A 53,040-nucleotide genomic window follows, 5' to 3' on the forward strand; every position below is an offset into this window, starting at 1 on the left:
CGCGGTCGATCCGCCCGGTCCGTACCGTCGTGTCCGGGGGCCGGGATCGTCGGCACGGAGGTCAGGATGCGGCAGTACCGGTGGGTTCTGGAGACGCAGGACGACGACGGCCGCTGGTCCCGGCAGCGCGGCGCTCCGATGCAGGATCCGCTGGAGTACGACGGGCCGCCCCAGCGGGCGGCCAACCACCTGCGGGAGGTGTTCGTGCGTACGCTCTCCCGGCCCGCGCCCGGCCCCCGGGCGATCAGGATCCGCCTCTGGGAGGGCGCCGATGTCGCCGGCCCGCCGCACGCCGAGGCCGAGTGGTCACGCGAGTGACACACCCGGCCCCGCGGCCGGAGCGGGCGGAGCGGCCGGCCGCCGTTCCGCCGGCTACGCGGGCACCGGCCAGGAGGCGGCCCGGCCGCGCGCGACATCCGCCCGTCGGTCCGCCTCGCCGGCGGCGTCGGAGGGGGTGACGGCCGACGGCAGGAAATCGGAACCGGACCTCGGCCGCCGTGCGTCGCCGCCCGTCTCCACGGCGAGGAGACCGCTCGCGGCCATGGTGTTCGCGGGGTCGGCGGCTTCGGCCATCAGCTGGGCGGCACCGACGGCATCCGTCTCCGGCGGGACGACCAGCAGGTTCAGCCGGCGCGGGGCGTACGAGAACACCGCGATCGTGTGCTCGTCCTGCTCGGTGGTGAACCAGCCCGCGTGGACGGTGTGCCCGGCGACCGGGATCCGCCGGGGGATGACGGGCCACTGCGCGGGGTTCAGGGTGATCCGGGTGATCCGGCCCCACCGTTCGTCGATCTCGGCGGCCAGGGCGGGGAGTTCGAGGAGAAGATCACGCGAGCGGGGCCACCAGGCTCCGTCCAGGCGGCCGGGCCGCACGCCACCGGGCGTGAGGGAGAGCCGTGCCGTGGGATCCGGGGCGGTGGGCGTCGTCGCACGATCGAAGGTCGTGGTCATGATCTGGGACCCGTCCCCGGGCCCGGCCGAGAAGCCGGGTCCGGCATTGCCGTTCGCCGGAGACGACGCCAGTGTCCGGTGCCGGCATGCGAAGTGCCTTCGGTGATGTCCAGGCTACTCCTGGTCCGGCCCGGACCCGGCACGGCCGCGGTGCCCGCGTCCGCCCGGGCCGTTCAGCCGAGCAGGAGTTCCGCTCAGCCGAGCAGGAGTTCCGCGGCCGGGGTGTGGTTCCCGGTCCTGGAGGCGCCGGCCATGGCCGAGGCGGCCGTCGCCGGGTCGGTGCCGGGCGGTACCACCAGCAGGAGGAAGTGGTCCTGGAGGCCCCGGGTGACGCTGATCGTCGCGCCGCTTCCGGCGAACCGGTTGATCCTGATCACCAGCCCGTTCGCGGCGACGGCCCCGGGCACGCCGTCCCAGGCCGAGGTGTCGAGGCCGACCCGGACGATGCGCCCCAGGTGGGCGCCGAGCGCGGTGACCAGGTCCGGGAGTTCGGCGAGGACGTGATTCGAGCGGGGCCACCAGGCCCCGTCGAAGACGCCCTCCCGCGCCATCGTCGGCTCCAGCTCCAGGCGCGGCAAAAGCGGGACACCGGGCACGGTCCACGACCCGGAAGGGGGAGGAACGGGAAGGGGGATCGGCATCATGCGAAGCCGCCCGTCCGGTCCACGAGGGACCCGTCATGACCCAGGGCGACGTCGACGCTGATGCCGGTGTGCGGAACGTCCTCGGCTGCCTTCCACGCTACTCCGCCGTAGCCTCCTCGGACCGTGCGTCGCGGGAGTAGCCTCGGAGACATCCAGGGCATCCCGCATCCCGGTACCCGTTCCGGCTTCGTTCTGGGTTCAGGACAGCCCGGCAGATCCCGCTCCGGCGGGCCGCCGGAGACGGGAACGGTGACGCCGTGACCATGTACCCGCCCCAGCTCGCACGGCCCGGCCAGGGCCTGACGGTCGCCGACGCCATGGACCCCTGCGAGTACCAGATCGCCGACGACAGCACCGTCGACCAGGCCAACGACATCTTCCGCGGCGCCGACGTCGAGTACCTGCTCGTCCGCGGCCACGACGGCCGCTGCGAGGGACTGGTCACCCGTACCGGCCTCCACCCGTTCCTGGCCCGCTCCTGGTACACCGAGCGCACCGCGATCAGCGCCACCTCCCACCAGCGCGGCCCGTTCGCCTGGCCGACCATGGGCCTGGCCCTGGCCGCGGTCACCATGCGCGTCAAGCACCTGGTGGTCTGGCCCGTCGTCGACGAGGACGGCTACATCCTCGGCGTCCTGAGGGCCGACCGCGTCACCGGCCTCCTCGCGGTCACGGCCGCCTGAGCCGCCGACTCCCGCCGGAGCCCGGGCCCGTTCGGGCAGGAGCCGCGAACGCCGGGGCGGGAGCGAGGAGCGGGCACCGCGGATCGCCGCGCGCACCACCGGCGGGGAACGCCCACGGCGCAGCGGAGCGCGGCCCGCCGCGAGTTCGGCGTGGAGCGCCGGCGCCGGTCCCGTGCCCGAGCCGTCGTCCTCGGGGAGGTCAGTCGCGTTCGCCCGCCGATCCCACCGCCTACGGTCGCGGTGCCGAGCAGGCGCGGGGTGTTCAGCGGGTCGGTGGGAGATCAATCCGCAGTCGTACTCGCCGATCTCGCTGTCACGGTGCCGCACGGGGATGGATGCGGAGCGACGGCCGAGGTCGCAGAGCAGAGTGGCCGCCGGCCACAGGACGGCCGCCTCGGGCGGGATCCTGATCCCGAGCGCCGCGTCCATCCGCGTGGGGTCGCGCGGACCGCCACGATCAGGCCGGCGGCCGTCCCCAAACAGGCCGGTGAACTCCAGCGCGTCCCGGCAGAGCCTCCCGTGGCTCGGGCCGTCGTCGGGCCCGAGGTGGACGACGCGGTCACGGCGCTCTCGACGTCAACGTCTTCGGAGTGCTGAACACCCCGCGGGCCACTGTGCAAGACGCTGCGGACCCAGCGCTCCGGGCACGTCCTCGACATCGGCTCGGTGGCCGGCTTCGCCACCGCACCGGGCACCGGCCTGTACGGGGCGTCGAAGTTCGCCGTCGAGGGCATCACCGAGGCGCTGCACGGCGAGCTGGCCCCGCTCGGCGTGCGGGTGACGGTCGTGGAGCCGGGCGGTTCGGCGAAGGCGGCCAAGGCCATCGTCGACGTCATCGAGGCCGCCGACCCGCCGCTACGCCTGCAGCTCGGCGCGGACGCCGTCGACCAGGTGGAGGCCGAGTTCGCCCTGGTCCAGGGCGAGCTCGACACCTGGCAGCACGTCTCCCTCTCCACGGCCGTATGAGCGGCCGGGGCGGCCGGGCTTCCTACTTGAACCAGTACTGGACGCCGTCGTGCTTCGAGCACGTCCCACTCCGGGTCTTGGAGGTCGACGGGGTTCCGTCCTTGCACACCGCCATCTGGTCGGCGACCGTCGGCGTCTGGCCGTGGTCCCAGCCGCAGAGGCCGACGGTGTGGTGGGCGCAGGTCCCGCCGGGGGCCGGGGCCGCCGCCGCGGGCTCGGAGCTGGGCGCGGCAGTCGGCGCGGGGGCCGCCTTCGTGGGCGTCGGCACCGGCGGGGCGGGCGCGGCCGCCGGGGGCGTCGTCGGGGGTGTCGTCGGGCTCGGCGCCGCCGTGGTCGGGGCGGCAGCAGCACCCGGGCAGGGTTCGGCGTCCTTGACGACCCCGAGGGTGACCTTCGTGGTCACCGGCGCGGCGGTGCCCGAGGCCGGGGTCTGCCGGCAGACCTTCCAGTTCGCGTCGACGATCTGGGTCCGCTTGTGGTCTCCCCCGGCGACGTCGGTCGACTCGACGCTCTTGAACCCGGCCTGCTTCGCCGCCGTCTTGGCCTTGTCGAGCTGGAGCCCCACCAGCTCCGGCACCGACGTCCCGCTCGGCGCCGCCGCCGCGACCGAATTCGCCCCCGCGGACTGCGCGGACGGCGCGGACGGCGACGGCGGCTCACACGCCGTCACGAACAACGCCAGTGCGGCCAATCCCGCGTACCCGATCGCCGCCGGCCGGAACACCCGTCGCGCGGCTGTTCCGGCTATCCCGCTACCCACGTTCCCGTACCGCCTTCGAACTCGATGAAGAAGGCATGAAGCTATGCCCCGGGATCTCCACACAGCAAGCGGTTCCGGAAAACGGTAGGCGCTTCGACCGATCTGGATGACGCGGGCCGCCGGGAAGGTTGTCAAGGTGGTCCGCTTCGAGGTGACGATCAGCTGGAAGCCCTGGTCTGCAAGTCCCGAGAGTGTGTCGAACACCGCGCGTTCCGTAGTGGGATGCAGGAGTACGAAGGGCTCCTCGATCAAGACGATCCGGTTCGGCGCACTGTCCGACTCGGCCAGGGAGCACAGCTTCGCCTGCCAGTTCTCGAGCCCGAAGGCTCGGCTGTCAAGCACCCGGATGCCTCGGTGGCTGAGGTAGTCCCGGCTCGCCAAGCTCGGCTGACCGATGGGGCGAGCGGAGTGCAACGAGTTCATGACAGGCCCGCTGTTCCCCATACACGTTGCAAGCCCTCCAGGGCTGATCACGACGGCCTTCGGGGCGTTTTGGGCAGGGGCTACCTGCTGGTTACGAGCCCTCCAGGGCTGATCACGACGGAGGAGTACGCCAACCCTCGGGAGTTGCATCAGACGGGCGAGAAGTCGCAGGTCGGCAGCTCACGGGACGGGCGTGAGGCCCGCCGGTTCCACGAGTTCGCGAACGACTATCCGTGGCAGTGGACGCCGGCCCACATGGACGAGTGGTCGGTGTGCCTGACCGGCGAGAAGCACCTGGCACCGTCCACGATCCGCGGTTACCAAGGCACCGTCCGCCTGTTCAGCGAGTTCGTCATCGACAGCTGGTACGGCTGGGTGCCCGCCTGTGAGGAAGCCTTCGGCGTCTTCCCCGTGGCGATCTGCCACGAGTGGAACACCATCCCGCACCTGCAGGAGTACGAAGGCAGCCCGGAAGCCCGGCCGTTCACGCGGGAAGAGCTGCAGCGTTTCCTGGACTACGCCGACGACCAGGTCGACCGCGCGGTGCGTGCGAAGCGTAAGGGCGCCCTGGCCGCCTACCGCGACGCCACCCTCTTCAAGCTCATCTACGGCTGGGGACTTCGGCGGACCGAGACGTCCAAGCTCGATGTCGTCGACTTCGGACGGAACCCGCAGGCTCCGCAGTTCGGCCGGTACGGCACCCTCAACGTCCGCTACGGCAAGGCGAAGAGGGGTCAGCAGCCCCGGCGCCGGAACGTGTTGTCTGTGATGGACTGGGCCGTCGATGCGGTCGCGGACTACGTCGAGAACGTCCGGCCGCGGTTCGGGTTCCCCGACCATCCGGCCCTGTGGATCACTGAGCGCGGTGGACGCCTCCAGCCCGGCTCCATCAACGACCGCTTCGAGGCATACCGCGACGCCCTGAAACTCCCAAAAGAGCTGGTTCCGCACTCGATGAGACATTTTGTCTCTGCTTAGTTCCCGTGTAGCGAATGAACCCAAGTTGGCTCCTGGTCTTGGTGTTTGGGCTTTGCGCTGGCTCGTGTGGTGTTCCTACAGTCAGGGCTCGTGATCCTGACCTTCTTCTCGTCCCACGGCTGGCAGTCCTGGGATGTTGGGCACCGGCCGTTGATCCCTGAGGGGATGCCCGTGCTCGTCGACGACGACCTGCGCTTCGAGGACGGCTCCGCCGCACCACGCCCGACGGTGGTGGTGAACCGGTGGCTGCGTGAGCTCCCGGCGAGCGGGGCCCCGGCACCGAGCTCGTGGGAGACCTACGCGCGGGCGGTCAAGGGGTGGACAGAGTTTCTCGCCGAACACGGCGTGGGGCTGTTCGACTCGCGTGAACGGTTGAAGGCGGGGTTGAGCCGGTACGCCGAGCACCGTGCGGCCGGTCCGGCCAAGGCCCGCTTCGCAGCTACCACGTGGGGCCAGCACATGAGCATCCTCTCCGTGTTCTACTGCTGGGCGATCGCCGAGGGGCATGCGGCAGCGGAGCCGTTCACCTATCGCGCCGCCAAGGCTCTGTTCGCCGGGACCGGGCGGGAGGTGAAGGTCAATCTGGCGGTGCGCCGCACCCCGAAGCCGCACGTGACGATCAAGTACCTGGAGCCGGACTTCACCGAGCTGTTCCGGTGCGGCCTGCGAGGTCTGGCCCCGGACGGCACCCAGGACACCGGCTTCCACGGACGGGAGCTGGCCCGCAACGCCGCGGTCGGGGACCTCGCACTGTCCACCGGGCTGCGGCTGCAGGAGTTCACCTACCTGCTGCCGTGGGAGATCCCGGTGCTGCCGCCGGAGCCGACCGCGGTGCCGATCCCGTTCCCGGTGCCCGCGGGCGTCACCAAGGGTCGCGAGTTCCGCACGACCTGGACCTCCTACCAGGCATTGGCCGGGCTGCACGACTACCTGGAGCTGGACCGCGCGGCCACTGCCGAGGGCTCCAGCTGGCGACCGCCGCGCCGGTGGGGCGAGCCGCTCATGGTCACAGATCCCGGTCCCCGAGGCGGACGGATCAACGGGGTGCGCCGCTCGTGGGACTCGCTGACCCCGGCCGAACGCCGACGCCTGGTCGCCCCCGAGGGCGGCTCGTGCCTGCTGGCGGTGAAGAACGGGGGCGGCCCGTTCACCGCCTGGGCCACCGTCTTCGAACGGACCTCGGACCGGATCCGAGCCCGCTTCGAGCCCCGGTTCCCGCACGTCTGGCCCCATCGATGTCGCCATACGTTCTCGATGAGGACCCTGGAATACCTGGTCACCGGGCATTACCGACAGGCCGCGAAGCTCGTGCGGGAGACCGAAGCCGACGCGGCGCTGGTCTTCTACCTCACCAAGGCGGACCCGCTGCTGGTCCTGCGCGACCTGTTGGGCCACTCCACTGTCCTGACGACGGAAAAGTACCTCCGGCGCCTGGACACGACCCGCATCTACCGGGAGGCATACGACGGCGCGGGGGCTGCGGCCGGGCTGACCAGCGACTTGGCTGCCGACCGCGAGGCCGCGGAGGAGTTCGGCGCCGACATTGAGGACGGGGAAGCCTGATGCCGACGATGCTCATCGACGATCCGCTCGGCATCACCTGCGTCTTCAGCGACGGCAGTCGCGCGAAGTTCTCGCTCGATGGTCTGCCGAACCCGGACCTGGCCCGGGACCTGGCCACTGGCCTGGTGGACCTGATCCACCCTCACGGCACCGCCGATTCCGCCGGCACCGTGAACCACTACGCCCAGGCCATCCGGCGCATGACGCGGACCTTGTCGGCGCGGGGCCTGGTCGGTGGTCTGCACCGAGTCAGACGCGGTCAGCTGGCCGAGTACCTGATGGGGTGCTCGGGCTCGCAGGAAGCCTGCGCCCGAGCGATGGTGACGGTGTTCGGGCAGGCCGCCGGCACGCTGGCCGACGGCGTGCTGGACCTGGCGGTCGGACGGAACTTCAATGTCCAGCCGAACCACCGCACCCTGCCTCCCTACTCCGAGACTGAGTGGCGACGGCTGACCGAGGTCTGCGGTGAGCTGGTCGAGGAGTCCTACACTGCCCACCGGCAGAGCTTGGCCGCCGTTGCTCGTGCCCGGCATCCGGCCGAGGGCGGGTGGAAGCCGGAGAATCTGTGCTGGCTGCTGGCCGGGCTAGGGCCGGTGGGCATCGGCGAGTTCGGGCGGAGTCTCGGTGTCTCGGCCGCCGTGGTTCACAAACGTGGCGGCTTCCATGACGCGGTCCGCGCCATGTTCCCGGACCTCGGGGTGCTCATCGCCTACCGGCTGCTGTTCGGCATCTACTCGGGCATCGTGCCCGACGGCATCGACGACCTGGTCACCGATGACGTCGATTGGGCCGGGGACTCCACGATCCTGCTCTCCTACGTCAAGGGCCGCACCGCGGCGGAGAGCCTGAATCTTCCCCGTCGGGCGGTCCGGCTGCTGGAGCAGTGGCTGGCCCATTCCGCCCTGCTGCGGAGCTTCGTTCCACTGGACGAGCGCCGCGGGCTCTGGCTGGGTCTGAGCCGCGCTGGCGGAGACCGGCGAGTGCGTCAGATCGACCGCGTCGCCGTCCAGCGCTGGGTCCTTCGCCACGGGCTCACCGGCGACGACGAAGCCCCCTTGAAGATCCACCGGTCGCGGATCCGCACCACCCACGAGGCCATGCGGGACAAGAGCGCCTGGACCGGCAGCGGACGGGCGACCATCGACCCGAACCACACCCCCTCCGTCGAGGGCGACCACTACCTCACCGCAACCACCCCGGCCCAGCAGCACGCCGTCGAGGCGGTCATCGAGGACGCCCAGCACGACATGCTGCGACGCGCCCACCCGCCCACAGTGATCACTGAGGAGGAGGCCGCAGCCCTGGCCGCCGGATATCCGCAGCTGGTCGCGGCCATGGACCTGGACGACGCGGCGATCGCCGAGCTGATCGGCGGGCAGCGGGACGTGTTCACCGCCGCCTGCGGCGACCAGCTCTCCGGGCTGCACGGGCCGAAGGGCAAGCCCTGCCCGGCCAGGCCGTGGGTCTGCCTGCTCTGCCCGCTCGCGGTGTTCGCGCCGCGGCATGCGGTCAACCTGCTACGGCTGAAAGCGTTCTTCTCCCGGCAGTGGCAGCAGATGCCCGCCGCCCACTTCATGGCCGTCTTCGGCCCCTACGCCGCCCGGATCCAGCAGGTCCTGGACCGCTTCGACCCCGCCGTCCTGGCTGCGGCAGCCCAGCGTGTCGACGACCAGGACTGCGAACTTCCCCTGCGACCCGAGGAGATGACCGCGTGACCAGCGCCCTCGCCACACCAGCCTTCGACGGCCGGTCCGCGGTCTTCGCCCGAGCCGACGTCTGCCACGAAGCCGGGCTCACCCTGCCTCAAGGGACCCCTCGGATTCTGTTCGAAGACGATGTCTGGGACTTCACCGATGTCGTCGGCCTGCCCGTTCAGCTCGCGCTCTGCACCCGTCGATTCGACTTCGCCGACATCACCGACTCGCGGTGGCGGCTGGTCGCGAAGGAACTGGTGCTGGCCATGCTCGCCCCGCGGCACCCGGCCGTCGCCGAGTTGCCCCGGGCTCATCGCACCACCTTGCACCTGCGCAGTTGCGCGGGCCGGTTGGACGAGTTCACCCGGTTCTTCCGGTGGCTGACTGAGCGCGGGACGTCGAGCCTCCAGCAGCTCGACACCCGCCTCTGCGACGCCTACCTGGCGCACCGGCGCTACGTGCTCGACGAACACGGTGCCGTCGTCGGCGAGCAGGGCCCGGCAACTCGGCGCTCGGCCGCGCAGGTCGTGGTGGATCTGGTCAACTACCGGGAGCTGTTCACCGCTGATCGCGTTCCCGTGGACCTGCGGCCCTGGGGTGGGGCCACCGCCTCCGCGATCGCCGAGATGCCCAATGGTCGGACGGAGAACAAGACCCAGCCCGTCGACGACGCGGTCCTGCAGCCGATGCTGGCCGCTGCCCTGTTCCTCACCTCGTCGCTCGGGCCCCACGCCATTGAACTCGCCCAGCAGATCCGACAGGCCGACCGCCTCTCGTCGAGGAAGACGTCAGGGTTCCGCAGCAGCAACCGCGCTCCCGTCGGCGAGTTCGCCAGCTTGCTGGGCGAGTACGAGCAAGCGAGCACACCGCTTCCGAAGCTGGCTCAGCACTACGTCGCCAGCCGGCTCGCCGACGGCTGGTCCGCCGAGGATCCGCTGCTGTCGGTGGCCACGGGCGTGCTGGCCCGTCAGGCCGGCGAGAGTCAGTTCAGGGCCCAGTGGATGCCCGCACTGCGCGGCCGTCTGGAAGAGGCGGTTGCCGCAGTTGGCGTCATGGAGGTCTTCGGCCGCGGCGCCGACCAGATCACCACGGCGGACACCTGTTCCCTGCTGCCCTGGACGCTGCTTCTGCACCGGGCTCAGGCCGTCGCCCTGGTCGGCATCGTCCGGACCGCCGCGATGATCGTGCTGGCCACCGCATCAGGAATGCGGGCGAGCGAGCTGATGGAACTGCGGATCGGCTGCCGCCGTCCCCCGGAGGAGCCCGTCCCCGGGTTCACCCGCTACCGCCTCGCCAGCAAGGTGATCAAAGGCCAGCCGCTGGGCGGCACCGACGACGAGTGGGTCGTCATCGAGCCCGTCTATCGCGCCGTCGAACTCGCCGAAGACTTGCACGAGGACCAGCGGGACGGAGCCCTGCTCTTCGGCCGGTTCGCCTTCACCGTCCGCTACACGTGGTTCCGGAACTGGGTTAACTCACCGGCGGGGCAACGTCTCGGACTCGCTCCCATCCCGCAGGGCCAGGTGAATCTGAGGATGCTCCGCAGGTCGTTGGCCCTGGAGATGGCCTACCGTCCGGGCGGTGTTCTGGCTGCTAAGATCCACCTGAAGCATATCGCCGTGGCCACGACGGAAGGGTATGCCTCGCGTCCCGGCGGGGCTCAGGCCGAGCTGCTGGCCGAGGTCAACCGGCACGAGAGCGACCGGAATCTCGACCTGGTCCTGACGGAGTTCCGCAACTACCAGCAGGGCGTCCTGCCCGCCGGTCCCGGCGCCCGCAGCCTCACCGAGTTCTTCGCCAGCATCGACGCACAGCTCGACACCTCGACGTCGGCGGCGCCGAAGACCCAGCGCAATGACCGCGACGTGCTGAACCTGCTGACCAAGCGCGCGAACGTGCTCCACCTGGGTCCGGCGAACTACTGCTGGTTCACCGACCCGTCCCGGGCGCTCTGCCTCAAGCTCGCCGGCACCCCCACCGCCGACCGTCCACTGGTCGGTATGTGTGACTCCGCTCGCTGCCCGCAGGCCACCCACCACCCCTACCATCGGCCCGTCTGGGCCGAGCACGCCGAACGGACGAAGACGTTCCTCGGCGACCTGGGCAAGACGCGCAAGACCGAGCACGCCCGCCTGCGAAACGACTACGAGCGGGCCCTTCGGGTCGTCGCTGAGATCGACGCAGCCGCCACCGACCAGCCCGACGAGGACTGCGCATGAGGATCACCGCAGCACAACGGACCGAGAACGAGAACCGCGTCCGGGCGGCCATGGACCGGCTCCTGCGCGGAGAGATCCCGCCCGGCGGCAAGTGCGACATCAAGACCCTCGCCCGAGAGGCCGCCGTCGACCGCACCGCCTTTTACGGCACCCGCCCCTATGCCCACCTCCGCGAGGAGCTCGAACACCGCCTGCGGTCCCTCCAAGCCGCCGGCGACAGCCCCGACCCGAGGGACGCCCAGATCGAGCGGCTCAAAACAGAGATCACCAAGCTCAAGGCCCGGCTCGCCCGAGCGGACAGCGACATCGAAGAGCTCGCCGACTTCCGCACCCAGGCCATCGCCCGGCTCGCCGCCCAGCACGAGGAGATCGTCCACCTGCGCGGGGCTGCTGCCATGGCGAACCGCGTGACCCGGATCCCCGCAGTCCGAGGGAACACGATCGGATCGTGCAGCTGACATGGCTGCCCCGTCCTCGTCCCGCGCTGTTCCGGGATCACAGTCCCCACAGTCCCTTGCCCAGCGTGGTGAGTCCGCCGGCCAGCGCAAGCGCCAGCACTATCAGTCGGGCCCGACCCTCCGGCACCCGTTCCGCAAGTGCCCTCCCGATGACGGCGCCTGCCGCAATCCCGACTGCAGCCAGCAGCCAGGCAGGGGCAGTGAGCTGCGGCATGCCCTTGGCAGCAAGGGAGAATGCGTTCACCAAGACCCCGTAGAACTGTGCGTTGGGCACGAACTCCCGCACGGTCCAGCCCGCGTTCATCGCATACAACGACACCGCTGGGCCGCCCACCCCGGCCGAGGAGTTCATGAACCCGCTTGCGGCACCGGCAGCGAGCGCGCCTTTGGCACCACGCAGAGCAGGCGCCCGAGTGCCACACATCACCAGCAGTACGGCCGCGCTGACCAGCACCCCGATGCCGACCAGCAGCACCGGCGCGGGCAGCCGGGCAGCCACCCAGGCCCCGGCTGGGACGGTGCACGCAGCCGCCACGACCAAGGGCAGCATCGCGGTCAGGCGGACCTGCCGCCAGCTGCCAGCGAGGCCGACCGCGCTGATGGCACCAGCCGCGCAGTTCGAGAGCAGCACGCCCTCGCCCGGGCCGAGAAGCAGCACCAGGGCAGGCGCCGCGACGAGCGCGAAGCCGATCCCGGCCAGCCGCTGCACGGATGCGCCCAACAAGACGACGCCGCCCAGCAAGAGGTCGGCGGCCACGTCGCTCGTCACAGACGACTCCTCGCGGTGCTCTTCATCGGTGATCTTGCCCAGCCTCCACTGCGGAGCAGACACGTTCAACGGCTTTTCTCCGCCGCGATACTGGTGGGCTCCAGCTGCTGCCCGACCACGAACCAAGACAGTGATCTACCTCACATGGCATCGCTGGAAAGGCAACACAGGGCGTCACGGCCGTCGCGAGTGCGGTTGCAGAAAGCGGCCACTCAATGACCACACGAACTCACGCGCACACGGCCTCTGCGGAGACAAGGCATTCGTACGTCACCCATCTGACCGAGGACGGAGGGGACCGGCGCTTCATCCAGCAACAGGTCGGCCACGAGTGCGACAGCTCCACGGCGATCTACACCCACGTCAGCGACGACTTCATGAACACTGCCCTGCACAAGGCACTGGCCCCGGCGTTCGCCGGAGTCTGACGGGAAGGACCTGACGATGACCGCCAAGCTCGACTACCGCTGGCACCTGCGCAAGGTGATGGCGGACCGCGGGATGTTCTCCACCACCGACCTCATCCCACCGCTCGCCGAACGGGGCATCACCTTGTCGACGAGCCAGGTCTACCGGCTCGCCGTTGAGCGTCCCGAGCGCCTCAGCCTGAAGATCCTCATGGCCCTGCTCGACATCCTGGACTGCAGGATGGACGACCTCATCGAGCCGACCGCCGCGGCCGGCACGGTGAAGAAGCCGAAGAAGGCCGCTGCCGCGGGTGCCGCGCCCCCGGCAGCGGACGGACTCGGTGACCTGCGGCCCAAGCGGGTCCGGATCAGGGGTGTCGACCTGCCATGACCACCACCGACCAGTCGGCCCGCGCGGTCACGGACCCCGTCGGCCTGATCACGGACCTGATCACCCGCGTCGAGAAGAACCTCGACCCCGCGGCCGTCCGGGCCGTGGTCCTCGGCGTCGTTGGCGGCCGCGCGAAGTCGCGCCGGCTCGCCGAAGCCCTGGAGGCCCAGCCCGAGGTCCTGACCGACGGCCGCTCTCCAGCACTCCGGGCCATCGGCGACCTGCTGATCGCCCTCCGCAAGGCCGGAGCCGTGACGACCTCGCCGCCGGTCTGCCGCGACTGCGGCAAGCACCTGCGGACCTTCCAGCGCTGGCGCACGACCCGCGCGAGCTTCGACGGCCAGGAACACCGCATCGACTACCAGCGCCGCCGAACGGTGCTTGAGGACTGGAGCATCCCGCCGGCCCACTGGGCCCACCTCACCGATGGCCTGCCCACCCTCGACGCGGCTCCCGAACTGCGGATCTGCGCGTCGGTTCTGGTGTGGACTCAGGTCACCGAGGGCGACTACCTGTTCAGCCCACTGGTGCGGGACCGTGGCTGGGGCGGGCGACTGCCGGGAGGCCCGGACCTAGTTCGCGACCTGCCCCGCCTCGCGGGCGCCCGCCGCGGCGCCAAGGCACGCCTCCTTCCCCGCCTGGCCGCCTACACGCAGCAGACAGCCGCCTGGTGCGACGGCGGTGCACGGACCGGCGAACAACGGACGACCCCATGACCTCCCGGCCGATGGCCCGCAGCCTGGCACCGCTACCGGAGGAGTCCGTGGCCGGCCACCTGCTGCGGTTGTCCTTCCGCCTCCACCGGTCCCCGGTCCGCCTCGCGGAACTGACGGGGCTCGGCCCGCAGAAGACCGAGCCACCTCAAGCAGTCGGGAAATGACCCAATCGCCGGTATTTCGGTTGGAGGGGATTGACCGTGAGATTAGCGATGGCGCGTCTGGAAAGAACTCTCCCGAAGGTGCACGGGATGCGACGACGACAACGCTGAGGACGACATCTCATGGGCATAGCAGGGCGTCTCCACGGACGAGGAGACTCCGCCGTCGCCACCGCTCTGTACGGGCCGGACCTCTTCCGGCCCGACGAGCTGACCGCGAGCCGCCTCGCCGCCGACATGCGACGCATTCCCGACCTCAGGAAGACCTGGAACCCGACGATGGGAACCCGGCTGTTCGACAGCCGCAATCCGGTCGGCACCTACGACTCCCACATGAAAGGCATCCCCTTCCAGGAGAACCTGGCCAAGACCCGGGCCCTGAAGGACTTTCCCGACCTTCCCATCGCCACGGACGCCCCACGCCGCCACGGCTTCGCTGCCCGCGGCACGGCACTGCTGCGGGCCATGACCGAAGCGATCCCGGTACCCGACACCCCTTTCTGGCACGCAGTGGCCGAACAGACCTACGGGTACGCCTGGTGCCTCATCGACAACAACCGTCTGTGCCGAGAGTGTGTACACGGATCCTGCTCCGTCAGCCTGTTCGACTCCTTCGCCGACTACTACCACTTCGCCGAACAGATGCCCGAGACCCTCGACATCTGCGCACAACGCGTCGTGGAGTACATCGACCACGTCCACCGCGACCACGCGGTCGACGGCCAGGAACGCAAGATCATGGACGCCTGGCTGGCGTCGACCCAAGCCATCTACGCCGACGTCCTCCACCCCAAGGCCAAGCGGCTTCGTCTCCCCGACGACGAGCTCCGCACCATCCGGTACCGCGTGATCAACGCCGCGATCCGGGCGTTGACCCTCCAAGCCCGCCACGAGCAGGGCCCACTCATCGGGGACGACAACACCATCGACGCGGTCGCGCTGGCCGCTGCGGTGACGCACGACGCCTGTGACCGCCGCCACGACAACACCGCCAACGAGTACTACAACACCCTCACCTTCATCGCCGCCCACACCGGCATGGAAAGCGTCGACATCGTCCGCCGGTTCTGTACCGATGTCTGGGCGTGGGCCATCGACCAAGGCGCCGACTGGGCCCTGCACATCGCGGGCCGACTGCTGGTCTGGCAGGTCTACATGGCCCGCTACCAGGCCGACGTCCTCCTCGACCACCTGACCGCCCCCGCCCGCCGAAAGAAAGCCAAGGTCGACCCCTACGGCGACCCCGTACTCAACACCCTCAACCCTCTGCCGCCCAGCCCCACCCCCGACGACTACGACCTGCGCTCGCGCTGCCAGGACAAAGCCCGCTACGACCACCTGCTCCACGCCTGCCTGGCCCACTTCCAGAACTGCCCCGGATGCCGCGGCTACGACACCGCCACCTGGCAGCAGCGGGTCCCCCTCATCGAGGCGGCCTACCGCACCAAGTACACCGACTGCCGCTGCCTGGACACCCTCAGCACCTACTCGATCCTCGCCTCGCTCGACCACCTCTGGTGGGCAGCGGATCCCTCATCCCGCTACACCGGCCCGACCGGCGAATGGTCCCCCTTGCTCTGCTGATCCCCTCTTGCCCGATATGGCCGAACCACCGGTGTTGGGTGCCCTTGAGTGCCGTCCTGGCGTGCTTGCACGACGTCTGCCAGGGGCACGTAGCGGGCCGGAGACCATGTCGTCCGACATTGCTGGAGCTCGAATGATGGATCGATCGAGGGTGCTTGACGCCCCCGGTGCCCTTCCCCTGTTGGGGCACGCGTGGGAGCTGTGGCGCCGGCCGCTGGCGTTCCTGTCCTCCCTGGCGGGAACGTGTGACGTGGCCGCACTGCGGCTGGGACCCCGGCCGGCGCATCTCCTGGTCAGTCCCGAGGCGGTGTGGGAAGTCCTGGTGACCCGCAATCAGGACTTCAACAAGGGCGCCCTGTTCGAAAAAGGCAAGGCGGTCACCGGGAACAGCATCGTCGCCTCGGAAGGGGACTTCCACAAACGTCAACGGAACCTGTTGCGGCCGGCGTTCTCGGCTTCGCGGTTCGGCGCCTACACCGAACTCATCCGCGACGTCGCGCAGGACATGTCGGCGCGCTGGCACAGCGGCCGCACCATCGCAGTCGACCAGGAGATGTTCAGGATCAGCGCCGCGGCGGTGATGGTGTGCCTGTTCTCGGCGCCGGGGCTGGCGGAGGAGGCCGCCGCGGTGGCGATGCGCTCCATGCCGACGGTGGCCACCGGTGTCGCCATGCGGGCCCTGTCCCCCTCGCAGCTGCCGTTCCGGCTCCCGCTGCCTGCCAACCGGCGCTACGAGCGGTCGCTGCACGACATGCACGCGGTGATCGACCGGATCATCGCCGACTACCGTGCCACCGCGGTCCGCCACGGCGACCTGCTGTCCATGCTGCTGGACGCCCAGGACGAGGAGAGCGGCGAGCGGATGACGGACGCCCAGATCCACGACGAGTGCGCCGGGCTGCTCGCGGTCGGGTCCGAGACCACCGCCCGTACGCTGGCCTGGATGTTCCACATCCTGGGATCCCGTCCGCACATCGCGGCGAAGGTACGGGCCGAACTCGACGACGTCCTCGGCGACGGCCCGGTGACGTACGAGGCCATCATCCGCCTCGACTACCTGCCCCGTCTGGTCGACGAGGTGCTGCGGTTCCACTCGCCGGCGTTCCTGTTCACCCGCTCCCCGCACACCGACCTCGACCTGGGCGGGCACCGTGTCCCGGCGGGGACGCTGATGCTGTGGAGCCCCTACGTCCTGCACCACGACCCGGCGTTCTTCCCCGCGCCCGAGCGGTTCGACCCGGACCGGTGGATCGAGCCCACCGCCGAAGCGAAGCGCGCCTTCCTGCCCTTCGGCGCCGGCCCGCACCGCTGCATCGGCTCCGCGTTCGCCGTCAACGAGATCATCACGATCCTCGCCACCGTGACCCGCCGCTGGCACCTGACCCCGGCCGCCACCGGGCCGGTGCGCTCCACGGCACTGGCCATCCACTTCCCCACCCGCCTGCCCATGGTCCCGGTCCCCGTCACCGCCGCGAGCTAGCCACGCCCCCGCCTCTCGCCCGGTCGGCTCGCCGCGAGATGGCGGGCCGACCGGCCTCCAGGTACGCCGGACAGGTCTGCGGCCACGGGGCCGGCAGTGCCTCCGCTCCTTCGAGCTGTTGCCGTGCCGCATGAACACCGTGGGCCGGATCTCCGGCTGGGCCGGACGGCCGCCAGAACCCCACCGAAGGCTGCGGGGCGACGGCGACACGGTGTCCTCGGCGTTGATCACCGGCGAGAACCACCGGGCCCGTGAACCGGCTCGGTCCTCGCGCCCCGGGCCCGAAGGCCCAGGCCCGGGGCGCGCCGTGCGTACCAGGGACGGGGGTGTCAGGGGTTTGGGTGGGTACCGTGCTCGGGGTGTGTGGTGTTCTCGATCGGAAGGCCGTCGATGCGCGGGACGTCCGCCCAGATGTGGACGTCCCTGATGTCGGTGGTGGCGGTGGCTGCTCCCCCGGTCAGGGTGAAGGTGAAGGTCTCGCCCGGTTCGATCGCCTTGCGGGCCGACCAGGGCGCGGCGCTCAGTTCGACGAGCAGTCCGCGGTCGTGGGGTTTCGCGGAGACCACCTCGGGTGTGATCGGGTGGCCGGTGGCGTTCACCGGGCCGCCGAGTTGTGGGGGCAGGACGAGGGACAGGCGCCAGTTTGCCGGGATGGTCCTGCCTCGGGAGGGGTTGGAGACGGTGACGGCGGCCTCGAAGTAGCCCACGTCGCGGCGCCGCGTGCGAAGGGCCAGGCTCGGCCGGGTCCCGTCGTGTCGGCGCCGGGGGGCGACCTTGACGAAGACCCACCTCATCCGGAGGTCTTCCGGGTCGAACACGGCGGCGTCCACGAGCGTGTCCACGTTCGTCGTCAGGAATCCCTGTGCTCCTCGGCTGACGACGTACGTGCCGTCGTCCTGGCGCGTCCACGCGAACGACGTGCCTGGCACGTCCAGGGTCACGGCGACCGCGGGAGGCTTCACGCGCAGGTACGCCCCGGAGGTGGTGTTCCTCAGGCGTCCGGCGTCGTCGGGCGACCAGAGGGCCCCTGTGGCGTCGAAGTCGCGGGTCAGGCCGATCTGCGAGCCCTGCGCGAGGCTCTTCGGCACGAGGTAGCGGCCGTCGTGCACGGACTGGAGCAGGTACTGTCCGCCCGCCGCGGGTTTCTCCGAGGGCCTGTGGTGTGTTGGCAGCGGGCGGAACCCGAACGCCATCCATTCGATGCCGGCGATGACGGGGCGCCCCCAGTCGTTGAACTTGCCGCCCTGGATGTCGGAGAGGACGTAGTCGGTGCGGTAGAAGTCGATCCCGTCGCGGCTCAGGGTGCCCGTGTTGCCGACCCATCCCGGGGGCGCCTTGGTGGTGTCGTTCTCGCCGCCGACGCCGAACGCGAGCTTGAGCACCCCGTGTTCGGCGCCGTCCCACTCGATGCCCCACACGTGGGTGACGGGGCGGGCGCCGGTCTCGATCGGGCTCGGGGCGCCGGTGTCGGTCTTGCCGACCGACACGACCGGACCAACGGGCTTGCCGTTCCAGGGCTGCCAGCGGGCGCCCGCGACGCGCGAGCCGTCCTTGACGCTGCTGCGGTACACGGTGAGGTCGCGGACCTGCGTGTACGGCAGGGGACGTGCGCGCACGGCGGCGGGCATATCCTCCATGATCCTGCCGAGCGGGCCGTCGTAGACGACCCAGTCCAGGTCGACATCGTGACCCTCGGGGTACTGGAGGGCGTCGAAGTAGGGCCAGGAGCTGTGCTGGGCCCAGCCGTTGAAGACCATCTCGCGTTCGTAGCGCAGGCGGTCCTCGTCGGCGCTGTAGGCGTTGAAGCCCTTGTCGTAGGTGCGTCTGGCACGGTTGGGGTAGGAGTCGGGGTCCTGGGTCCCGACGATTTTGGTGAGCTTCCCGCTGAACGTGTCCACGGTCGAGGGTTCGAAGCCCCAGGCGCGGCCGTGCAGGGTCATGTCACGGAGCAGGACCAGGTGGAGGTTGACGACCTGGATGAACAGCGGCAGGACCAGGACCGGGTTCAGCTGCGTGCCGGTGGGGTTGAAGCGTGGTGCCGCCGCGGCGATGACCGTCTCGGTGGCGATCCATTTCGCCCGGATGGCGGGAAGGTCCTCGCCGAGACGGGCGAGGTCGCTGTAGTCCTCGGCGGCGGTCCGCAGGCCGTTCAGGTCCGCCTGCAGTTGTTCGTAGTACGCCTGGTTGAGCTTCTCGCCGATCAGTTTCTCGACCTTCTCGCGCAGCTGGCTCCACACGTCCGGGCCGGGGAACAGGTGCTGCAGGAGCAGCCCCATCGCCGCGCCCGCCACCGTCCCGATGCCGGGAACCAGCTTCAGCAGCGCCGGCAAGGCGACCTTGACAGCGTCGATCGCGGTCTGCGAGATGTCCTTGCCCTCGCGTGCCCCCTGACCGAACGCCCCGGCCGTGGTGTCGGCGCCGGCCCGCTCGCCGGTTCCTCGCTCCTGGCTCATTGCCCCTCCCCGCCCCGCGGTTCGCGGTGCACCGGCCGGCACGCCGCGCGAAGCCCAGACAATCAGTCGGTTACGACCTGTTGAAGGCGCTAACCGGACATCGCGCACCGCCTGTCGCGGACACCGCACGGGACCGCAGTAGCGAGCCGGGGCCGGTGTGCCGTTCGAAGCGCGCGATGGTCCCGGCCGAGTCCACGTCGCTCACCCCTCGCGCAGGGAACGACCCACAGCACGGCACCCATTGGGGGCGAAGGCCGAAAGTCGCGCAGGACGCCGGAGCTTCCCCGGTCCTGGCCGGCCCGGACCGGACGACGCCGAGCGCGCGGCCCTGGGCCGTGGACGGGCGCGGCTCGCCGGGGCCGTCGCTGCGATCGACGGGGGCCCGCGTAGGCCGAACGGGTGATACCGGCCGGTACTGCGAGCCCGAACGGTGCGGCTCACTAGGCTCCCGTGATGTTCATACGACCAAGGGGAGGGCTCGCATGGCGAAGACGGGACCCGGGGACGGCGTGGTGGGGATCATCACCACCGTCGCGGGCTGCTTGGAGTTCACGGACGGCAAGGGCGACGGCGGGCCCGCGACACAAGCGGATCTCACCTTCCCGTCGGCGGTGGCGGTGGACGCCCACGGCAACCTCTACATCGCCGACACCGGCCGCAGCCGGATACGGAAGGTGTCGGCGGGCGACGGGATCATCACCACCATCGCGGGAAACAGGCATGCCGGGAGCGGTGGTGATGGTCCCGCCACCCGCCCGCCGCTGTATGAGCCGCAAGGGGTGGCGGTCGACGCGCACGGCAACCTCTACATCTCCGACACCGAGCACCACCGGGTGCGCAAGGTGTCGGCAAGTGACGGGACCATCACGACGGTGGCGGGTACCGGTGAGCGCGGCTTCGGTGGTGACGGCGGCCCCGCCACCCGTGCCCGGCTCCAGGCGCCGGAGGCGCTGTGCGTGGACGCGCAAGGCAACCTCTTCATCGCGAGCGACTCCCGGGTGCGCAGGGTGTCGGCCGTCGACCAGACCATCACCACCGTCGTGGGCACCGGCAGGGCCGAGGGCGGCGGCGATGGAGGCCCCGCTCGGCTCACGGCCATCTACACCCCGAACGGTCTGGCGGTGGATGCCGAGGGCAACCTCTACCTGGCCGACGGGATGCTCGAAGCGGTGCGCAGGGTGTCGGCGAGCGACCAGACCATCACCACCATTGCGGGAAGAGGGTTTCGCCTGTACAGCGGTGACGGCGGCCCCGCACGCGAGGCCTACTTCGACCGTCCTGAAGGGGTGGCGCTGGACTCCCGGGGCAACCTCTACATCGCAGACTCACACAACTACCGGGTGCGCATGGTGTCGGCCGGCGACGGGACCATCACCACCGTCGCGGGAGACGGCAAGCAGGGCACCGGAGGGGACGGCGGCCCCGCCATCAAAGCGCGGCTGGCGCTTCCGAACGCGGTGGCCGTGGACGCGCAGGACAACCTCTACATCCTTGACAGCGGCACCGTGCGGAAGGTGACGTTCACCGCTCCGAAGCCGGCACCCGCACCGGCACCCACAGTGCCGAAGACCCGCGCGAACCTCTCCGGGCAGGCGTCCTGCGACAACCAGAGGACCACGCCGGCCGCGGCCTTCAAGAAGCGCCTCACGGTAACCGCCAGGAGCACCGACGACGGCTCGCTGCTCGCGGGAATTCCCGTGCTGTTCACCGTCTCCGGCGGCACCGGCTCCCACTTCCCCGACGGTGCCGCGACCGCGGAAGCGGTCACCGACGCCCAGGGCACGGCGAAGGCCCCCCAGCTCACCGCGGGCCCCACCCCCGGCACGGTGACCATCAGCGTGGAGGCCCACCGTAACCCCGGCAGCAACCCGGCCCGCTACCGGGCCCAGGTCACCCCGGCCTGACCGAGACGCGCCCCTGGTGGGCCCGGACCGCCCCGGACCCACCAGGGCTGCCAGCAGCCCCGTTCGCCGGTGCATCAGCAGGGGCTGCCCTGCCCTGGAAACCACCGGCCACCACCATGTTCTCCCCAGGACAACCGCCAGCGTGCCAGGGAATATCGCACGATCGGAATGACGCTCCCCGCCAGTCGACGAGCGCGAGCGCCGTGTCGTTGCGCTCACCGGAGGTGCTGGCCCACACGACCCTGGCCCCCGCAGTGCCGGTGCCGGCCCCTTCGCGGCCGTCACTCAAAACGAGCCGCACCCATCTGAATGACCAGGGGCGTTGTCGGTGGGTCGGCCAGCGGTGACAGATGTCGGCGCTATATGTCAGCTAAAGGCATCAACAACAGGAGCCCGAGGGCGAGGGCATTCAGGGAGTTCCAATACCCGACTCCACCATTACACCCGGACCGGCGCTCGATCGAGCTGGCCGGCGAGGCGCTGAGCGCGCACCTGAGCGGGCCCCGTGAGGCCCCTGGTCCCGAAGTGGTCCCGCCGGACTCCCCCGGCCGCCGCCTGCGGCTCGTGCGCTGACCCATCCTCGGAAACGGCAAAAACCCCGCTGGCCTGGACCTTCGTCCAGTCAGCGGGGCTCCGACATCACTGTCGGGACGACAGGATTTGAACCTGCGACCCCTTGACCCCCAGTCGCCCGGCGATGTTGACCTCAGCCTGCCGTGCGCTGAACGGAACGCGTTGTCCGTGCAGAAGACCAAGCCTTGCGCAAGCTGATCTGCGACGTGTGGTCCCCAAGACGTCCCCGACACGACATGTACCCGCGTATGAGTAGCGTTGGGGGCTGGCGCGGTGGCTGATGCTCCGTCTTCAACCCCCGACTCCGCTACTCCTCGTTCGTGGACCACTCGTTGGCGAAGTGCTCCATCTGCTTGAGGACCAGCTCGATGGCCTCCGGGGCCTCGTCCGGCGGGTAATTGCGGCGGGCCAGGAGGCGCTTGATGGCGCTGCGGAGACGGGCACGGACCGGCTCGCGGGCGATCCAGTCCGGCTTGAGTTTGCTGCGGACCTCGGCGACCAGTTCGCGGGCGATGGAAGCCAGGACCTCGTCGCCCATGACCGAACGGGCCGTGCCGTGGTCGGCGACCGCGTCGTAGAAGGCGAGCTCGCGCCAGTCCAGCGGCGGCTCGAACTTCTCGCCGCGCCGGGCGTCCTCCATGACCTCCTTGGCCATCTCCACCAGCTTGGCGATGAGCTCCGCGCTCGTGCACTGCTGCCGCATATACCGGACCATGAGGTCCTGCAGCCGCTCCGAAAAGGTCGTCCGCCGGACGATGTTGTGCCGGGTCACCTCGCGCATCTTCCGCTCGATGAGCCGCCGCAGCGCCTCCGCCGCCAGGTGCGGGGTTTCGCTGCTCTGGAGCTTCGCGACGAGCGCGTCGTTGAGGTGCGTCAGGTCGGCGGTCTCCAGGCCGGCCTCGGCGAGCAGATCGGTCACCCCGCCGGTCTCGACGACCGAGGAGGTGAGCTGCGCCAGGTACAGCTCGACGTCGCGGGCGACGGGAAGACCGCGGGCCTCGCGGTTCATCGCGTCGATCTTCGCCATGTAGGCGCGGACCTCGACGAAGAACTGGATGTCCCGTCGCCAGGCGGGATGGTCCGGGAAGCGTTCACCGATGTCGGTGGAGCTGCCGCAGAGCGCGTAGAAGCGCTCCAGGCCGTGGGCGTGCTCGCGGTAGCGCCGGCCGAGCGTCTGCCGGGGGTCGTCGAGCTTCTCCGGGTCGTTGCCCGCAGTAGCCGGGTCAAGGAGGTAGTTCGCGGCCCGGAGCGCGGCGTCGATGAACGCCGTCTTGGAGGGCATGTCCAGCCTGGCCCGCCAGTCGAAGCCCCGCAGGATGTCGTTCAGGATGTCGTACTCGTTGCGCAGCTCGTCCAGCGCGCGGTCGAGGTCCTGCCCGAGCGTGCGGTCCTGCTGGTCCGCGTCCGTGTACTCGGCGATCGCCCGCTGGAGGTTCTCGGTGAGCGGCGCGTACCCGACGAGGAGCCCGTCCTCCTTGCCTCGGAAGCGGCGGTTGACGCGGGCCAGGGCCTGCATCAGGCCGGCGCCCTTGAGCGGCCGGTCCAGGTACATGGTGTGGACGGGCGGCGCGTCGAAGCCGGTGAGCAGCATGTTGTTGACGATGAGCAGCTGCAGCTCGTCCTCCGGGTCCTTGGCCCGGTTGATGACAGCCTTACGGCGGCTGTCGCTCAGCGCGTGGGCGAGGAGCCGATCGGAGTCCTTGCGCGTGTTCGACGAGAACACGATCTTCATCGCGCCCTTGTCGATCTCGTCGCTGTGCCACTCTTCCCGCAGCTCGCACAGGGCGTCGTACACGCTGACGCAGATCTCGCGGGTGGCGCACACAATCATCGCCTTGCCGGGCGCGCCGCCCGCCTCGGAGACACCGACGAACGGCTGCATCGCCGTACGACGCGTCTCCCAGTGCTGTACGAGGTCGGCGGCGAGGTCCCGGATGCGGGCGGGCGCGCCGTACATCGCATTCATCGTGGCGACGGCCTGCTCGACCCGGCGGCGCTCGACGTCGTCGAGCCCCTCGGTGATCCGGTCGGCCTCCTCGTCGATGGTCGTCGGGTCGACATCCCGATCCATGACGAGCTGGATGACCCGGCTCTCGTGGAAGACCTTGACCGTCGCGCCGTCGTCGGCGGCCCGCTTGAGGTCGTACACGTCGATGTAGCCGTTGTAATCGCCCTTGTCACCGAACACCTCGCGAGTGTTGCGGTCGGCCTGGGAAAGCGGGGTGCCGGTGAAGGCCAGGAGCGTGGCGTGCGGGAGGGCGTCGCGCAGGTGGCGGGCGTAGCCGTCGAGGTTGTCGTAGTGGCTGCGGTGCGCCTCGTCGACGACGACGACGACGTTCCGGCGGTCGGAGAGGAGCGGGTGGTCCGCGCCGGACTCCTTCTCCTCCTTGGTGCGCCCGAACTTCTGGAGCGTCGTGAAGAGGATGCCGCCGACCCGCTTCGCCGAGAGCTCCTCGCGGAGCTCGGCCCGGGTGAGGACCTGCTTTGGCGCCTCCGGGAGGATCTCGCTCTCCAGGAACGTCGAGTACAGCTGATCGTCGAGGTCAGTGCGGTCCGTGATGACGACGACGGTCGGGTTCAGCAGCGCCGGGTCCTTCATCACCATGGTGGTGGTGAGGACCATCTCCTCCGACTTGCCGGAGCCCTGCGTATGCCAGACGACGCCTGCCTTCCCGTCGCTCGCGGCGGCCGCGCGTACGGCCTCGGCGGCGCGGGTCACGGCGTAGTATTGGTGCGGCTTCGCGATTCGCTTCATCCGCTTCGACGGGATGAAGTTGACGAAGGACTTGATGAAGGCGAGGAACCGGTCCTGCGTGAACAGGCCGTATAGGGCCAGGTTCTGGCCCGAGTCCCATATGCCCTCGGCGGAGAACGGCTCGACGCGCTCGCCGAGTTCGTCCGTGTTCCACGGTGCGAAGTGCTCGTACGGGGTAAACGGCGTGCCGTACTTGGCCGTGATGCCGTCCGATACGAGGACGACCGCGTTGTACCGGAACGCGGTTGGGAACTCCTCCACGTAACGGGTGACCTGGGTATGCGCGTCCTGGAGCGTTGCGTCCTCGTCGCCAGCGCGCTTCAGCTCCAGGACGGCGAGCGGCAGTCCGTTGACGTACAGCACGACGTCGAAGCGGCGGCGCTTCTCGCCGTCGATGACGGTGACCTGGTTGAGGACGCGATAAACGTTCCCGTCCGGGTCGTCAAGGTCGACGAGCCGGAGGGTGGGGTTGTGCTCGGCCCCGAACGCGTCGGTGTACGTGACGGACCGGATGCCGGAGGTCAGGAAGCCGTGGGCGGTGCGGTTCTCCTCGTACGTGTCCTGGGAGGTCGGCGTCGCGGCGACCCCGACGGCGTCCCGAACGGCGTTCGGCGGCAGGTCCGGGTTGAGCCGCTCCACCGCCTCTCGGAGGTCCGGGTACAGGATCAGGTCGTCCCAGGACTTCCGGTGCCCGGAGCCGACCGCGAACTTGTTGCCGGGGGCCGGCTCCCAGGCGAGCTCGGCCAGCTCATCGAGGGCAAGGAGCTCCCAGTCGGACTCGTGGGGGCGGTGGTTCTGCTTGTCGTCGGGGGCGTCGGTCATGCATGGTCCTCGACAATCTTCTCGGCGTCACGGACACGGAGGCGGCCGGACATGAGCTGGGGGAGGAGGGTGTCGCGGAGGGCGGCGAGGGTGTGGTTCTCCAATAGGGCATGGGTGACACGCGCCATGAGCGGAGCCGTCGTTTTGTGCCACGCGGCAAGCTTCGGGGCGTCGGGCGCGACGCAGTCAAGGTCTGTAATGATCTTCTTATTGATGTGCTGCTGGGCTCCACCCGACGCGTGCTTTGTCAGGTCGGCGACACGTGCCTGGATGTCGTAGAAAAGCCAGTCGTTGAGGGTGGGGTCTTCGGACCAAACTCCCGCAACGTTCTGACTTCCTCCCGCAGTGATTTCCAGGCGGGAAATCTGCCCCATTGTGGCGCCGGTGATGCCGATCAGAGTGGCTCCGGGTGGCATCATCTTGGCGGAGCTCCCGGCCAGGCCCGCCTCAGTAATCAGTTCACTGGGTTCGATAACGCGGAACTCATTGGTCTTGCCCGAGTTGATCCAGTTCACCGTTCCCTGGTTCCAGTAATCCGGATTGGCGCGGCTCGGCGTGCCGCCGACCACCACGCGGGCCAGCCGGTCGAGGCGTTTGGGCTGCCCAACAAGGCCGCAGCGTTCCCTCTCGTAATGGTTCCGAGCCAAGGCGTCAGCCGCGCTCGCGATGCGCTCGTTGATGGCGATCTTGTCGTCCAGGGCGCCGAGCACGGAGGCTACAGCTTTCTGCTCCCAAAGGGGTGGGTTTGGCACCCTGAACGACTTCACGGTGGCAACAGGTTGTACCAGTCCCGGCACTCCCACCGTCGATACATGCTGCAGAATTTCGCGCTGCCCGAGAGGTGAAACTAGCCAGTAGTAGTAGAATTCTGGGAATGCCCGATTTGAATCAAGGCGGGCCTTTACCTGGCTAGTAGAGAGAACGTAGCGCTCATGCTTTGGTGATCTTGGGATCATTGATACCTGGCCAATGGTTCCGCGATGAGTAATCACCAAATCGCCCGGAGCTAGGTTTGCGCCGGGAAGGCTATCGGCTTTTCCTTCCGTGATATAGACGAAGTCTTCATCATGGAAGCGACCGGTTCCAAGATTAACGCCGCGCACAAGAGGGACGCCACTGGGTACGTAATCACTCTTGGTGAAAGCGGATCCATACGGCTTCGAGATGGAACTCTTCTCGTGGGCTGAGATTTCATCGAAGCGAATTTGGGGCCACTCAGGCATTGATCCTACCCAACTGCTGCCGGACTACATTCTCTAGCTCTGTCGACTTCTCGAATAGCCCGAACAATTCCTCCGTCAGTACAGTAATTCGTGCCGCCATTGCCTCCTCGCTCTCTTCTTCCGCTTCGATGGCCCCCACGTACCGTCCCGGTGTCAACACATACCCGTGTTCCCGCACGGTCTTCAGGTCCGCCGAGAAGCAGAAGCCGGGTGCATCCTCGTACGTCAGACCCTCGGTCTTCGCCGACTCCGTGCCGCGCCACGCGTGGTAGACGCCCGCGATCTTCGCGAGGTCTGCCTCCGTGAGGACGCGCTCTGTTCGGTCGACCATCTCGCCCATTTCGCGGGCGTCGATGAACAGGATCTTCCCGCGCCGGTCTGTCAGGTCCTTCGCCCCCTGCGGGGACTTGTCCTTGGCCAAGAACCACAGGCACACAGGGATCTGCGCCGTACGGAAGAGCTGGGACGGCAGTGCGACCATGCACGCCACCAGATCCGCCTCCACCATCGACTGGCGGATCTCGCCCTCGCCGCTCGACTGGGAGCTCATCGAACCGTTAGCCAACACAATGCCGGCCGTGCCGCGCTCGCCGAGCTTCGACACCATGTGCTGGAGCCACGCGTAGTTGGCGTTGTTCTTCGGGGGGACGCCGTACTTCCAGCGGGCGTCGCTCTCGTTCCGCGCCCAGTCCTTGATGTTGAACGGCGGGTTGGCCATGACGAAGTCGGCCTTGAGGTCCGGGTGCTTGTCATCGTCGAAGGTGTCACCCCAGCGGGCGGCCAGGTTGCCGTCGATGCCGTGGATCGCGAGGTTCATCTTCGCGAGGCGCCAGGTGCGCTCGTTGAGCTCCTGGCCGTAGACCGCGATGTCGGCCTTGTGGCCGCGACCCCGGTGCGCCTGAATGAACTTGCTTGCCTGGACGAACATACCGCCCGAGCCGCAAGCCGGGTCGTACACGCGCCCGTTGTACGGCTCCAGGATCTCGACGATCAGCCGGACCACTGACTGCGGGGTGTAGAACTCGCCGCCCCGCTTGCCCTCCGCGCGCGCGAAGTTGCCGAGGAAGTACTCGTACACCTCGCCCAGTACGTCCTGCGCCGGCTTGTCCTCGGTGCCGCCGAAGCGCGCGTCGCTGATGAGGTCGACGAGCTCGGCCAGGCGCTTCTGGTCGACGTTGTCGCGGTTGAAGATCTTCGGGAGGACGCCGGTCAGGGCGGCGTTCTCCCGCATGACCGCGTCCATCGCGTCGTCGAGGAGCTTGCCCACGCCCTGGCTCTTGGCGTTGGCCGCGATCCAGGCCCAGCGGGCAGTCTCGGGGACCCAGAAGACGTGGGCGCCGGTGTACTCGTCGCGGTCCTCCAGGAAGTCGCCGATCTGGTTCTCGGAGATGCCGTCCTCGGCGAGCTCCTTGGCCAGCTCGTTACGGCGCTCCTCGAAGGCGTCGGAGACGTATTTCAGGAAGATGAGGCCGAGGACGAACTCCTTGTACTGCGCGGCGTCGATGGAGCCGCGCAGCTTGTCGGCGGCCTTCCAGAGGATCGCTTGGATCTCCTTGGGCGTGGAGGCGCTGAACAGCTCCTCCTGCTCGGTGGGCTTCTTGTTGCGCGGGGGCATGAGGTGGGCCGTCTCCTTCAGTGGTCGGTTCCGGTCACGCCGGGAAGATCGGGCAGGTTCTGGATGGTCAGGGTGCCGTCGGTCATGCCGGCGGCGGTGATGCGGGCCAGGTCGTCGAGGGCCTCGGACTGCTGCCGCAGCAGCTCTGCCCGGCGCTGGATCTCGGCGAGCACGGCGTCATACCGCTCCGCCTCCTCGCGCCGCAGGTCCGGGACGCTCAAGTCCTCGATGCTGCGCGAGGCCCGTACGGCTCCGCTGGTGCGGCCATGGTCGGAGGCGGCGGCTTGCAGCAGCGCAGCCAGGACCCGGGGCCGGACCGGCGGGTCGGCGTCAGGGTGGACGCGCAGGATGCGGGCTGGCGCGACAATGACCGCCAGGCCCTCGATGTCGACGTGGACTCCGAAGCGCGGACTGGTGGTGACGACGAGGTCGCCCGGTTCGGTGAACTGGACGTGTTCGTACGCCGTGAGGACCACACCCCGGTCGATGCGGCGGCTGCCGAACCGCGCGGTACCGAGGATCTCCTCTGGCCCGATCACCACGTAGTGGCCGTCGGAGGAGAGGTGCTCGGGGGCAATGCGGTGGCCGGGGCGGCGGCGCAGACGGCGGTCCTTGAGAAGACGGCGGACGGTCGTGCGGCGCACTGGCTGGTCCTCGGGGCGGAGGACCGCCCCGGTCGTCAGGAACCCGCTGGCGCCGGCCCGGCGCACGGTGCGCTCGTCGAGTTCGGCGAGGTGCCGCTCCACGTCGGCGAGGCGGGCGGGGCGTTCCACGACGACCCGGGTGTGCCGGGCCTCGGGCGAGCGGTACTGGGGGGTGAAAGCGGAGCCCGGCCGGTCGTCGAGCTCCTTCGCGGGCACGACAGCCGCGTCGCGGGGCTGGTGCCGGCGATCCCCCCGCCAGTCGGAGGCCCGCCAGATGGCGATGTCCTCGGCAAGCACGTCGAGGACCGGCTCGGTGAGCGGTTGCGCCGAGTAGTCGGCGAGGAGGACCCGGCCCGCACGCTCATCCTCGGGGGTACGGGCCAGGATCCAGACAGCGGTGCGGTAGCCAGGACGGTACGCGAAGGCTCCGTCGGGCAGGCTGATCGCCGCCTTGAGGAGGCCCTTGTCGAGGAAGGAGCGGCGCAGCCGGTCCGCGTCGCCGTGCCCGGGCAGTGTCCGGATCAGCGCGTCGGCCGGGCCGAGGACGACCGCCGTCGAGCCGTCGCCGAGGGAGTCAGTGAGGTCCTGGACCCGTTCCAGGACCTGGCGTGCGCTGCGGGTCTCACCAGCCTCGTACGGGAGGGCGCAGACCAGTACGTCCGGGTCACCCCAGTCGTCCGTGGACAGTTCCTCGCCCTCGGTGACGTCGAGCGAGAACTCGAAAACGCCCCGGACGAGCATCCGGCGCCGGACGAGACGGGCGAGCGTCGAGTCGGGCTCGGCCGCGAGGTAGGTGTGGCCGGAGTCCTCGGGCGCCGCCGTGTGCAGGGCGGCGAGCAGGTCGCCGCTGCGGGCGTATGGGGTGGCAAGAACGGACTCGTCGGCCAGGGTGCCGAGGCCGGCCAGGGCCGCGAGGGCGCGGGCCACCGCCGGGGTGGGTTCATCGGCGGCCAGGTCGTGGGAGCCAAGGCGGCGGCGGGCCTCCAGAACCCAGTCGAAGGCTTCGGCGGGGGTGTAGGCGGCCTCGGTCAGCTCGTCGGCGAGCGCGCCCAGGGCCGGGCCCAGACGCTCTGGGTCGGGGACGGCCCGCAGCTCGGAGAGGAGGAAGGCGTCCTCCGCGTCGAGATCGGCGGCCTGGTCTAGGAGGTCGCCCCAGGCGTGCTCCCCGACGGGGGCGTCGTACTGTTGGCGCAGGCAGATCAGGGCCGTCAGCGCGCCCACCAGAACGGGGGCGGAGAGGCCGGAGGACCGCCAGGCGGAGAGGGTGTGCAGGGCCACCTCGGCGCGCAGGCGCCGGGGCTCGGTGTTGCCCCGGCCCGTCCTCGCCAGCCACTCCACCACCTCCTGCGCGTCGAAGAGCGGACTACCGCCCTGGCGGGTCACCGGTGCGGGGAAGTCGGAGTGGCGCCGGCTCCAGGTGGTGGGAACGGGCCGCTTCACCTGGGCGAGGGCGGCGATCTCGGCGTATCCGATACGCCAGGACGGCGGGCCGGGCAGGATGGGGGAGCCGTCAACCTGCGTCGGACTGCTCATCGATCCCCCTCCCGTGGGCGTTCGTAGGCGTCCACGGACCCTTCCGCGGAATCGCGTCCGCCACGGCGACCCGGTGGGCCTCGCCGAACGAACGGCAGAAGCCTACCGCCAATCAGTAGTGGATTCACTAATTGCCTGATAACCCCCCTTATCAAGGGGATCATGCTCATGAATCTGCCCGGGGCGGCAGGCTTCCCCGTCGACAGACGGTTCCCGCGACGACCGCGCGGCCCCAGAAGCGCGGAGCCCGTCACAGCCAACACGACCTGCCATCCGGGCGACAGGTGAAGAGCCATCAACTAGACCTACTGGAAGCAAAGTTGATAACCCTGGTTATCAGTCCTCCAAAGGCTTCAATACCCCATCTCCTCCTATCGTCTCCTCCTGTCAGAAGGCGGTGATCGATACCGCCGAACCCGCCACACCGCGCAGGAGGCCCCCGTGCCTGAGAAGGAACAGCACCAGCGGACCGCGCCCCCCCTCGCCGAGACCGTGGCGAAGCGCCTGGCTGAGTCGGCCCTCCCCGGACCCGTCAAGGCCCTTCTCCGTGAAGCGCTCGACGGCGGCGCCGACGGCACCGTCGCTTCGTCGGCCGTCTCCGGGCGCGTCTTTCTCGACTCCCTCACCGTCAACGGCTTCCGCGGCATCGGCCCCCGCGCCCGGCTGAGCCTCAGCCCCCGTCCCGGCGTGAACCTCGTCGTGGGCCGCAACGGCTCCGGCAAGTCCAGCCTCGCCGACGCCATCGAGGTCGGCTTCACCGGTGCCAGGGTCCACCGGTCGGGCCAGGACGCCACGCGCGGCGGCCACTGGTCCAACCTCCACGCCGGCGACGACCCCGCGATCGAGGTCAAGCTCGCGATCGAGGGCGACACCAGCCGCAGCACCCTCACCCGTACCTGGACGAGCAAGGAGTTCGGAAGCTCCGAGGCCACCTTCAAGCGCCCGGGCCACGCAACCGTGCCCCTGGCCGAGGCCGGCTGGGACACGGCCCTCACCGACCACCGGCCGTTCCTCTCGTACACCGACCTCGACCTCATGCTCACCGGCAAGCCGTCCGAGCGGTATGACGCGATCGCCGCCATCCTCGGTATGGAGCTGCTCTCCACCGCGACCAACAGGCTGAGCACGCGGGAGAAGGCCCTCGCCGCTGCCGCGAAGGAGATGCGGGACGCCCTTCCCGGTCTGAAGGACGCCCTCTACGCGCTGGAGGACGACGAGCGCGCCGTACGGGCCCTGGTCGCCGTGGACACCCCGGGCGCTCTGGATCTCGACACCATCGATGAACTCCTCGCCGGCCTCCCCCCGGCCGACGACAGCCGGCTCGCCGAGCTCCGCATCGAGGCCGGGGCACACGGTCCCGACCTGGCGGAGGTCGCGGCGGCCGTCCAGCGGCTGCTTATCGCTCTCGCCGACGTGGAGGACCTTCGTGGTACCGACGCAGAGAGCGCCCGGCTGCGCGCGGACCTGCTGGAGAAGGCCCTCGCCCATGTCGACCGGCACCCCTACGACGACGTCTGCCCGATGTGCGGAACGGATCGGGTCCTCGGACGGGAGTGGTACGACCACGCCTCCCGGCAGGTCGCGGAGCTGCGCCGCGAGGCGAAGGCTGCCGAGGACGCGCGCTCCGCCGTACGGGCGGGCGCGTGGACTCTCCAGAACCTCATCGAATCCCCCGTACGCATCCCCGCCTGCCTGACCGACCCGTGGAAGGTGTGGATCAACTGCCGGCAGATCACCGACCCCGTCGAGCTCGCTCGGAGCGCCGAGGAGGCCGCCATGGTCCTGGCCGACGCCTGTGACACCGCCAGGAGGTCCGCGGTCCGCGAGCTGGAGGAACGCGACGAGCGGTGGAGCGCGCTCGTCGTCCGGCTCGCCGCCTGGGCGGGCAAGGCGCGCGAGACCGAGCGGGACAAGTCCCTGCTGAGCAACCTCCGCAAGGCGGTGAAGTGGCTCAAGGACCTCACCTCCGAACTGCGGGAGCGGCGCATGGAGCGCTTCACCGGTGCCACGCAGGACATCTGGGAACGTCTGCGGCAGGAGAGCAACGTCGACCTCACAGCCGTGAGTCTGAAGGGCAGCGAGAAGGCGAACGTCCGCAAGCTCGTCATGGCGGCCTCCGTCGACGGCCAGGCCGCCCCTGCGCTCGACGTCATGAGCCAGGGTGAGCTGCATTCCCTCGCGCTCTCCCTCTTCCTGCCGAGGGCCACGACGGCGGACAGCCCGTTCGGCTTCCTCGTCATCGACGACCCCGTGCAGTCCATGGACCCGACCAAGGTGCACGGACTCGCCCAGGTGCTGCACGAGATGGGCAAGCACCGGCAGATCGTCGTCTTCACACACGACACCCGTCTGCAGAAAGCGTTCACCGACCTGGAACTGCCGGTCACGGTCCTCCAGGTCACACGTGGCGAGGGATCCCGGGTGAAGGTCGTGTGCGTCGACGACCCGGTCGCCCAGGCCATCGGCGACGCCCGGGCGATCGCCTCCACTCGGGGCCTTCCCGCCGAGGCGTACAGCCACGTGCTTCCGGGCCTGTGCCGTATCGCCCTGGAGAACGCCTTCCTGGAAGCCGCGTGGATCCGTCACCACCGCGCCGGCGGATCGGAGCGGGACCTCCAGGATGCGCTCGACAGCGCGGAGCGGTTCCAGAAGGTCGCGGCGCTCGCGCTCTTCGGTGACGTGGGACACGTCACCGACGTCGAGTCCGAGGTACGCCGTCGTTACAAGGACCAGGCTTGGCTGCTGATCCGGACGTGCCAACAGGGAGCCCACCCAGGCGGCGCCTCGATCCTTAACCCCCACCGCTTCGTCTCGGACGTCGAGGCCCTGGCGCAGAAGATCCGCAAGCCGGAGGTAACCGCATGACCACCCACTGCCCCGCTTCCGTCGAAGGTCTGCTGCTGACCGCCGACCGCCTGCTCGACAGCGAACTCGCGGGCGTCACGACCACGGGCAGGCACCGCGGAGCGTGCCTCGTGCTGCGGACGGCCCTGGAGCTCTGCGTCGACCAGACGCTGAAAGTCGCGCTGCCCGGCCTGCCCCACACCACGTCGGGCCGCGCCAAGCTGCTCCTCCTGCACACCTTCACGGCGGGGGAGACTGCCCGGCGCGCGAAGGCCCTCTGGGCCCAGCTCAGCCTGGGATGCCACTACCACCTGTACGAACTCGGGCCCACATACGACCAGGTACGGGCCTGGCGGGCCGAAGTCAACGCCCTCATCCAGGAACTGAGCGGCCGTTCAGGCAGCTGACTGTTCGCAACGATCTGGTTTCTGATAGTTGTTTCAGCGGGTACGGGCACATGCCCGTAGCGGTGTCACCCGGCACCGCAGGGAGGACGCACATGAGTACCACCACTCGGGACGGGATCCTCGCCGAAGAGCAGTCGGCGGTGGACCACGCGTACGACTGCTACACCGCGAAGCTGGCCGAACTGACCGGCAGTTCGGCGGCCACCGCGTCCGCGAGCGGCAAGGACTCGATCGCCAACCGGGCCGAGGCGCAGGCCCGTGCCGAGGCGTACGGGGGGCTCGGCGACGAGGCCCTGGTCTTCGCCCGCGTCGACGCGCCGGAGGACCCGGGCGGCAAGCCCCAGCCGTGGTACATCGGGCGTCGGGGCGTACCGGACAGCGAGAACGACCCGGTGGTGGTGCTGTGGACCAGCCCGCTGGCGAAGCGGTGGATGGAGGCCAGGCCCGAGAGCCCGGGAGAGGTGGTCCTGCGGCGCCAACTGCGCTGCGTGCAGCGGATCGTGGAGGGCTACTTCGACGAGATCGCCTCGGCGACTTCCGCCCCCGAGCCTGTGGGCAAACCCGACCCCGTGGCCGAACGCGAGCCCGCCGCCGCACCCGCCGTACCGCAGCCCCGGCAGTCCGCCGACGACCTCCGGCCGGAGGGGCCGGACGACTTCCTGCTGCGCGAACTCCAGCGCTCGCGCGGCGGCCGGATGCGGGACATCGTCGAGACCATCCGCCGCGACCAGATGGAGCTGGTCACCGGCTCCCCCTCGGACATCCTCGTCATCCAGGGCGGCCCGGGCACCGGCAAGTCGGCGGTCGGCCTGCACCGGGTGACCTGGCTGGTCGACAACGAGCACTTCAGGGCCCAGGATATCCTCGTCATCGGCCCCCACCAGCAGTTCCTCGACTACGTCGGCCAGGTTCTGCCCACCCTCGGCACCCGGGACGTCAACACCGTCCAACTGGACCGCCTCTGGGACGGAGAGGTGCTCGGCACCGACTCCCCGCAGACGCGCCTGGTGAAGTCGGACGAGCGGATGGCAGCCGTGCTGCACCGCCGGGTCGAGAGCGACTATCGCCCCGAAGCCCTCGACGGGCTCACCGTGGAGCCCTCCTTCGAGGGCGACGAACCCGCCGTCGTCGTCACCGCCGGCAGCACCACCCTGCGTGTGCCGAAGTCCGAGGTCCTGGCCCTCCTCGACCGGGCCCACTCCGGCAGCGGCCCCTTCCGGGAACGGCGCGACCGCTTCCGCGGCCTCTTGGTGGACCGGCTCCTCCAGGAGCTCGCCGCCGTCGCGCCGCGGCGCGGGCAGGCCGGCACGATCCGCCGCGACCTGGAGCGCAACCGCCGGGTCGAGCGCCTCCTCGAACGCGTCTGGCCCTCGCCCGGCCCCCGGGAGGCGCTGCGCACCCTCTACGACTCGGCGGACCTGCTGAACGCCTGCACCGACGGCATCCTCGACGAGGACGAACGGGCGGCCCTCTCCCGCGCCCGCGCCGCCAGCGCCGACGCCGACCCGTGGACCCTCGACGACCGCGTCTGCCTCGAAGAGCTCCAGGTGCTGATCGGTGGCGAACCGCTGCCGCGGTACGGGCACATCGTCGTCGACGAAGCGCAGGACCTCACCCCCATGCAGGCCCGCGCCCTGCGCCGGCGCTGCGCCACGGGCGGCTCGATGACCGTCCTCGGCGACCTCGCCCAGGCAACCGGAGCCCACATCCCCACCAGCTGGGACCTGCTCGGCGCGCTCCTCTCCGACCACGGCGACTGGAGCGTGGCCGGGCTGAACACCAGCTACCGCGTCCCCGCCGAGATCATGGCGTTCGTCGCGCCGCTCGCGCGGGCGACCGCCCCCGCCCTGCCGTACCCGCGGGCCGTCCGCGAGGCGGGGGCGGACGCCGTACGGACGGTGGCGACCGAGCCGTGGAAGCTGCTCGACGACACCGTCGCCCAGGTGGCCCGCCTGGTCCGCACCAGCGACGGCAGCACCCCCCGGTCCGTGGCCGTCATCGTCCCCGACGACTCGGACTGGCTGGAGGCGATCAGCCGCCGGATCGACGAGGGCGGCGACATCGGCGAGCAGGACCGCGCGGCCGTCTCCGTGCTGGCCGCCGCCCAGAGCAAGGGCATGGAGTACGACCACGTCCTGGTCGTCGAGCCCGCCACGATCGCCGATCGCGTTCCCGCCGGGCTGCGGCAGCTCTACGTGGCGCTCACCCGCAGTACCCAGAGTCTGACCGTCCTGCACACCGCCCCGCTGCCGGAGGCGCTCACCGGCGCCAGGGCCGACGAGGCGCCGGCCGAGCCGGAGGGTGCGATTTCCGAGCCGGAGAGCACGCCGGAGCGGCTGCCCCGGATCGGCGCCGACGTCAGGGTCGAGGTCGTGGAGCGGGCGCCGGGCGGTCGCTACAAGGTCAGACCGCTCTCCCCCGTGATCGATCGACCGCTCGTCCTCACCGTCCGCCACGGATCGGTTCCGCCGCGGCGGGGTGAGCTGCTGGACTGCTGGGTGTTCGCCAACGAAACCAGCCAGACCGTGCTCACCGCCGACCAGCGCGGCCGCTCGCCCGTCTCGGAGCGGATGGCCGGTCGCTACCTCGCGGCGATGGGGGTGCTCGGAGCACTCGCGGGGAGCGTCGACGACGTGCCCGACGCGCGGGGCCGCCTCTCTGAGCTCCAGGGCATGGCCAACCGCGTCCTCCGGCGGGACCAGGCCGACTGGGTCGACGTGTTCCACCTGCTCGGCGAACCGGACCGGGAGCGGCTGGGCGTGCTGCGCGACCTCGCCGCGACGACCAACCGCGCACTCAAGGACGGCGCGTTGGACAGGGGGCGGCTCGCAGAGGAAATGGCGGCGTCCGGATGGACTGAACCTCTCTCCGAAGCGCGGCGGGAGCTTCAGGAGCGCTGCACCACCGCCGTTTCGAAGAAGCTGGACTCCGACGAGGCCGTGCCCAACGTCCCGCAGCACCCCAACCAGCATCCTGGACAGAAGGAAGAAGCACAGATGACGACCGCGGACACCGCACCGGCTCCGACCACGAGGGAGGTCTTCCTCCGCACCCTCACGGAGGCCGCCGCGGCCGACCGCACGTGCAACAAGCACGAGGCGGTCCGCCACGCGTTGAAGGCCTCGCTCCTCTGGGCGGACCTCAAGCCGACCGACTCGTCGGTCGTCGACGTCAGCTGTGTCACCGGGCGCGGCCTCTTCCTCTACGAGGCCCTCGGCGCAGGCCACTCCGCCTACGCGGACCTCCGCGCGGGTGCGACCCGGCTGCTCGAGATCGCCCACCTGCTGCCCGACCGGGCCGACGGTCTCTACCTCGTTCTCTCCGAACCGCCCGCCGAGGACTGGGCCGCGGACATGATCCGCGACGTCTTCCGCATCCATGTCATCTGGCGCAGTCCGGCCGGTTGGGGCGGTGAGGGCACAGACATCGCGTTGGGGTCCGCCAAGTGACCCGGATATATGGGGGCAGTCCGGCTTGACGCTTAAGCGTCAAGCCGGGCATCGCGCTGGGCCACCGAGTAGCACTCCCTGCTCCGTGCACCCTGAGATCCCCCAATGCGCCCTTGATCCACCGTGCCGATCAGCGGACTGTCAGACCCTGAGGTTGGTCATAGGACGATCGATCGGGGGATTCTCATGTCGGACGCGCACTCCGCCAGTCCGTGGGTACGCACGGTCTTCGGCTCCCTCGCCGCCGAGGTCGCAGCCATCGTGCCCGCATGTCTTGTCCGCGCCCACGAACGCGCCCAAGGCGGCCACGAAGGCGTTCACACGCAGACGCTCGAGGCGTACGGACACGGGCTCTACGCCGCACAGTACGAGGAACTGTCGGCCGGCCTCTCTCAGCTCCCCGGCGTCGAGCTGGTGCGCCTCCAGGCGCGGACCGTCGCCGTGGTCGCCGGCCATGTCATCTACCCGTACAGGTATGCGAAGAGGGACGTGCCCGTGACTGCTGCCAGACTCCGCAGCGCGTCGGGGCTTCGTGCTGACCTCATTCGCAGGCACGGTCCCGACCCGCGTCAGGTGGAGCTGGATCTCGGCATCGAACTGCCGGACGAGGACGAGCCTCATTCGGATCTCGCGCGCCTCTCACCGGACACCAAGCTTGTTCTCGTCGCCTACGCCTGTTCGCTGGCTGACGGTGTGGTCCGCCTGGAATGGGGATCTGCGGAGCTTCGCCGCGAAGATCGATCACTGATCTGGCACCGCCATGAGCCCCTGCCTATCCCGCGGCAGCGCTGACGCGAGAGGCTCTGGCAGGCGACCGCTTGCGGGTCCGATCTCGTCCCAAGTGATCTGCTAGAAGCAGCGGCTTGGCCGTACACCTCACCACGCCTGGCGCTTCCGAACACCGTTTCAAGAGCCTCGCCAGTTGGCCTCCGGACCAGGGCCATCTCGCGGTGCCACAGGCGCACGCTGGCCATACGTTCATCTGCTAATCCAGAGGGAGGACGTCATGCGTGGTACCGGAACGATCTACAAGCGGTGCGGCTGCCGGGACTCCGATACCGGTCGGCAGCTTGGAAGCCTTTGCCCGGACCTCCATCGCCGTGGCCACGGTTCTTGGTACCTCGCGATGCCAAGGCCCGCGACCGTCGACGATCACCGCTCCCGCTTGCGTCGGGGCGGGTATCGCACCCGCAAGGACGCCGCCGAGGCCCTCCAGCGGCTGCGCGACCGCGACCGCGTGCGCCAGGGCGAGCTCCTCACCACCGGCCAGTGGCTGCTGCGCTGGTACAGCACCGTCGAGCCGCACCTTCGGCCGTCGACTGCCCGCGGCTACCGCAAGCACCTGGAGCAGTACCTCGTGCCGCTGCTCGGCCACGAACTGCTCTGCGAGCTGACCAACGAGGGTGTCCAGCAGGCCTTCAGCAGCATCGTCCGTCGGCACCAGAACGCGGGCCAGCCGATAAGCGCGGGCACGCTACGCCGGATCCAGGCGACCTTGCGTGCAGCCCTCAACGTTGCCGTACGCAACGAGATGCTGACCACCAACCCGGCGAGACACCTCGACCTGCCGAGGGCGCCGCGCCCCCACCCGGTGGTGTGGACCGATGGTCGAGTGGCGGAGTGGGAGCGAACAGGCGAGCGCCCTCTCGTCGCTGTGTGGACGCCGACCCAGACCGCTGCCTTCCTCGCCTACGCGAGCGGGCACCGCTTGTACGCGCTGTATCACCTGTATGCGCTGCGTGGCCTGCGTCGCGGGGAAGGCGTAGGGCTCCGCTGGTCGGACTTCGACGCCTCTGGCCGAACGCTCACGGTCGCCAGGCAGCTACAGCAGCGAGAGAATGACCGCCTTGAGGCCTGCCCGGTCAAGACTCGTGCCGGCGAACGGACGATCGCCCTCGACGGGAGCACCGTCCGCATCTTGAACACTCACCGTAATCAGCAGAGGAGGGAGAAACTCGCAGCGGGAATTGAATGGAATGAATCCGGATACGTATTCACCGACGTCTACGGGAGTCCGCTGCGCCCGGACCACGTCGGTCACGTCTTCCAGGGCATGGTTCGCAGAAGTGGCCTACCGCCGGTCCGCCTCCACGACCTGCGCCACGGCGCGGCAAGTCTTGCCTTGACCGGCGGATCCGATCTCAAAGTCATCCAGGCCCAGTTGGGTCACTCGACGATCGTCACCACTGCCGACACCTACACGTCGGTCCTGCCCGAGACGGCCCATCTCAGCGCAGAAGCGACGGCCCGCGTGGCGATCGACGCAGCTCGGATGATCTCCAGAGGCATCCGTAGTCAGCCCAAGACGCGCAAGCGACGCTCAGGGGTCCGCCCCGCCGCCATCGCAAGCAGAAGAATCCGTAGCTCAGAGTGAGTTATTGACGTTTCGTCGGCGTGCTTTACCACCCCACACGCGCCTCACTCGCCACCCATCACGGGACCCCACCCAAGCCAGTCCCCCACTCCGTGACGCACGCCTTCCCAGGTCAAGGGGCCTACGACCAAGAAAGTGATGTCCAGAGAGGAATCCGCAGGCCTACGGATTAAAAGTCCGCAGCTCTTGAGTTAGCCTCGGCTCGACGTAGGGTGCCGCCTGGCCAGCACTCCTTACATTCGTCACGGAACGTAGCCGCGACTCTTCGCCTGCCGTCGCTTTCAGGGTACTCCCGGGCCTTCGCCGGGTGCTCTGGCCGCGACCCACCAGGCAAGAGCGCCACCTGCGGCGTGCATCGCAGCCAGCGCCGAGAAGCGCCCCCTCAGCCCTGGGTGACCTGCGCACACTCCCGGCGGCAGTAGGTCGTCCTCGGCGGTCACAGACATCAGGTCGCCTTCCACCCGGTATGCGCGCCGGGTCTCGACGCGCTTCGAAGAACATCACGTGCGTACGGTCTGCCCCGTTCAGCACGCCAAACCCTGTTCCGCCCGTCCAGGCGGACAGGTGACTGTAGGCGTGCCCGGCCGAGCCCAAGCGGCTCCACCACCCCATCAGAGGGAGACCATGCACGCCCGACCCCACGTTCCCGCCGCAAGCCGGCATTCGGCTCCGACCCCGGCCGTCGGCGCAGCCCCCGCGTACGAGGCCGATCCGGCGCCGGAGTTCGACCTCCTGCACAGCGGCTGGTACTCGACCGAGGAGCTCGCCGCGCTGCTGAAGGTCGACCCCTCGACCCTGCGGCGCTGGCGCTCCGCCACTCCCCCGCAGGGCCCGCCCTTCGTCCAGATCGCGCCCCGGCTCTACCTCTACAGCATCCCCGACACCCAGCTGTGGCTCGCCCAGAAGCGCACCGACCCATCCGAGGCAGCCTGAATGTCCGACCACACCCGGCTCATCCCCATGGGTGTCGACCTCACCACCGACATCGAGCACCGCCCCGACCGCCGCCCACAGTTCCGCTACCGCGCCCGCGTGCGCTGGACCGACCCCAACGGCGGCGGCCGCAAGTCGGCCTCCTCCTCCGTAGCCACGGAGACCGAAGCCGAGGCCTGGATCGCCCGCATGCAACGGGCCGCGGCACGAGGCATCACCCCCGCAACCCTCACCATGACCCTCGCCGAGTACGGCGACGAGAACTGGGACCTGGCGATGCGCGGCCTGGAGACCACCACCCTCGACCCCTACGCCGCCGGCTGGAAGCTGCGCGTCACCCCGGTCCTCGGCCACATACCCGTCACCAGCATCACCAACGGCATCACCGACCGGGCGCTCCACTCGTGGATCGCCGACGGACTCAGCATCTCCTCCGTCAAGAACAGTCTCGCCCCGCTCGTCCGCGTCATGGAGCAAGCCGTCCGCGACGGCCTCATCGACTTCAACCCCTCACGGATGAGCGGCTGGCAGCGCCTCTACAAGAAAGCCGAGGACGAACTCGACGACCCCCGCTCCCTCGCCCTCGCCGACTGGGGAGCCCTCGACGAACTCGCCAACGCCCTCGTCGAACGCTCCCACAACCACTACCGCGGCTGGGGCGACATCGTCCGCTTCGCCGCCTGCACCGCCGCCCGCATCGGCGAGGTCTCGGGCGTGCGCGTCAAGGACATCAACCGCTTCGACTGGACCTGGGATCTGTGCCGCCAGACCACCACCGGCCCCGGCGGCCTCATCGACAAGGGCACCAAGGGAAAGCGGCGGCGCACCGTCCCCATCATCGAAGAGATTCGCGACCTCGTGAACTGGCGCATGAACGTGGTCGGAAACGACCCCATGGCCCGCCTCTTCACCGGACCACGCGGCGGACGCATCACCACCGCCATCCTCCGCGACGCCACCCACTGGGACGAAGTCGTCGTCAGCCTCGGCTACGAGTACCTGCGCCGGCACGACCTCAGGCACACCGGCCTCACCTGGCTCGCCGACGCTGGCGTCCCCATCCACGTCCTCCAGAAGATCGCCGGCCACGGCCACATCACCACCACCCAGCGCTACCTCCACCCGGACAAGAGCTCCATCGAGAACGCTGGCCGAACCCTCAGCAGGCACCTGTCAGCAGACCGGACTACCTCGCAGGCGGCAGCGACCGAGGCGCCCGTTCGTCATCTACGTCTCGTCCAGTAGACGGCCGTAACGGGCAGCCTCCGAGGTCTCGCCGCTGACCATCTACCTACGGCAGCGAGCCTGTCATCGTCAACCACGCTGTTGTAGAAGTGGACTTGTGACAGACAACGAGCAAGGTGCGGAACCCTGGGTCCGGCTTCTGCACCGCGAGCAGACGGCACGCAACATCCACGGCAGCCTTCGAGCCTCTGGCATCACCGTGCCGCTGGACGCCGTACTCGACCTGTGCAACCGCGAGGTAGTGACGCGCGACGGCAACCCCGCTCCCCTCCCACCCGAATGAGCGCTCCATCTCCTCGACGGTGCCAGCACAATGCCACCCACCGCTTGCTCCGACCCCGCTCCGACCGCACAGCGGATTTCCGGCGGCCCCATCCGGGTAGGGCTGCTGTCATATCGCGCAGGCAGCACGGACCCCACGCGGGTTCGCGCTGTCATGGACCAGGGGGTGGACTGGGTGGCACGCCGAAAGACTGTGGCGGAAATCCTCGCCGAGGCGTACCGCCTGAAGCAGCAGGCACGAGCCGCGGAGGCGCAGCGCGGGACGCAGCAGCCGACGAACGGCAAGGCCTCCGCGCCGGCGGCTCAGCCCCGCCCCAGGAAACGGAAGGTGGACCCCGCAGTCGAACACGCCCGGCTCCTGGCCGCCGGCGAGAAGCACCTCCAACGCGAGGAGGCCGCCCGCGCCAAGGAAGCCGCCCGCGTGGAGGCCGAGTTGGCCAAGCGCCAGGCGGCCCGCCGCCAGGCGGAGGAAGCAAGGAGCCGCGAGGACGCCCAAGCCGAGAAGGAGGCCCAGCGGCAAGCCCGGCAAGCGGAGACGGCCCGGCTCAAAGCCCTGGCCGAGGCGGGCACCGCCGAGTGCAACCTGCGCCGCGAGGAACTGGAGACGGTCCTGCTCCTACGACCCGAGGGCCTTGAACTGTGGCATCCCCACGTCGAGCAGGCGTTCATCCACGAGGGTCCCCAGGGCGTCGAAGAGATGGTCGAAGACCTGCTGCAGCGGTCCCCCGTGCCCCCTGGGTGCCGAACGGCATCCCGCGTGGTCTACACCCCCGAGGCCCAGCAACTCCTGGTCGACGTCGAGCTTCCGAACCACGAGATCGTCCCCGCGGTGGCCTCCTACCGCTACGTCGCCCAGCGTGCCGAGGTCGTCCCCCAACCCGCCAAACAGACCGAGATCCACGAGTCCTACGCCCGACTCGTGGCCCGCCTGGCCCTGCGCGCGCTCGACGAGGCGTTCTCCGCCACCCCGGCCTCGTTCGTGGAGACCGTCATCCTCAACGGCCGCGTCAACGCCACAGACCCGGCGACCGGCCAGGCAATCCGGGCATGCGTCGTCAGCGTCGTCGCCGAGCGCAAGGACTTCGCGGAACTGGTCCTGGACGAGCCCAGGCTCGACCCGCAGCAGTGCCTCCACCGGCTCGGCGCCACCGTCTCCAAGCACCCCCACGACCTGGAACCGGTCACACCCATCGTCGAGGCCGACCTGTCCCACTACCGCATCATCACTGAGACCGCCGTGGTCGCCACCCTGGACAGCCGGCTTGATCTGCTCCAGATGAACCCCTACGACTTCGAACGCCTGGTCCGCGAACTCTTCGAAGCCATGGGCTACGAGACCTGGCGCACCCAGGGATCCCGCGACGACGGCGTGGACGCCGTCGCGATCCTGGCCGACCCCATTGGCTCCAGCGTCTTCGCCATCCAGGCCAAGCGCTCCAAGAACGCGATCCCGGTGGAGACCGTCCGGGCCATGGTCGGCGTCATGGACGACAAGGACGCCGGCTACGGCATCGTCGTCGCCACGTCGTGGTTCGGCAAGGCCAGCCACGAATTCGCCCACCGCAACGGCCGCATCCGCCTCATCGACGGCCGCAACCTTAAGGCCCTGCTCGCCGAGCACCTGAGCATCGACGCCCTGATCGGACTGCCCAAAGTGCCCCCGGGCTGGCAGGCCGGCGACCTCGTGTAGGCGCGAACGCGGGGCCGCCGCACCGGGTTGCGGTGGCCCTCCTGCCGACCGGCTGCGGTCCCCAGCTGGTCCCCAGCAAGATCGCAAGACGGCGGCGCCGAAGCCGCCCACCGCCTGTCGGACCATCAACAAAAAGGCCGCTGACCTGGGATCTCTCCCGGCCAACGGCCTTCCGACACAATGTCGGGACGACAGGATTTGAACCTGCGACCCCTTGACCCCCAGTCAAGTGCGCTACCAAGCTGCGCCACGTCCCGTGGTCTCGTGGCCCTGGGCTGAGCCTGGGGGGCTCGGCCTTCGGGTTTCTCGACCTTGTCGGCCAGTTGTCCCGGCGACGAGGAAAACAATACAGCACGTCGGGGGGTGCTCGCTGCAGGGTTGGGGGTGCGGGGGTCAGGGGGTGGGGTGGCGGGCGTCGTAGCGGAGGAAGGCGGGGCGGCGGGCGGCGAGGAGGAGGGTGGCGGCGACGCAGGCGAGGCCGCCGCTGACGACGGAGACGGCCGGGCTGGTGAGGGAGGCGACGGCGCCGGACTCGAAGTCGCCGAGGCGGGGGCCGCCGGCGACGATCACGATGAAGACGCCCTGGAGGCGGCCGCGCATCTCGTCCGGGGCGGCGACCTGCATCATCGTGTTGCGGAAGATCATGCTGATGGTGTCGGCGCAGCCGGCGGCGGCGAGCAGGAGGAGGCCGAGCCAGAGGTCGCGGACCAGGCCGAAGGCGGCGATGGCGAGGCCCCAGGCGATCACGGCGGCCATGACGGCGGCGCCCTGGCGGTGGACGCGGCCGATCCAGCCGGAGAAGAGGGCGCCGGCCAGGGCGCCGACGGCGGGGGCGGCGGCGAGCAGGCCGACGGTGCGGGCGTCGCCGCCGTAGAAGGTGACGGCGAGGGCCGGGAAGAGGGCGCGCGGCATGCCGAAGATCATCGCGGCCAGGTCGGCGAGGAAGCTGGTGCGGAGGTTGGGCTGGTCGCGCAGGAAGCGGAGGCCGTCGAGGACGGAGGCCCGCCCCTTGCGGTCGCCGAGCGGGAGCATGGCGGGCAGGCGCCACATCGCGTAAAGGGTGGCGCCGAAGGCGACGGTGTCGACGACGTAGGCGGCCTGGACGCCGTAGGCGCCGATGAGGACGCCGCCGAGCATGGGGCCGACGGTGAGGCCGAGGTTCATGCTGACGGTGTTCAGCGCGTTGGCGGCGGGGAGCTGGTGGGCGGGGACGAGGCGCGGGATCATCGCCGAGCGGGCGGGCGAGGCGAGCGCGAAGAAGCCGGCCTGGAGGGCGACGGCCGCGTAGAGGACCGCGACCAGGCCGAGGCCGGCGAGCGCCTGGGCGGCCAGGACGGCGGAGACGGCGGCGAGGCCGGCCGCGCCTATCAGGCCGAGGCGGCGGCGGTCGGCGCTGTCGGCGATGGCGCCGCCGTAGAGGCCGAAGGCGACCAGCGGGACGAGGGAGAAGAGGCCGACCAGGCCGGTGGCGAAGGTGGAGCCGGTCAGGTCGTAGACCTGGACGGAGACGGCGACGGCCGTCATCTGCTGGCCGATCGAGGAGACGGACTGCCCGAACCAGACCCGCCGGTAGTCGGCGTGGTCGCGCAGCGGGCTCAGGTCGGCGAAGGCACCGCGGGCGAACCGTCGGTACCAGGCCGGCGGCGAAACGGCCGGGGAGGAGGACGAAGAGGAGACGGGCGAGGAAACGGGAGCGGAGACGGAGGAGACGGGCGAGGAAACGGGAGCGGAGACGGAGGAGACGGCAGAGGCGGCGACGGCGTCGGACGGAGCGGGCGGCGTGTCCCCGTCGGCCTCGGAATTGGCAGGATGATTGGTCGACACAGTGGACCATCGTGGCCCCGCCCGCCCGGCCCGCTGACACCGGGGTGGGATGCGCGGCCCGGCGTCAGCGCGGTCCGACGTTCTCCAGGATCCGGTCCAGCAGTGTCGCGAGCTGCGCGACCTCCCGGTCGCTGAGGCCCTTGAGCATCTCCTGCTGGCTGTTGACCGCGACCGAGGCGATCCGGCTGTACATCTCCTCGCCGTCGGGCGCGATCTCCACGGTCGCCGCCCGGCGGTCGACGCCGGTGCGCTTGCGGACGACCAGACCGCGCCGCTCCATCGACTCCAGGTGACGGGAGAGCGTCGGGCCCTCGATGCTCAGGTACTGGGCGAGTGCGCGCTGGATCATCGGGCCCTCCAGCTTCAGGGCGGCGAGCACCGTCCACGCCGCGAAGGTCGCGCCCGCCTCGGCGAGGCGCTCCTCGAAGAACGCCCGACAGGACTTCGCGGTCAGGTGCAGCTTCGGCGCGACGCTGCTGCGCAGCCACGTCGGGCCGGCGTCCGCCTCGGCAGGGACCCGTTCTGCGCTCTGCCGGCCGGGCATCCGAGCCTCCCATTCGTCACGAAATCCTCTGTGCAGCGTAGCGCCGACCGGCGCCTTGACCAGCCCCGGGCAGCTGTGGGGCCGGACGCCGATCGGAACAGCCGTGAGTGGCACCGACGTGGGGACAAGAGGCGGGCCCGCACCGTGTGACCACGGTGCGGGCCCCTCCCCCGCGCGCCGGAACGGGTGCCCAGGCGGCGGAGGTTCGCGGCGGCGGAGGTTCGCGGCGGCGGACGATCAGAGCGGGACGACCCGGAACACCGGGATGTCCCGCGCGGCCCGCTCGAAGCTCTCCGGGCGCTTGTCCGGCACCACGCCGTTCTTGACGAAGATGCCGGCGCCCATCGGGACCTGGGTCGGGAAGTGCCGGGCGATCGGCCCGCGTTCGTGCGGCGGCACCTCCACCAGCCTGACCCGCTGCGTCTTGCGCCCGCGGACCAGCACCCCCTCGCCGGCCGCCCGGACGTTCTTCACCCAGTCCGACCCGGGAAACGCCTGCAGGATGTACACCGCGCCGCCGACCTTCAGCGGGGCGACCGGATTGGTGTACTCCCGGCCGGACTTGCGGCCCTTCACCTTCAACAGTTGCAACGGGCCGACCGGCAGGCCGATCCCGTGGAAGACCTCCATCATCTTGTTGCCGAACCTCTGGAACCCGGTCACCCGGACACGGGCGGTGGTACTGGCAGTGGCATTGGGCATGGCTGGCGCCCCCGGAAAACTTTTCGAAGAACATAGATAGCGTGCTATTGATTAGCGTGGCACGCTCCCCCGGGGCTGTCAACGAAGGCGGCGCGTCGCACAGTTGGCCGGGCCCGGGGATCCGGGCCCGGCCAACGAGCGACCAACGGGCGACCAAGAGCGGCCGACCAGCAGCCGCCACCGGCCGGTGGCCGACCGGCGACCGGCGACCGGCGACCGGCCAGCGACCGGCTGACGACCGCTACCGGGTGAGGACCTGCTTCTCCCCCGCCTCCACCGCGAAGTCCAGCCGGTTGCCCGGCGGCGGGAACGGGCAGATGAAGTGGTCCGCGAAGGCGCACGGCGGCAGGTAGGCGCGGTTCAGGTCCAGCACCGTGCGGCCGTCCTCGTCCGGCGCGGGCAGGGTGATGAAGCGGAACCGGTAGGTGTCCCGGCCGCTGGTGGCGTCGGCGATCACGCCGCTCAGGCCGTTGGCCGAGCGGCTGACGGTCAGGGTGCGGTGCTCGCCGGCCACGGTGAACGCGATCTGCCCGGTGACGGCCAGCGGCCGCTCCTTGCCGTCGGCGTTCGGGACGACCACCGCCTGCGCCTGCTCGCCCTCGAACGGGGTGAAGACCGCGGAGACCGCCCACTCCGGCGCGTAGGGGTAGGCGGAGATCCCGGCGAACGAGGCCCGCCGGGGCGCCGCCGGGTCGAAGACCCGCAGCGCCAGCTCGCCCTCGCGCTCGATCGGCACCAGCAGCAGCTCACCCAGCGAGGCGGTGTCCGCCGCCGGGTCGGTGTCCGGACGCAGCAGCGCCTCACCGTCGACGGGGGCGTCCGCACCCGCCACGGCGAGGCCGTCGGCCGCCGCCGCCCGGACCCGGACGCCCTCGGCGTCGGCCCACCAGACCCCGGGCAGCCCCGGAATCTCCGCGGGCTCGGGCTCCAGCCAGTACGTGCCGGTGAGCGCCAGCTGACCGTGCGGGGTGCTGACCGTCGCAGCCCGCCGATCGCTCCAGTGCTTCCATTCCTCCGCGGCCGTCGCCGTCATCGGCTCGCCCTCCCACTGTGCTCCAGGGCCCGCCGGGCGGGCCGTCCGTTCTCCGTCACCCGGTCGAACGCCCGGCACCCGGGCCGGGCATTCCCGGCCCCGGATCCCTTCGTACGACCGTCACACCGCTCAACGCGGCGGTCACGCTGTTCAACGCGCCGGCCACGCCGTTCAACACGGCGGTCACACCCGCCCCGCCGGTACCGGTCAGTCCTTGATCCGGCGGAACAGGCCCTCCTGCACCACGGATACCACCAGCCGGCCGCTGCGGTCGAAGATCTCGCCGCGCGCCAGGCCCCGGGCGCCGTGGGATATCGGGGACTCCTGCTGGTAGAGCAGCCAGTCGTCGGCCCGGAACGGCCGGTGGAACCACATCGCGTGGTCGAGCGAGGCCATGTCGAAGTGCCGGGTGCCCCAGAGCGGCTCCACGGGGGCTCGGACGGCGTCCAGCAGGGTCATGTCGCTCGCGTAGGTGAGCGCGCAGACGTGGATCAGCGGGTCGTCCGGCAGCTCGCCGTTGGTCCGCAGCCAGACGCCGCTGCGCGCCTCGACACCGGCCAGCTCCTCGGTGCTCCAGCGCAGCCGGTCGACGTAGCGGATGTCGAACGGCTGGCGGCGGCTGATGAACGGGGGCAGCTCGCCGAGCCGGGAGCCGACCTCCTCCAGCGCGCTGGGCAGCGTCTCGGGGGCCGGCACCTCGGGTACCGGGAACTGGTGCTCGATGCTGTCCGGCTCCGGGGCGTGGAAGTCGGCGGTCAGCGCGAAGATCGACCGCCCGCCCTGGATCGCCAGCACCCGGCGGGTGGTGAACGAGCGGCCGTCCCGCAGCCGGTCCACCTGGTACACGATGGGCACGCCCGGTACCCCGGGACGCAGGAAGTAGGCGTGCAGCGAATGGACCGGCCGGTCGCCGTCCACGGTGCGCCCCGCCGCGACCAGCGCCTGACCGGCGACCTGTCCGCCGAACGTGCGCTGGAGCGCCTCCTCGGGGCTGCGCCCGCGGAAGATGTTCAGCTCGATCTGCTCAAGGTCCAGCAGCGCGACGAGATCGTCGACCGGGGTACCCATGGAACACGTCCTCTCCGGGCCGCCGCCCGGCCGGAGGTCTTCCGCCCGGCTGCCGCGACCCGTTCCTCTCGAATTCTCCAGCTCAATCGAATTCCTCAGCGAGCCGGGGCATTCCCGGGATCGGGGCCGCGGACGCCGATTCACTCGAACGAGGTCGAACACGGCGCACAGGTGGACGGGCGCACCACCGGGCCCCAGCACCCCCGAAGCACCGGGCCCCAGCACCCCCGAAGCACCGGACCCCCGCCCCCGAAGCACCGGACCCCCGCCCCCGAAGCGCCGCAGCACCAGCAGCACCGCAGCACGAAACCCGGACCCCAGCCCCCAACCCCCGGCGCCCGCACTCAGAGCCCCGACTGCCGCACGGTGATGTTGAGCCGCCCGGTCAGCCCCAGTGCCGGGTCCGCCGTCCCCGGCAGCGTCCGCGTCACGCCGTGGTACGCGAACCGGGCCGGACCGCCGAACACCAGCAGGTCCCCGCTGCGCAGCTCCAGGTCGGTCCACGGCCTGGTCCTGGTCTCGGTGTTGCCGAGCCGGAAGACGCACGAGTCGCCGAGCGACAGCGAGACCACCGGGGCGTCCGCCCGCTCGTCGCGGTCCTGGTGCAGGCCCATCCGCGCCCCGTGCGGGTAGTGGTTGACGATCGCGATGTCCGGCGCGTAGCCGGCCGCGCCCGCGATCCCGCCGACGGCGGCGCCGTACGCCTCGGCCACCGCCCGCCGGGCGAGCGCGCCGAGCTCGGGCGGGAACGGCTTGACCGGCGCTCCGTCCTCGGCCACCCGCCGGTATCCGTACGGGTACCAGTGCAGGCCCAGGCCGACCATCCGGACGGACATCATGCCGCCGGTGGGCATCCGGACGGTGTGCATCCCGGCGGGCGGCCGGGCCCACGCCCGGCAGGCCGCGACCAGCCGCCGCTGCGCCGCCGCGTCCAGCCAGCCCGGGAGCAGCACCGCGCCGGGCGCCGGCTCGAACCGCCCCCGCCCCGGACCGGCGCCGTCCGCACCGCCGAAGCCGAACAACTCGCCCTGGGTCACTCCCCCATCCTCGCGCACCGGTCCGACACCGGCCCCGGACGGCGGAGCGGCCCGCACGCCGCCGGCCGCCCTCCCGGGTGCGGGAGGGCGGCCGGCGGACCGGGCGTGCGGATCAGACGGCGAGGGTCTGGCCCGGGAGGATCAGGTTCGGGTTGCCACCGATGACCTTGGTGTTCTTGCTGTACAGGTCGTGCCAGTCGACGCCCTGGGCGGCGGCGATGGTGCTCAGGGTGTCGCCGGCCTTGACGGTGTAGGTGCCGTTGGCCTTCTTGGCGTCGTTCGAGGTCCAGCCCTTGCCCGACTTCGCGGTCGTGTCGGCCTTCGGCGCGGCGGCGGCCTTGGGGGCCTCAGCGGCCTTCGGGGCGGCCTTCGGGGCGGCCTTGGGAGCCTCGGCGGCCTTCGGCGCGGCCGGCTTCGGGGTCGCGGTGGCGGCCGGGGCGGCCGGCTTCGCGGCCAGGGCGGCCGGCTTGGCGGCCGGGGCGGAGGTGTCGACCGCGGCCGGGGCGCCGCCCTTGGTCAGACCGGCCTTGACGGAGCAGACGGGCCAGGCGCCCGGGCCCTGCGAGGCGAGGACCTTCTCGGCGACGGCGATCTGCTGCGCCTTGGTGGCCAGGTTGGCCTGCGGGGCGTAGGCGGTGCCGCCGAAGGCGGCCCAGGTGCTGGAGGTGAACTGCAGACCGCCGTAGAAACCGTTGCCGGTGTTGATGGCCCAGTTGCCGCCGCTCTCGCACTGGGCGACGGCGTCCCAGGTGGAGACGGAGGCGGCGGAGGCCGAGGTGGCCGTGACGAGGCCGGCCACCGGCAGGGCCGCGACAGCGGCGCCCGCCACGACAGCCATCCGGACGCGGTTGCGCTTGGTGGCGGAGGCGGTGGTGGCAGCGGCGGTCTCGTGACGGAAGGTCATGGGGTTCCTCTCGACAGCCCCGGGCGGGCATGCGGAACCAAGCCCTGGAAGGGGACTGGAATCGCTCGCCGCGTCCGTCGGGCGGCCGGAGACGTGTCGGACGTCCCGCGCCGCCCCGGCCACCCGCCACGCACCGGCGACCTGTTCGAGCGGTCGCATCGGCGGGCACGGCCGGCGCCGGAGGAAACCGGCGGGCTGTGCGTCGGGGGTGAACCCGGGTGGTGCTCGTTGCACCGCCAATGAAGCTACGAGTCGGCCGCCTGGGAACCAAACACTTTCGGGTCTCCCCAGCTCAGCAGGGGGTTACCGCCGGTAATGACCTGGCATTCATGTCCTTAATGTCCGTTTTAGGCGTCATTTCCTAGATCAAACATCCGCAGGCCGTGGGCTACCTCACACCGGCATTCCGGCACTCCCGCCACCGAGATCGACACATTGCGATGCCACCGGCACCCTCCGCGATCGAATCCGAGGCAATTCCCGTCAGCCCGGCACCCCACCCGTGACCCCTGCCACAAGGGCCCGTTGGTAAGGGCGGCCGGGGCGCCCCCGTCTCCGGCTCGAACAGAGCCGGCCTTCCACCCCTCCCCTTCGACCCCCGACACCGCACCGAGGAGAAACCCAGTGCCGCGCATGCTCGACGTCAGCGACGAGGTCCGTTCCGAGATCGGCGACGACGAGGCCGACCGCCTGCTCGGCGGCGCCCACGCACCCGACAGCTACGAGTGCACCTCCTGCCGCACCCCCGGCGACGCGTTCCAGGAGCCCACCAGCACCGTGCTGTTCGTCGGCGAGGAGACGGCGGTGCTGGCCTTCGCGCACGCCCGCTGCATCCCCTCGCAGGTGGTCCCGGTCTCCGAGGAGCAGCTGGCCGGCGCCGTCCGCAGCATCAGCGAGTCCCAGGGCGCCCCGGCCGCCGACGCCGCGCCCGTCCCCCCGCAGCCGCCGGTGCGCGTGCCGGCCCCGGACGCGGCCTCCGCCCCGGCGGACGGGCGGCCCGTCGCTCCCGGCCAGGCCGCGATCCTCGGCATCACCTGCGGGCTGGTCCTGCACGGCGACACCGGCCACGCCTCGCTGGTCGTCGAGCCGACCGGGCCGGTCGGGCGCCCGGGCAACACCTCCGGCGAGGACGAGTTCCTCGACCTGCTCCAGGACGCGGGCTTCCAGCCGGTCACCGACCTCGACAAGACGCCCGACCAGCTGCCCGGCTGGTCGGTGCTGGTCGCGATGGGCAAGCTGCACGCGATCCTCCAGCCCGCGGCGGCCGGCGGCAGCACCGGCTGGTGGCAGGCCCACCAGCCGCTCCAGGTGACCGACGCCTGGCGGTTCGCCGCCAACCAGCTCGGCGAGGTCACCATGTACGCCGTCCCGGCCGGAACCGTCGGCCGGCAGCCGCGCGAGGACCTGCTGCGCCAGGCGCTGGAGCGGGCGGTGGCACTCGGCCAGGTGGTCGCCGCCTCCCTCCCGCTCGCCGGCACCTGAGCCGCGCCGCGCCCCCGGGGGCGCCCCCACGGCCCCACCCCGCCCCCGGGGCGGCCCCACGGCCCCATGGCCCCACGCCGCCCCCGGGGGCGCCCACCCGCATCCCCCGGGCGCCCTCGCTCGTTGGGCCCTGCGTGTACAGCTACGACGTCCCCGCCTCCCCCCGGCGGTCCACCACCGCCTCCCGCCCGATCCCGGGCATGCGCCCCTCGTACGACGCGGAGCACCCGCACTCGGCGACGCCGATCTACGACGAGCTGTACTCCGAGTACCGCCGGCTCTTCCGCGCCCTGCCGGGCGACCGCTCGGGCGAGGAGGACCTGGCCTTCACCGGCTTCGCCGTCCGGGACACCGCTCCGGCGCGCACCGACCCGCGCCCGTACCCGCCGCAGCACCAGGCCTTCCAGACGTACGCGGGACAGGCGGTCGGCATCCCGCAGTTCATGCCCAGCCGGCCGGGCGGAGCCGACCAACCCGGGCAGCCGGACCAGCCCTTCGGCCACACCGGCCACACCGGCCACCCGCACGACCCTTTTGGCGCCGCCGGCACCGGCCACCCGGCGGGCCCGTACCCGGCCGGCTTCCCCGCCACCCCCGCCCCCGGCCGTCCGGCGGGTGGCCACCCGGGCGGCGCCCCGTCGGCCGCCCCGGCGGGCTCCCAGGCCGGCAACGGCCAGGGCTGGGTCGCGGCCGGCTACCTCGGCCCGGTCCCGCCGCCGGTGCCCGCGCCCGCCCCGGTGACGGTCCCGGTTCCGGCGCCCGCCCCGGCGGTGGGGGCCCCCCGGCCGGCACCGCCCCCCCGGCCCCGCCGCGCTGGGGGGGGGCCCCCCGGAGCCGGCACACCCCCACACCA

General features: G+C 70.5%; 41 protein-coding genes and 1 tRNA gene. 25 read left to right on the forward strand and 17 right to left on the reverse strand.

Annotated features, from left to right (window positions below):
- Positions 1 to 66 precede the first annotated feature (66 nt).
- On the forward strand, positions 67 to 318 hold the full coding sequence (locus tag ABT238_RS23365) for a hypothetical protein (RefSeq protein ID WP_350564965.1): 252 nt from the start codon (positions 67 to 69) through the stop codon (positions 316 to 318).
- Between the two features lie 54 nt (positions 319 to 372).
- Here the strand turns inward: ABT238_RS23365 and ABT238_RS23370 are convergent, their stop codons facing one another.
- Complete coding sequence (locus ABT238_RS23370) at positions 373 to 951, reverse strand: DUF5994 family protein (RefSeq protein WP_350784218.1); 579 nt, start codon at positions 949 to 951, stop codon at positions 373 to 375.
- A gap of 194 nt (positions 952 to 1,145) precedes the next feature.
- Positions 1,146 to 1,529 carry a DUF5994 family protein gene (locus ABT238_RS23375; protein WP_350564961.1) on the reverse strand — a complete coding sequence of 128 codons (384 nt, stop codon included), beginning with the start codon at positions 1,527 to 1,529 and terminating at the stop codon, positions 1,146 to 1,148.
- A gap of 323 nt (positions 1,530 to 1,852) precedes the next feature.
- On the opposite strand from ABT238_RS23375, the gene ABT238_RS23380 reads away from it, so the two are divergent.
- Both ABT238_RS23380 and ABT238_RS23385 read left to right on the forward strand, forming a co-directional pair.
- Positions 1,853 to 2,278: a CBS domain-containing protein gene (locus ABT238_RS23380; protein ID WP_350564959.1), complete on the forward strand. Its 426-nt coding sequence runs from the start codon at positions 1,853 to 1,855 to the stop codon at positions 2,276 to 2,278.
- A gap of 666 nt (positions 2,279 to 2,944) precedes the next feature.
- Entirely contained in the window at positions 2,945 to 3,244 is a 300-nt protein-coding gene (locus tag ABT238_RS23385; protein WP_350784261.1) for an SDR family NAD(P)-dependent oxidoreductase, read from the forward strand.
- A 22-nt stretch (positions 3,245 to 3,266) separates the two neighbouring features.
- On the opposite strand, the gene ABT238_RS23390 is transcribed toward ABT238_RS23385, so the two are convergent.
- The gene (locus ABT238_RS23390) at positions 3,267 to 3,821 is read right to left on the reverse strand and encodes a DUF3761 domain-containing protein (RefSeq protein ID WP_350784277.1); all 555 of its coding nucleotides are present in this window, start codon (positions 3,819 to 3,821) and stop codon (positions 3,267 to 3,269) included.
- 750 nt (positions 3,822 to 4,571) lie between these two features.
- Between ABT238_RS23390 and ABT238_RS23395 the strand changes: the two genes are divergently transcribed.
- Genes ABT238_RS23395 through ABT238_RS23415 form a run of 5 tightly spaced genes read left to right on the forward strand, consistent with a single transcriptional unit; the run spans position 4,572 to position 11,339 of the window.
- Positions 4,572 to 5,405, forward strand: a complete 834-nt coding sequence (locus ABT238_RS23395) for a tyrosine-type recombinase/integrase (protein WP_350784300.1) — start codon at positions 4,572 to 4,574, stop codon at positions 5,403 to 5,405.
- Positions 5,406 to 5,450: 45 nt separating this feature from the next.
- On the forward strand, positions 5,451 to 6,968 hold the full coding sequence (locus tag ABT238_RS23400) for a site-specific integrase (protein WP_350784327.1): 1,518 nt from the start codon (positions 5,451 to 5,453) through the stop codon (positions 6,966 to 6,968).
- Positions 6,968 to 8,683 (forward strand): hypothetical protein, encoded by a 1,716-nt coding sequence (locus tag ABT238_RS23405; RefSeq protein WP_350784340.1) that lies wholly within the window; start codon positions 6,968 to 6,970, stop codon positions 8,681 to 8,683. The genes ABT238_RS23400 and ABT238_RS23405 overlap by 1 nt, the downstream gene beginning before the upstream one ends.
- On the forward strand, positions 8,680 to 10,881 hold the full coding sequence (locus ABT238_RS23410; protein WP_350784352.1) for a site-specific integrase: 2,202 nt from the start codon (positions 8,680 to 8,682) through the stop codon (positions 10,879 to 10,881). Before ABT238_RS23405 ends, ABT238_RS23410 begins: the two co-directional genes overlap by 4 nt.
- A complete protein-coding gene (locus tag ABT238_RS23415; protein ID WP_350784368.1) occupies positions 10,878 to 11,339 on the forward strand; it encodes a hypothetical protein in 462 nt (153 codons plus the stop codon). Before ABT238_RS23410 ends, ABT238_RS23415 begins: the two co-directional genes overlap by 4 nt.
- Before the next feature lie 37 nt (positions 11,340 to 11,376).
- Here the strand turns inward: ABT238_RS23415 and ABT238_RS23420 are convergent, their stop codons facing one another.
- The gene (locus ABT238_RS23420; protein ID WP_350784385.1) at positions 11,377 to 12,108 is read right to left on the reverse strand and encodes a TSUP family transporter; all 732 of its coding nucleotides are present in this window, start codon (positions 12,106 to 12,108) and stop codon (positions 11,377 to 11,379) included.
- 149 nt (positions 12,109 to 12,257) lie between these two features.
- On the opposite strand from ABT238_RS23420, the gene ABT238_RS23425 reads away from it, so the two are divergent.
- From ABT238_RS23425 to ABT238_RS23445, 5 genes are all read left to right on the forward strand, one after another.
- Positions 12,258 to 12,536: a tyrosine-type recombinase/integrase gene (locus tag ABT238_RS23425; RefSeq protein WP_350784889.1), complete on the forward strand. Its 279-nt coding sequence runs from the start codon at positions 12,258 to 12,260 to the stop codon at positions 12,534 to 12,536.
- A 16-nt stretch (positions 12,537 to 12,552) separates the two neighbouring features.
- Entirely contained in the window at positions 12,553 to 12,906 is a 354-nt protein-coding gene (locus tag ABT238_RS23430; protein ID WP_350784411.1) for a helix-turn-helix domain-containing protein, read from the forward strand.
- Positions 12,903 to 13,622 carry a hypothetical protein gene (locus ABT238_RS23435; RefSeq protein WP_350784425.1) on the forward strand — a complete coding sequence of 240 codons (720 nt, stop codon included), beginning with the start codon at positions 12,903 to 12,905 and terminating at the stop codon, positions 13,620 to 13,622. The genes ABT238_RS23430 and ABT238_RS23435 overlap by 4 nt, the downstream gene beginning before the upstream one ends.
- 284 nt (positions 13,623 to 13,906) lie before the next feature.
- Complete coding sequence (locus ABT238_RS23440) at positions 13,907 to 15,367, forward strand: hypothetical protein (protein ID WP_350784441.1); 1,461 nt, start codon at positions 13,907 to 13,909, stop codon at positions 15,365 to 15,367.
- A gap of 136 nt (positions 15,368 to 15,503) precedes the next feature.
- Entirely contained in the window at positions 15,504 to 16,847 is a 1,344-nt protein-coding gene (locus ABT238_RS23445; RefSeq protein WP_350784927.1) for a cytochrome P450, read from the forward strand.
- A gap of 329 nt (positions 16,848 to 17,176) precedes the next feature.
- On the opposite strand, the gene ABT238_RS23450 is transcribed toward ABT238_RS23445, so the two are convergent.
- The gene (locus ABT238_RS23450) at positions 17,177 to 19,300 is read right to left on the reverse strand and encodes an insecticidal delta-endotoxin domain-containing protein (protein WP_350784464.1); all 2,124 of its coding nucleotides are present in this window, start codon (positions 19,298 to 19,300) and stop codon (positions 17,177 to 17,179) included.
- Positions 19,301 to 19,812: 512 nt separating this feature from the next.
- Here ABT238_RS23450 and ABT238_RS23455 point away from each other — a divergent pair.
- On the forward strand, positions 19,813 to 21,204 hold the full coding sequence (locus ABT238_RS23455) for an NHL domain-containing protein (protein WP_350784475.1): 1,392 nt from the start codon (positions 19,813 to 19,815) through the stop codon (positions 21,202 to 21,204).
- Between the two features lie 880 nt (positions 21,205 to 22,084).
- Here the strand turns inward: ABT238_RS23455 and ABT238_RS23460 are convergent.
- Genes ABT238_RS23460 through ABT238_RS23475 form a run of 4 tightly spaced genes read right to left on the reverse strand, consistent with a single transcriptional unit; the run spans position 22,085 to position 30,369 of the window.
- Entirely contained in the window at positions 22,085 to 25,354 is a 3,270-nt protein-coding gene (locus ABT238_RS23460) for a type I restriction endonuclease subunit R (RefSeq protein ID WP_350784497.1), read from the reverse strand.
- A complete protein-coding gene (locus ABT238_RS23465) occupies positions 25,351 to 26,577 on the reverse strand; it encodes a restriction endonuclease subunit S (protein ID WP_350784522.1) in 1,227 nt (408 codons plus the stop codon). Before ABT238_RS23465 ends, ABT238_RS23460 begins: the two co-directional genes overlap by 4 nt.
- A complete protein-coding gene (locus ABT238_RS23470; RefSeq protein WP_350784540.1) occupies positions 26,570 to 28,192 on the reverse strand; it encodes a class I SAM-dependent DNA methyltransferase in 1,623 nt (540 codons plus the stop codon). The genes ABT238_RS23465 and ABT238_RS23470 overlap by 8 nt, the downstream gene beginning before the upstream one ends.
- Before the next feature lie 17 nt (positions 28,193 to 28,209).
- Positions 28,210 to 30,369, reverse strand: coding sequence for a DNA methyltransferase family protein (locus ABT238_RS23475; protein ID WP_350784554.1), 2,160 nt, complete (start codon positions 30,367 to 30,369; stop codon positions 28,210 to 28,212).
- Positions 30,370 to 30,810: 441 nt separating this feature from the next.
- Between ABT238_RS23475 and ABT238_RS23480 the strand changes: the two genes are divergently transcribed.
- The 9 genes from ABT238_RS23480 (at position 30,811) to ABT238_RS23520 (ending at position 43,593) form a co-directional block, all read left to right on the forward strand.
- Positions 30,811 to 33,234, forward strand: a complete 2,424-nt coding sequence (locus tag ABT238_RS23480) for an AAA family ATPase (RefSeq protein WP_350784574.1) — start codon at positions 30,811 to 30,813, stop codon at positions 33,232 to 33,234.
- Positions 33,231 to 33,620 carry a hypothetical protein gene (locus tag ABT238_RS23485; protein WP_350784596.1) on the forward strand — a complete coding sequence of 130 codons (390 nt, stop codon included), beginning with the start codon at positions 33,231 to 33,233 and terminating at the stop codon, positions 33,618 to 33,620. The genes ABT238_RS23480 and ABT238_RS23485 overlap by 4 nt, the downstream gene beginning before the upstream one ends.
- A 92-nt stretch (positions 33,621 to 33,712) precedes the next feature.
- On the forward strand, positions 33,713 to 37,069 hold the full coding sequence (locus ABT238_RS23490; RefSeq protein ID WP_350784618.1) for a HelD family protein: 3,357 nt from the start codon (positions 33,713 to 33,715) through the stop codon (positions 37,067 to 37,069).
- 186 nt (positions 37,070 to 37,255) lie between these two features.
- The gene (locus ABT238_RS23495) at positions 37,256 to 37,861 is read left to right on the forward strand and encodes a hypothetical protein (protein WP_350784627.1); all 606 of its coding nucleotides are present in this window, start codon (positions 37,256 to 37,258) and stop codon (positions 37,859 to 37,861) included.
- Between the two features lie 214 nt (positions 37,862 to 38,075).
- Positions 38,076 to 39,443 carry a tyrosine-type recombinase/integrase gene (locus tag ABT238_RS23500; RefSeq protein ID WP_350784648.1) on the forward strand — a complete coding sequence of 456 codons (1,368 nt, stop codon included), beginning with the start codon at positions 38,076 to 38,078 and terminating at the stop codon, positions 39,441 to 39,443.
- Between the two features lie 624 nt (positions 39,444 to 40,067).
- Complete coding sequence (locus tag ABT238_RS23505; protein WP_350784668.1) at positions 40,068 to 40,376, forward strand: helix-turn-helix domain-containing protein; 309 nt, start codon at positions 40,068 to 40,070, stop codon at positions 40,374 to 40,376.
- The gene (locus ABT238_RS23510; RefSeq protein WP_350784699.1) at positions 40,377 to 41,621 is read left to right on the forward strand and encodes a tyrosine-type recombinase/integrase; all 1,245 of its coding nucleotides are present in this window, start codon (positions 40,377 to 40,379) and stop codon (positions 41,619 to 41,621) included.
- Between the two features lie 97 nt (positions 41,622 to 41,718).
- Positions 41,719 to 41,904 carry a hypothetical protein gene (locus ABT238_RS23515; RefSeq protein ID WP_327074395.1) on the forward strand — a complete coding sequence of 62 codons (186 nt, stop codon included), beginning with the start codon at positions 41,719 to 41,721 and terminating at the stop codon, positions 41,902 to 41,904.
- A gap of 327 nt (positions 41,905 to 42,231) precedes the next feature.
- A complete protein-coding gene (locus tag ABT238_RS23520; RefSeq protein ID WP_350784754.1) occupies positions 42,232 to 43,593 on the forward strand; it encodes a restriction endonuclease in 1,362 nt (453 codons plus the stop codon).
- Positions 43,594 to 43,776: 183 nt separating this feature from the next.
- On the opposite strand, the gene ABT238_RS23525 is transcribed toward ABT238_RS23520, so the two are convergent.
- The 8 genes from ABT238_RS23525 to ABT238_RS23560 all read right to left on the reverse strand — a co-directional run bounded on the left by ABT238_RS23525 (position 43,777) and on the right by ABT238_RS23560 (position 50,705).
- Positions 43,777 to 43,850: transfer RNA gene (locus ABT238_RS23525), tRNA-Pro, on the reverse strand.
- Between the two features lie 136 nt (positions 43,851 to 43,986).
- A complete protein-coding gene (locus ABT238_RS23530) occupies positions 43,987 to 45,417 on the reverse strand; it encodes an MFS transporter (protein ID WP_502891458.1) in 1,431 nt (476 codons plus the stop codon).
- Between the two features lie 64 nt (positions 45,418 to 45,481).
- On the reverse strand, positions 45,482 to 45,961 hold the full coding sequence (locus tag ABT238_RS23535) for a MarR family winged helix-turn-helix transcriptional regulator (protein WP_350784774.1): 480 nt from the start codon (positions 45,959 to 45,961) through the stop codon (positions 45,482 to 45,484).
- Positions 45,962 to 46,198: 237 nt separating this feature from the next.
- A complete protein-coding gene (locus ABT238_RS23540; protein WP_350564929.1) occupies positions 46,199 to 46,663 on the reverse strand; it encodes a nitroreductase/quinone reductase family protein in 465 nt (154 codons plus the stop codon).
- A 241-nt stretch (positions 46,664 to 46,904) separates the two neighbouring features.
- Positions 46,905 to 47,696, reverse strand: a complete 792-nt coding sequence (locus tag ABT238_RS23545; RefSeq protein ID WP_350564927.1) for a DUF1684 domain-containing protein — start codon at positions 47,694 to 47,696, stop codon at positions 46,905 to 46,907.
- A 207-nt stretch (positions 47,697 to 47,903) separates the two neighbouring features.
- Complete coding sequence (locus ABT238_RS23550; protein WP_350564925.1) at positions 47,904 to 48,764, reverse strand: acyl-CoA thioesterase; 861 nt, start codon at positions 48,762 to 48,764, stop codon at positions 47,904 to 47,906.
- A gap of 344 nt (positions 48,765 to 49,108) precedes the next feature.
- Positions 49,109 to 49,801 carry an alpha-ketoglutarate-dependent dioxygenase AlkB family protein gene (locus tag ABT238_RS23555; protein ID WP_502891459.1) on the reverse strand — a complete coding sequence of 231 codons (693 nt, stop codon included), beginning with the start codon at positions 49,799 to 49,801 and terminating at the stop codon, positions 49,109 to 49,111.
- Positions 49,802 to 49,913: 112 nt separating this feature from the next.
- Complete coding sequence (locus ABT238_RS23560) at positions 49,914 to 50,705, reverse strand: transglycosylase family protein (RefSeq protein WP_350784829.1); 792 nt, start codon at positions 50,703 to 50,705, stop codon at positions 49,914 to 49,916.
- Positions 50,706 to 51,329: 624 nt separating this feature from the next.
- On the opposite strand from ABT238_RS23560, the gene ABT238_RS23565 reads away from it, so the two are divergent.
- Both ABT238_RS23565 and ABT238_RS23570 read left to right on the forward strand, forming a co-directional pair.
- Complete coding sequence (locus ABT238_RS23565; RefSeq protein WP_350564921.1) at positions 51,330 to 52,187, forward strand: DUF8842 C-terminal domain-containing protein; 858 nt, start codon at positions 51,330 to 51,332, stop codon at positions 52,185 to 52,187.
- 134 nt (positions 52,188 to 52,321) lie between these two features.
- The coding region (locus tag ABT238_RS23570) for a hypothetical protein (protein ID WP_350784853.1) at positions 52,322 to 53,040 on the forward strand (719 nt) is incomplete at its 3' end.

Source organism: Kitasatospora sp. NPDC001527 (assembly GCF_040298605.1).
Taxonomy (GTDB): Bacteria; Actinomycetota; Actinomycetes; order Streptomycetales; family Streptomycetaceae; genus Kitasatospora.

Bases quoted from the DNA above. Each gene is read 5' to 3' on its own strand.
- ABT238_RS23470 (WP_350784540.1), bottom strand. From the start codon at position 28,192: ATGCCCCCGCGCAACAAGAAGCCCACCGAGCAGGAGGAGCTGTTCAGC.
- ABT238_RS23510 (WP_350784699.1), top strand. From the start codon at position 40,377: ATGTCCGACCACACCCGGCTCATCCCCATGGGTGTCGACCTCACCACC.
- ABT238_RS23505 (WP_350784668.1), top strand. From the start codon at position 40,068: ATGCACGCCCGACCCCACGTTCCCGCCGCAAGCCGGCATTCGGCTCCG.
- ABT238_RS23495 (WP_350784627.1), top strand. From the start codon at position 37,256: ATGTCGGACGCGCACTCCGCCAGTCCGTGGGTACGCACGGTCTTCGGC.
- ABT238_RS23450 (WP_350784464.1), bottom strand. From the start codon at position 19,300: ATGAGCCAGGAGCGAGGAACCGGCGAGCGGGCCGGCGCCGACACCACG.
- ABT238_RS23545 (WP_350564927.1), bottom strand. From the start codon at position 47,696: ATGACGGCGACGGCCGCGGAGGAATGGAAGCACTGGAGCGATCGGCGG.
- ABT238_RS23415 (WP_350784368.1), top strand. From the start codon at position 10,878: ATGAGGATCACCGCAGCACAACGGACCGAGAACGAGAACCGCGTCCGG.
- ABT238_RS23485 (WP_350784596.1), top strand. From the start codon at position 33,231: ATGACCACCCACTGCCCCGCTTCCGTCGAAGGTCTGCTGCTGACCGCC.
- ABT238_RS23490 (WP_350784618.1), top strand. From the start codon at position 33,713: ATGAGTACCACCACTCGGGACGGGATCCTCGCCGAAGAGCAGTCGGCG.
- ABT238_RS23370 (WP_350784218.1), bottom strand. From the start codon at position 951: ATGACCACGACCTTCGATCGTGCGACGACGCCCACCGCCCCGGATCCC.
- ABT238_RS23405 (WP_350784340.1), top strand. From the start codon at position 6,968: ATGCCGACGATGCTCATCGACGATCCGCTCGGCATCACCTGCGTCTTC.
- ABT238_RS23475 (WP_350784554.1), bottom strand. From the start codon at position 30,369: ATGAGCAGTCCGACGCAGGTTGACGGCTCCCCCATCCTGCCCGGCCCG.
- ABT238_RS23430 (WP_350784411.1), top strand. From the start codon at position 12,553: ATGACCGCCAAGCTCGACTACCGCTGGCACCTGCGCAAGGTGATGGCG.
- ABT238_RS23440 (WP_350784441.1), top strand. From the start codon at position 13,907: ATGGGCATAGCAGGGCGTCTCCACGGACGAGGAGACTCCGCCGTCGCC.
- ABT238_RS23500 (WP_350784648.1), top strand. From the start codon at position 38,076: ATGCGTGGTACCGGAACGATCTACAAGCGGTGCGGCTGCCGGGACTCC.
- ABT238_RS23540 (WP_350564929.1), bottom strand. From the start codon at position 46,663: ATGCCCAATGCCACTGCCAGTACCACCGCCCGTGTCCGGGTGACCGGG.
- ABT238_RS23460 (WP_350784497.1), bottom strand. From the start codon at position 25,354: ATGACCGACGCCCCCGACGACAAGCAGAACCACCGCCCCCACGAGTCC.
- ABT238_RS23550 (WP_350564925.1), bottom strand. From the start codon at position 48,764: ATGGGTACCCCGGTCGACGATCTCGTCGCGCTGCTGGACCTTGAGCAG.
- ABT238_RS23465 (WP_350784522.1), bottom strand. From the start codon at position 26,577: ATGCCTGAGTGGCCCCAAATTCGCTTCGATGAAATCTCAGCCCACGAG.
- ABT238_RS23535 (WP_350784774.1), bottom strand. From the start codon at position 45,961: ATGCCCGGCCGGCAGAGCGCAGAACGGGTCCCTGCCGAGGCGGACGCC.
- ABT238_RS23445 (WP_350784927.1), top strand. From the start codon at position 15,504: ATGGATCGATCGAGGGTGCTTGACGCCCCCGGTGCCCTTCCCCTGTTG.
- ABT238_RS23365 (WP_350564965.1), top strand. From the start codon at position 67: ATGCGGCAGTACCGGTGGGTTCTGGAGACGCAGGACGACGACGGCCGC.
- ABT238_RS23435 (WP_350784425.1), top strand. From the start codon at position 12,903: ATGACCACCACCGACCAGTCGGCCCGCGCGGTCACGGACCCCGTCGGC.
- ABT238_RS23560 (WP_350784829.1), bottom strand. From the start codon at position 50,705: ATGACCTTCCGTCACGAGACCGCCGCTGCCACCACCGCCTCCGCCACC.